The sequence below is a fragment of the Geodermatophilus sp. SYSU D00525 genome (genome assembly GCF_054050475.1).
Genome location: NZ_JBJGZK010000013.1, coordinates 57,672 through 111,864 on the forward strand (window position 1 = coordinate 57,672; position 54,193 = coordinate 111,864).

Here is a 54,193-nt window from a genome sequence, read left to right on the forward strand (position 1 = left end):
TTCTGGGAGGACGACGTCGCCGCCCTCGCCGGCCTGCCCGGGCTCGCCGGCGTGATGCTGGCCAAGACCGAGGCCGGCGAGCACGTCACCGAGACCTTCGACCGGCTCGGCGGCTCGACGCCGGTGCTCGCGCTGGTGGAGTCGGCGCTGGGCATCGAGGAGGCGGTGGGCATCGCCCGCGCCCGCGGCGCCTTCCGGCTCGCCTTCGGCAGCGGCGACTACCGCCGCGACACCGGCACCAGCGCCGACGAGCTGGCGATGGCCTACCCGCGCTCCCGGCTGGTCGTGGCCAGCCGCATCGGTGGCCTGCCCGGCCCGATCGACGGCCCCACGGTGAGCACCAGCCACCCGGTGCTGCGCGAGCAGTCGGCGGTCACCGTGACCCTCGGGCTCACCGGCAAGCTGTGCCTGGACCCCGAGCAGGCGCCGGTCATCAACGAGGTGATCAGCCCCGCGCCGTCGGACGTCGCGTGGGCGCTGGACTTCCTCGCCGACTTCGAGGCGCGCGGCCAGGTCATCCGCGACGGCAGCGACCTGCCCCGCCTGGGCCGGGCCCGCAAGATCGAGCGGCTGGCCGAGACCTTCGGCGTCCGGCCCGCCTGATCGGGTCGCCCGTCGGGCGGGTCGTGGTGCCGGGGGCCTCCAGGGCCCAGGATGGGGCTCTCGTCCCGTCCTGAGCAGGAGGTCCCATGACCCGGCAGCTGCCCCGCTCGGCCTCGGTCGTCGTCGTCGGCGGCGGGGTCGTCGGGCTGGCCACGGCGTACGAGCTCGCCCTGGCCGGGGTGCGCGACGTCGTCCTGCTCGAGCGGGACGCCCTCGGGTCGGGCTCGACGTGCCGGGCCGCCGGGGGCGTGCGGGCGATGTTCTCCGACCCGGTGAACGTCGCCCTCGGCGCCCGCAGCCTGGAGACCTTCCGCGACTTCCCGGCCCGCTTCGGCCAGGAGATCGACTTCGCCCCGGTCGGCTACCTGTTCCTGCTCGACGACGCCGCGGCCGTCGCGGACTTCGAGGCCGCGGTCGCGCTGCAGAACGACCTCGGCGTGCCCAGCCGGATGGTCGACGTCGCCGAGGCGGTGCGGCTGTCCCCGATGGTCGACCCGGACGGGCTGCTGGCGGCGGCGTGGTCGCCCACCGACGGGCACTGCACGCCCGAGTCGGTCGTGCTCGGCTACGCCTCCGCCGCCCGACGGGCCGGGGTGACCGTGCTGCCGCACTGCCCGGCGACCGGCATCGACGTCCGCGAGGGGCGGGTCGCCGCGGTCACCACGGCGGCGGGCACGGTCGAGACCGAGGCCGTGGTCTGTGCGGCCGGCCCGTGGTCGGCGCAGGTCGGCGCCTGGGCCGGCGTCGACCTGCCGGTGAGCCCGCTGCGCCGGCAGATCCTGGTCACCGAGCCGGTGCCCGGCCTGGACCCGCACACGCCGTTCACCATCGACTTCGGCACCTCGTTCTACTTCCACCGGGAGGGCGAGGGCCTGCTCATGGGCATGTCCGACCCCGACGAGACCCCCGGCTTCCGGCTCACCCGCTCCGACGCCTGGCTGCCGCGGCTGGGCGCGGCGATCGAGCGGCGGGCGCCCGCACTGGCCGGCGTCGGCGTCGCCAGCGGGTGGGCGGGCCTGTACGAGATGACCCCGGACCACAACGCCCTCATCGGCCGCGCCGCCGACGTCGAGGGCTTCCTGTACGCCACCGGCTTCTCCGGCCACGGCTTCCTCATGGGGCCGGCCGTCGGGGAGGTCGTGCGGGACCTGTACGTCGGCGCGCAGCCGTTCGTCGACGTCTCCGGTCTGGACGTCCGCCGGTTCGCCGGCGCCGGCGTCCGTCCCGAGCTCAACATCGTGTAAGGACCCCCGTGCCCCCCACCGCTCGCACCCTCGCGGCGGGCCCCTGCACGGGGGCCGCGACCACAGAAGGAGTACCCCTGTGACCACCCTGCCCACCGCTGGGGACCTCGCGCGCCTGGCGGCCGACGCCGCCGGTCGGTGCGGCGTCGACCTCGACGCGATCGCGGGCGACTTCCCGGTGACCTCCCCGGTGAACGGGCAGCGGGTCGCCTCGCTGCGCCGGGACACCGCGGCCGACGTCGCGGCCGCCGTCGACCGCGCCGGCGAGGCGTTCCGCACCTGGCGCACGGTCCCGGCGCCGGTGCGCGGCGCGCTGGTCCGGCGGTTCGGCGAGCTGCTGCGCGAGCACAAGGCCGACCTCGCCACCCTGGTGAGCGTCGAGGTCGGCAAGATCACCTCCGAGGCGGCCGGTGAGGTCCAGGAGATGATCGACATCTGCGAGTTCGCCGTCGGCCTCTCGCGGCAGCTGTACGGCCGCACGATCAGCTCCGAGCGCCCCGGCCACCGGCTGATGGAGACCTGGCACCCGCTCGGCGTCGTCGGCGTCATCAGCGCGTTCAACTTCCCGGTCGCCGTCTGGTCGTGGAACACCGCGCTCGCGCTGGTCTGCGGCGACCCCGTCGTCTGGAAGCCCTCGGAGCTCGCGCCGCTGTCCGCCCTCGCGTCCGCCGCGCTGCTGGACCGGGCGATCGCGGAGACCGGCGCGCCGGAGGGCCTGAGCCAGGTCGTGCTCGGCGGCGCCGACGTCGGCGAGGCGCTGGTGGAGTCGCCCGGGGTGGCGCTGCTGTCGGCGACCGGGTCGACGCGGATGGGCCGGCTGGTCGGGCCGCGGGTGGCCGACCGCTTCGGCCGGTCGCTGCTGGAGCTCGGCGGCAACAACGCCGCGATCGTCACGCCGTCGGCCGACCTCGACCTCGCCACCCGCGGGATCGTCTTCTCCGCCGCCGGCACCGCCGGGCAGCGCTGCACCACGATGCGCCGGCTGATCGCGCACGGCGACGTCGTCGACGCCCTCACCGAGCGGGTCGCGGCCGCCTATCGCCGGCTGCCGATCGGGTCGCCGCTGGAGCCGGGCACGCTGGTCGGGCCGCTGATCCACGACGCCGCGTTCAAGGCGATGCAGGACGCGCTCGAGGCCGCCCGTCAGCAGGGCGGGGAGGTGCTGGCCGGCGGCGGACGGCGCCTGGCCGACGAGGCGCCGGACGCCTGGTACGCCGAGCCCGCGCTGGTCCGGATGCCCGGGCAGACCGACATCGTCCGGCAGGAGACGTTCGCGCCGATCCTCTACGTGCTGCCCTACCGCACGCTGGAGGAGGCGGTGGCGCTCAACAACGACGTCCCGCAGGGGCTGTCGTCGAGCATCTTCACCTCCGACCAGGCCGAGGCCGAGCGCTTCCTCGCCGCCGACGGTTCCGACTGCGGCATCGCCAACGTCAACATCGGCACCTCGGGGGCGGAGATCGGCGGCGCGTTCGGCGGGGAGAAGCACACCGGCGGCGGCCGCGAGTCCGGCTCGGACGCCTGGAAGGGCTACATGCGCCGGGCCACCAACACGATCAACTTCTCCGGTGAGCTGCCGCTCGCGCAGGGGGTCGAGTTCCCCATCTGACGGCGGCGGGGTGACCCGGGCCGGCCGCCCGGGTCACCCCTCGCCGTGGAGGGCGAGCACCCGCGGGCCGAGGGCGTCCAGGGTCAGTCGTGTCCCGTCGACCGCCACCCGGGTGCGGGTCCGCTCGTGCGGCCGGCGGCCGGCCAGCCGCAGGGCGAGCAGGGCGGCGAGCGCGGGCACCCGGTCGCCGGGGACGGCGACGGGGACCCCCGGGAGCCGGGAGACCGGGCCGCTCCACCCCGGGAGCGTGGCGCTCACCAGGCCGGCGACCCGGACGGAACGGCGGAGGGGGTCGGCCAGGAGCAGGTCGAGCACCTCCTCCGGCCGCTCGCGGGCGGTCAGCACGACCGGCGCGCCGGCCCCGGTCACCCGGTGCGGCCAGGCCGCGTCCCCGCTGTCCACCGCGCCCGGGACGGCGTCGCCGTGCACGAGGGTCACCGGACGGCGCCCGTCCGGCGGCGGCACGTGGTCGCCCGTCGCGGGCGGGAGGCCGACCTCGGCACCGGTGTCGGCCGCGGCGGCCTCGACCAGCCGGGTGACCGTGCCGGCCACGGTGGTGCCGCCGGTGGGGCGGCCGACCGTCCACCCGCCGGGGACCGGCCGCACCCGGACACCGCGGGGAGCGGCGGTCCCGACCACCGCGGCCACCGCCGCCCGCGCCGCGGAGGAGCCGAGGACGGGGGAGGCCCAGTCCTCGGCCGTCCCGGCGCCGCACGCACCGCACACCTGGAGACCTCCGTTCGGCCGGACGGGTGGGTCCCCGCCGGCGGCGGGTGGGGGAGCCGGCCGTCAGGCCCGGCGGGGGCGGCGCGCCGTGAAGTCGTCGGCGATCTCGTCGAAGGTCGTCCACCGGACGCCCTCGTGGGCGTTCACGTGCTCGATGAGCCGCTCGAGCATGAGGAGCACCTGCGGCCGGCCGGAGACGTCGGGGTGCACGGTGAAGGTGACCACCGCGTACTCCATCTCCCGGTGGACCCAGTCGAACTGGTCCTGCCACATCTCGCCGAGGTGGCGGGGGCTGACGAACCCGTGGCTGTTCGGGCTGGCCTTGATGAACATCATCGGCGGGAGGTCGTCGAGGTACCAGTTCGCCGGGATCTCGACGAGGTCGGTCTCCCGGCCCCGGACCAGCGGCTTCATCCAGGTGTCGGCCGGCCGGGAGTAGTCGATCTTCGTCCAGCTGTCGCCGACCCGGACGTAGTAGGGCTCGAAGTCCCGGTGCATGAGCGAGTGGTCGTACTTGATGCCGCGCTCGAGGAGCAGCTCGTTGGTGACGGGGGAGAACTCCCACCACGGCGCGACGTAGCCGGTCGGGCGGCGGCCGGCCCGCTCCTCGATCAGCTCGATGCAGCGGTCGAGCACCGCGGACTCCTGCTCGCGGCTCATCGCGATGGGGTTCTCGTGGCTGTAGCCGTGGACGCCTATCTCGTGCCCGGCCGCCACGCAGGCGTCGAACTGCTCCGGGAACGTCTCGATGGAGTGGCCCGGCCAGAACCAGGTGCTCGGCATCTCGTTGCGGCGGAAGAGCTCGAGCATGCGCGGCACGCCGACCTCGCCGGCGAAGATGCCGCGCGAGATGTCGTCCGGCGAGTCCTCGCCGCCGTAGGACCCCAGCCAGCCGCCCACCGCGTCGACGTCGACGCCGAAGGCGCAGAGGATCTCCTTGGGCATGCACCTCTCCTCTCGGGTTCCCCGGACCGCGGCGTGCGGCCGGGGTCGTACCTGGGGCTCGCCGGTCAGCCGGCGGTCCGGGCCCGCCAGCCGGCGCGGACGGCGTCCGGGTCGCGGTCCAGCGCCAGCAGGACGGCCAGCAGCACGCGCGCCTGGGAGGGCCGGAGCAGGCCGGCGGGGAGCGCCCCCGCGGCCTGCAGGTCGGTCCCCCCGCCGTCGCCGTAGAGGGCGGCGACCGGGCCGGCCGCCACCCGCGTCGAGGTGACGACGACGACGCCGGCGTCGGTGAGCTCGCGGACGGCCCGGCAGATGACGGGGTTGGCGTTGCCGGCGCCCGTCGCCTCCAGGACGATCCCCCGGGCGCCGGCCGCGGCGAAGGCGTGCAGCGCGGTGGCGTCGGCATCGGGGTGGCAGGCCACGACGTCGACGCGGATCCCGGCCGGGTCGACGCGGGCGAGGTCGAGGGGAGCGGAGCGGCGGGCCGAGCGCTCCAGGAGGAGGGCGCCATCCCGGACCCAGCCCAGCGGACCCGCGTCCGGCGCGGTGAAGGTGTCGGCCGCCAGCGTGTGACCCTTGCGCGTGCCCCGCGCCGGGAACACGCGCCCGCCGAAGGCGATCAGGACGCCCTGGTCCCGGGCGGCCGGGCTCGCGGCGACGGTGACCGCGTCGGCGAGGTTGCGCGGCCCGTCGCTGTCCGGGGCGTCCGCCGGCCGCTGGGCGCCGGTGAGCACGACCGGCCGGGGGTCGCGGTGGAGCAGGTCGAGGAAGAAGGCCGTCTCCTCGGTCGTGTCCGTGCCGTGCGTGACGACCACCCCGTCGACCTCCGGGTCGGCCAGCTCCTCGGCCACCGCGGACGCGACGGCGTGCATGCGCTCGAGCGTCATCAGGTAGCTGCCGACGCGCAGCACGTCCCGGACCCGCAGGCGGGTGCCGGTGTCCCCGGCCAGCCGGGCGACGAGGTCGGCCCCGCTGTCCTGCGCCGTCGACACCCCGCCCGCGTCGGCGCGGGTCGCGATCGTGCCGCCGGTCGCGAGCACCGTCACGAGCGCCATGGGGACCTCCGGAACGCGGGCGTCGAGAGCGGGACGGGGTGCGCTGACGCCGCCTTCCGGGCGCCGGGACGCGGCGTCAGCGCACACGCGCCGGTGGCTAGACCGCGGTGGCGGTGACGAAGGTGCAGACGCCGTCGCCGGAGGTGGCCCGCTGCCGGATGCCCAGCAGCCACAGCACCGCCATCTCCACGCGGTAGGCCAGCCGCATCGGCCCGGCGTAGAGGGTGTCGCCGGCGGTGGTGACCTCGATCCGGTCGAACCCGGCCAGCCGCACGTGTTCGGTGAGCATCCAGTCCGGCAGCAGGGTGATGTGGCCGGGGGAGTGGTAGTGGCCCGGGCCGAAGATGTAGGGCGCCCCGCGCAGCAGGGTCAGCAGCCGCGAGTGCGGGTGCGTGACGTTCGGTGTGCTCACCAGCAGCCGGCCGCCGGGGCGCAGCAGGGCCCGGATCGAGCGCAGCACCTGCCGCGGGTTCTCCACGTGCTCCAGCGTCTCCACGCACACGACCAGGTCGAAGGGGCCGCGGGTCTCGTCGGTCCAGTCCGGGTCGTCGAGGTCGAGCCGGGCGATCCACTCGTGCGGCGGGTCGAGGTCGGTGGGGACGACGTCGACGCCCACGTCGCGCAGCCGCAGTGCCAGCGCGCCGCAGCCCGAGCCGACCTCGAGCACCCGCCCGCCGTCGGGGAGCAGCGTCCGGGCCAGGCCCGCGGCGTACTCGTGCACGCCGGGGGCCGCGTGGATGCCGTGCCCCTGGTAGGTGCGGACGGCAGGCGTGCGGCGGCCGTCGCGGTGCTGGACGTCGGTCACCCGTCCACCCTGTCATCGCCGCGCCCGTCGCGCAGACGTCACGCCGGCCACCACGGTGTGTCATCGGCGGTCCACCCGTCGGTCACCTCCGTCCTGAGGATGGAGCGGGGCCGGGACCGCTCCCCGCGGCCGGCCCTCCTGTCGCCGCTCCCGAGGAGAGACGTGTCCGGTCCGCACCACCACCACGACCACCCGCACGACCACGGGCACCACCACGAGCCCGCGGCGTGGACGCCCTACAGCGACGTCTCCGTCCCCGACCAGGACCTCTCGCCCGGTGACCTGTCGCGCCGCCGGTTCCTGCAGGCGGCCGGGGTCCTCGGTCTGACGGTCGGCGCGACGGTGGCCGGCGCGCCCCGGACCGCCCAGGCCGCCCCGCGTGCCGGCAGCGGCGGCGCCGCCTCCTACACCTGGCTCAACGGCGACCACCACATCCACACGCAGTACAGCTCCGACGGCCTCTACACGGTCCGCCAGCAGGTGGAGCAGGCCCGGCGCAACGGCGTGCACTGGATGGTCATCACCGACCACGGCTCGGCCACGCACGCCCGCCTCGGCGTCGACCTGGTCAACCCCGACATCGTCGCCAGCCGCCAGGCCTACCGCGACGTGCTGGTGTTCCAGGGCCTGGAGTGGAACATCCCGGCGGCCGAGCACGGCACCGTCTTCGTCGTGCCGAACAGCAACGAGGTCGCCGTCCTGCGGGAGTTCGAGCAGCAGTTCGACGGCTCCCTCGGCAACACGACCGAGGACCGTGCGGTGGCCGGCATCCGCTGGCTCGGCCAGCAGATGACGAACCGCCGCACCTCCAACGCGCTCTTCCTCGCCAACCACCCCGCCCGCAACGGCATCGACTCGCCGCACGAGCTCCGCGCGTGGCGCGACGCCGACCCGCGGATCGCGATCGGCATGGAGGGCGCGCCCGGGCACCAGGCCGCCGGCATCCCGGCGCCGGAGGGCCCGGGCGAGGCGCGCGGCTACTACGGCAACAGCCCCCGCGCCGACAGCTTCCCCGGGTACCCCCTCGAGTCCTACCGGACCTTCGGTGGCTTCGACTGGATGACCGCCAAGGTCGGCGGTGTGTGGGACTCGCTGCTGGCGGAGGGCCGGCCCTGGTGGATCACCGCCAACTCCGACTCGCACTCGGTCTACCGCGACCAGCTCGTCCGTCCCACCGGCGCGGACTCCAGCACGTACTTCGCCGCCAACGGACGCTACGGCGACCCGGTGGACAGCGGCGTCCCGCAGATCGACCGCGGCGACTTCTTCCCCGGCTACTACTCGCGGACCTGGGTGGGGGCGGCCGGCCGCGACTACGGCGCCGTCATGGACGGCCTGCGGGCCGGGCGCGCGTTCGTCGTCCACGGCGACCTCATCGACGCCCTCGAGGTCAGCGTCCGGGGCGACGGCGGCGGCAACGCGCCGGCCACCCTGGGCGAGCAGGTGCGCGTCGGCCGCGGCGAGAACGTGCACGTGCAGATCCGGATCACCCCGCGCCGCCGGCCCAACGCCCACGGCGACGTGCCGGTCCTGCGCCGGGTCGACCTGATCAGCGGCCCGATCACCGGCGCGGTGTCCGACCGGGACACCCAGACGGCGCCGGAGACCGCCGTCGTCGAGTCCTTCGAGGTCCGCGGCAACGGGCAGGTCGTGGTCAACCACGTGTTCCGGCGGGTCGACCGCCCGTTCTACCTGCGGCTGCGCGGGACGGACGGGAACTTCTCGGCGCCCGGCAGCATCGAGCCGCGGCAGGACCCCGAGGGCAACAGCGACCCGTGGACCGACCTGTGGTTCTACTCGAACCCGGTGTTCGTCACCGTTGGCTGAGTCCCCGTCCGGCGACTGCTGGGTCGCCGTCTGCGGCGACACCGGCACCTCGCCGGCCGCGCTGGCCGAGGTCGAGCACCGGCTGCTCGACCTCGGCCGGCGGGTCGGCGCCACCGAGGTGGCGACGCACGTCGTCCGGTCGGCCGGCGGCAACCACTACGCCGGCTCGCTCCGGGCACCCCGCTCGGCGGAGCTCGACGCCGCCGTCGCGGGGTGGGCCCGTCCCGGGGACGCGGTGGTGGTCGCCGGGGACGCGGACACCCCGCCGGCCGGGGACCCCGGCCACGCGGAGCACGCCGCGGGCGCCGGCCGGGCGCACCGGGAGCGGGCCTCCGGCCGGCTGGTCCGCTTCCCCGGCCAGGAGGACCTGCCCGGCCGGCTGCCGCTGGCCGAGCTGACCACCCGGTCGGCGGTGCAGGCGGTCGACCTCGTCGGCGTCGCCGACGACCCGGGTCTGGTCCTTCGGACGCGCGGGCACGTGCGCCCGGAGTACCGCGACGGCGTCCTCGTGCTGCCGGTGTCCCCGTGGGGAGACGGCGAGGTCGTCCCGTTCGAGTCCCCGAGACAGCGGGAGTGCTGCTCGGACCACTGAACCGGCAGGCGTCAGACGGTGACGCCGTGGTGGACGACGCGGCCCTTGCCCGCGCGCTTGGCGGCGTACATCGCCGCGTCGGCGCGGGCCATGAGCTCGTCGGCGCCCACCGCGGCGTCGCCGGCGGCCAGCGCGACCACGCCGGTGCTGGCGCCGACGGCGCGGGTGCGGCCGGCGACGGTGAACGGCACGGCCATCGCCGCCGTGATGCGGGCGGCGGCCTCCAGCGGGTCGCCGCCGTCCTCGAGCAGCGCGGCGAACTCGTCGCCGCCGAGCCGGGCGACCGTGTCGCCGCCGCGCAGCGCGCCGGTGAGCCGCTCGGCGACCCGGAGCAGCAGCTCGTCGCCGGCGGCGTGGCCGAGGGTGTCGTTGACCGTCTTGAAGTCGTCGAGGTCGAGGAAGACGACGGCGACCGGCCGCATGTCCCGGGCGTGCAGGGCCAGGGCGTGCTCGAGCCGGTCGAGGAACAGCGACCGGTTGGCCAGGCCGGTCAGCGGGTCGGAGAAGGCCAGGTGCCGCAGCTGGGCCTCGCGGGCGGCGAGGTCGGCCGCGAGCCGCGCGTTCTCCCGCACGGTCACGTACTGCCGGACCATGAGCGCGGCGATCACCACGGTGGCGGCCAGCATCTCGCCGGGGGACAGCGGCGTGCCGGCGAGGCTGCGCACCAGCGCGGTGGCCAGCGCGACGACGACCGGGACGTAGGGCAGCAGCGACGCCGCGGTACCGGTGCCGCGGACGCCGCCGCTGCGGCCCTCGGGCCGGGCGCCCGCGAGCGCGGTGCGGCACAGCCCGGCCACGGCGAGCAGGACGAAGGCGGCCGTCCAGCCGACATCGGCGGTCCCGCCGTCGTAGGTGCCGGTGGCCGACAGGTAGGTGAAGGCGCTGTCGGCGACGGCCAGCGCGGTGACGCCGGCCGCGACCAGGTTCAGCGGCCGGCGGTCGCCGGGGGTGCGGGTGACCAGGAGGACGGCCAGCACGATCAGGACGACGTCGGTGACCGGGTACGCGGCCAGCAGCAGGCGAGCGCCGACGTCGGGACCGGAGTCGTCGCGCAGGACCGCGCCCAGCGCCGTCTGCCAGCTGACCAGGCCGACCGCGCCGGTGGTCATCACCGCGTCGAGGAGCCGCTGCAGGCGGCCGGTCCGCCCGCCGCCGGCCGGGTGCAGGACCAGGGCCGGTACGGCGAACAGGCAGAAGCCCAGGAAGCCGACGTCGGCCAGCGACGGGAACGGCGCCTCGCCGTGGGCGGCGAGGACGGTCCAGTACGCCTGGCCGAGACCCCACGACGTGCAGGCCAGCGCCAGCAGGGCCCAGGCCAGCCGCAGCCGCAGGCCGTGCTGTGCGCGGCGAACCGCGCGGTCGCGGCGCCGGCGGCGAGGGCGGCCAGCGTCTGCGTCAGGTCCGAGGCGAGCGCGGCGCCGGACGGCCCGAGGACCGTGGTGGTGAGCGTCCCGGCGGCGGCGAGGGCGACGACGAGCGCCGCCAGGCGCGGGTGCGCCGTCGACCGGACCATGCTGCCGCCCTCGTGCTCGGGAAGGGGTTGTCCTCCTCTGCATCGACCGGTCCGGGCCGCGGGTCGATCACCCGGAGGGGGTGGTCAGCGGCTGAACACCGCCGCCTGCTCCGCGCACAGCTCCGCCAGCGCCTGGGGCGCCGACCGGCACAGCCGCGGGAAGGCGAGGAACCCGTGCGGCATGCCGACGTACTCGGTCAGCCGGACGGGCACGCCCGCGTCCCGGAGCACCGCGGCGTAGCGCACGCCGTCGTCGCGGATGGGGTCGTGCTCGGCCACCTGCACCAGCGCCGGGGGGAGGCCCGCGTGGTCGGTGGCGTACAGCGGCGAGGCGTGCGGGTGGTGCGGGTCGCCGTCGCCGAGGTAGTGGTCGCGGAAGGCGAGGCAGTCGGCCCGGGTGAGGATCGGCGCGTGCGCGTTCCCGTCGATCGACGGGCTGCTCATCGTCAGGTCGACCGAGGGGTAGACCAGCCCCTGGTGCGCGATCCGCGGGCCGGAGCGCTCGCGGGCCATCAGGCAGACGACGGCGGCCAGGTTGCCGCCCGCGCTGTCGCCCATCACCGCGACCCGGTCGGGGTCGGCGCCGAACTCGGCGGCCCGCTCCACGACGTCGGCCAGGGCGGCGTAGCAGTCCTCGGCGGCGGCCGGCCAGCGGTGCCCGGGCGCGAGCCGGTACTCGACGGAGACGACGACGGCGCCCACCGTGGCGGACACGCTGCTGCACAGCCAGTCCGCGGAGTCGAGGTTGCCGAGCGTCCAGCCGCCGCCGTGGAGGTTCACGACCAGCGGCAGCGGGCCGGTCACCCACTCCGGCCGGTAGGTGCGCACCGGCACCTTGCCGACCTCGCCGCGTGCGGTGCCGTCGGTGAGCCGCACGCCCGGTGCCACGCCGCCGAGCAGCAGGTCGGTGACCGGGTTGTGCGGGACGCGCCGCTGCTGCGCCTTCCGCAGCCGCTCGTCGTCCATCCGCGTGATCGACGTCCGCGCGAGCAGCCGGCCCAGCAGCCGCACCCTCAGGTCCATCCGTGCCACGTGTCCTCCTCCGGGTGGTGCCGATGAGTGGTGCGCCGTCCGCCGGTCTCCCCGGCATGACGTACGAGACGGTCGCCTCGGCGGACGGGACCCGCGTCGCCTACGAGGTCTGGGGCTCCGGGCCGCCGCTGGTCACGGTGTGCGGCGCGACCTGCGACCGCGCGCTGATGCGCCCCACGGCCCGGGCGCTGGGGAGCTCCGCCACGACCGTGGCCTACGACCGGCGGGGCCGCGGCGACAGCGGCGACACCCTGCCGTACGCCGTCGAGCGGGAGGTCGAGGACCTCGCCGCGCTGGTCGGCGCGGTCGGCGGGCACGCGTCCCTGTACGGGCACTCCTCCGGCGCCGCCCTGGTGCTGCGTGCCGTCGCCGCGGGGCTGCCGGTGGACCGGTTCGTCCTCCACGACCCGCCGTTCGCCCCCGACGACGCCGCGTTCCGGGAGGAGAGTCGCGCCTTCGCGGTGGAGACCCTGGACCTGCTGGCCGCGGGGGAGCGGGACGAGGCGATGGACCGGTGGTGCCGCGGCACCGGGATGCCCGACGAGGTGGTCGACGCGGTGCGGGCGACGCCGCGGTGGGCGGAGCTGGTCGCGCTCGCCCCGACGCTCGCCCACGACCTGGCGGTGCTCGACTCCGTGGCGACCGGCGGCGCGGTGCCCGAGGACGTCGCCCGCCGCGCGGCACGGCCCGGGCTCGTGCTGGTCGGCGGCGACAGCCCGCCGTTCATGCGGGAGGTGGCCCGGCGGGTGGCGGACCTCCTCCCGGCCGGCCAGCTGCGCGTGCTCCCCGGCTCCGGCCACGTCGTCGCCCCGGAGGTCCTGGCCCCGGTGGTCGCGGAGTTCCTCCGCGGCTGACGTCCCCCGCACCGGTCAGCGCTCGGCGAACCAGGCGGAGCCGAGGCCGGGGACCAGCAGCAGGCCGTCCCGGACCGGCAGGGGACCGTCGCTGCCGTGCACCTGCGCGAACGTGCCGAACCCGGTGACGGTGTCGGCGTCGACCCGCTGCGGGTGCGGCGAGAAGTTGGCCACCCCGACGAACGTCCCGCCGCGCGGGTGCCGCCGCCGCCAGACCAGCACCGCGTCGTTGCCGACGTCGACGACCGCCGACTCCACCCCGCCGCGCAGCGCCAGCAGCGACCGGCGCACCTCCCCGAGCCGGCGGATGCCGGCCCACACCCGGCCCTCGACGGTGGTGGGGTCGCCGCGCCGGGCCGCCGCGGCCCAGTCCATCCGCGGGCGGTGCATCCAGCGGTTGTCCGGCGCCCGCTCGGGATCGGCGAGGTAGGAGGCGTCGTTGCGCAGTGCCAGCTCGTCGCCCATGTAGAGCAGCGGGACGCCGCCGAAGGCGTAGGCGACCGAGTACAGGAGCAGCAGCCGGCGCACCCCGGCGTCGAGGGCGACCGGGTCGTCGCGGTCGAGGGCGTCCTCGATGCCGCACAGCGACGCCGCCGATCCGGAGATCCGCGCGTCGCCGGTGGCCTCGTTCTCCTGGAACAGCGCGCCGCGGGCGAAGGAGCCGGGGAAACGGCCGGCGTAGAAGTCGTTGAGGAACCGGCGGTGGGCGAACCCGTCGAGGCCGACGGCGGCGGCGTCCTCGTCGGTGACCGCCCAGCCGATGTCGTCGTGGCCGCGGACGTAGGTGCACCAGGTGGTCGTGGGCGGGATCGGCCGCATCCGGCGCAGCGCCTGACGGGCCAGCCGGACGTCCTGGGTGGCCAGGCTGCTCCACAGCAGCACCATGAGCGAGTTGTGGTAGGCCAGCTCGCACTCGGGCCGGTAGCGGTCGTGCCCGCCGAGGTAGGCCACCAGGTCGTCGGGGGAGACGATCGCCTCGGCCTTGAACACCACCCCGGGGGCGGCCAGGCGGGTCAGCGCGTGCAGCAGCTGCAGGAGGGTGTGCCCCTCGGGCTGGTTCTGGCAGCTGGTGCCCAGCCGCTTCCACATGAACGGGACGGCGTCCATGCGGAAGACGTCGACGCCGCGGTTGGCCAGCCACGCGATCTCGCCGGCCATCGCCAGCGTCACCTCGGGGTTGGTGTAGTCGAGGTCCCACTGGTACGGCCAGAACGTCGTCCAGACCCAGCCGCCGGCGCCGCCGAGCGCCTCGGGCACCCAGCTGAACGACCCGGGTGCCCGGTCGGGGAAGACCTCGGGGATCGTCGCGTCGTAGGCGTCCGGCAGCTGTCGGTCCGGGAAGGCGGTGTAGAAGCCGGCGTACGCGGGGTCGCCGGCCAGCCAGCCCTGCGCCCAGGGGTGCTCGCGGGCGGTGTGGTTGAGCACCAGGTCGATGCACAGCGCCATCTCCCGCTCGTGCAGCGCGCTCGCCACCGCCTCGAGGTCGGCCATGGTGCCCAGCCGCGGGTCGACGGCGCGGTAGTCGGCCACCGCGTAGCCGCCGTCGTTCTCGCCCTCCCGCGGCTCGAGCAGCGGCATGAGGTGGAGGTAGGTGGTGCCGAGCTCGGCGAGGTGGCCGAGCCGGCCGGGCAGCTCGGCGAGGGTGCCGCAGAACCGGTCGACGTAGCAGACGTAGCCCTGGACCCGCGCCCGCTGGAACCACGCCGGGTCGATCTCCCGCCGCCGGTCGATCCGCCGCAGCGGCTCCGGTCGCTCGGCCGCGGCGGCCAGTGCGGTGCGCAGCCCGCGGGCGAACAGGTCGTCGGCGGCGTCCCCGTAGAGGAGCGCGAGCGGCTCGTGGACGTCGTGGAGGGCCAGGTCGGCGCGGGCGAGGAAGGCGTCGGCCTCGGCCTCGCCCAGGGCGGCGACCGCCTCGTCCACGATCCGCGGCCGCAGGGCCGTCCACGCCCGGCGGGCCTCCGCCCTCAGCTGCTCGGCCCCCGCGCTCACGTGTCCTGCGTAGCGTGTCCGGGCCGCGCGTGCACCCGGGCGGGCGCCGCACCGGCCACCTCGGCGCCGCCGTCGCCGGTGCCCCAGACTGGCGCCCGTGTCCTCCTCCCCGCTCCCGGTGCCGGTCACCCGGCCCGCGGACGCCGCCGACGTCGTGCTCCTCCCCGCCTCCGACGGGTCCCGCTCCGTGACGGCCGGCGACGCGGGAGTCCTGCGGTGAGCCGCGCCCTCGTCCTCGGCGGCGGCGGCATCGCCGGGATCGCCTGGGAGATCGGGCTGCTGTCCGGGCTGGCCGAGGCCGGGGTCGACGTCCGCGACGCCGACCTCGTGGTGGGCACCTCGGCCGGCTCGATCGTCGGCACGCTGCTGCGCACCGGTCACGACCTGGAGGAGCTGTACGCCGCGCAGCTCGGCCCGGTGCCGGCGACCGAGCGGGCGGTGGCGTTCGACGGCGCCGCCTTCTTCGCCTCGGTCGCCGCCGCGCTGGCCGGTGCGACCGGTGAGCAGGACGCGCGCGCCCGGATCGGCGCGCTCGCGCTGCGCGCGCAGACCATGCCGGAGGCCGAGCGGCGCGCGGTGATCGGCGCGCGGATCGGCTCGCCGGAGTGGCCCGCGCAGCGGCTCGTGGTGACCGCCGTCGACATCGCCGACGGCGAGTTCCTCGCCGTCGACCGCGACACCGGCTTCCCGCTGCTCGACGCCGTCCGCGTCCTGCGCGGTGCCCGGCGTCTACCCGCCGATCACCATCGGGGAGCGGCGGTTCATGGACGGCGGGATGCGCTCGGCCACCAACGCCGACGTCGCGGCCCGTTGCGCGACGGTGCTCGTCGTCGCGCCGATGGCGGGGATGGCCGGCAGCCCGCTGGGCCCGTCGCTGGACGACGAGCTGGTCACGCTGCGCCGGGAGGGGAAGGCGCACCTGGTGCTCGCGGACGAGGACGCGGTGCGGGCCTTCGGCACCAACCCGCTCGACCCCGCCACCCGGGAGCCCTGCGCCCGCGCCGGCCGCGTCCAGGCCGCCCGCGTCGCCGACGAGGTCCGCGCCTTCTGGGGCTGACGCCGTCCGTCCTCGACCTGGTGCCGTCTCCCGCGGCGCGAGGCGACACAGGTCGACATGCGGCGCCGAGCGGCCTCAGCCGGGCAGGACGCGGACGGCGAGCACGGCGACGTCGTCGTCGGTGCGGCCGGGCAGGGCGCGGGTGAGCAGGCGGTCACACAGGGCGTCCGCGCTCAGCCCGGACAGCCCGGACAGCGCCTCGGCGGCGGCCGCGAGCCCCTCGTCGATGCCCTGCCGGCCGGCCTCGACCAGCCCGTCGGTGACCAGCAGCAGCGTCTCGCCGGGCGCGATCGCCGCCTCGTGGTCGCGGCGCAGGCCGGGCTCGTCGGTGCCGAGCAGCCGCTCGGGCGGGGTGCGGAGCAGCCGCACCGCGTCGTCGGCGCCGAGCACCAGCGGCGGCAGGTGACCGGCCGACGACCAGCGCAGCAGCCGGCCGGAGCCCGCGGGTGCAGGCTCCAGGTGGGCGACCAGCGCGGTGGCCAGCGTGCCGACGTGCAGGCCGGCCAGCACCCGGTCGACGCGGTCGAGCGTCCGCGCCGGCCCCTCGGGGGAGTCGTAGGCGAGCGTCCGCACCGCGCTGCGCAGCTGCGCCATCGCCGCGGCGGCCTCGACGCCGTGCCCGGCCACGTCGCCGATGACCAACGCCGTCGTCCCGTCGGGACGGGGGAACGCGTCGTACCAGTCGCCGCCGACCAGGTGCTGCGACACTGCGGGCCGGTAGCGGACGGCGACCTCGAGGCCGGGCGGCTGCGGCGGCGGGGTGAGCAGGCTGTGCTGCAGCGTCTCGGCGACCCGCAGCTGGCGGCCGTAGAGCCGGGCGTTGTCCAGCGCCAGCGCCCCGCGGCGGGCGACCTCGACGGCGAGCGCGACGTCGTCGGGCCCGGCCGGCGGCCGGTCGCCGCACCGGACGAGGGACAGGACGCCGAACCCCGAGCCACGCGCCTGCAGCGGCACGAACAGGCTCGACCGGGGGTCCAGCCGCTCCCAGGCCGCGCGCACCGGGCCCTCCGGCATCGACTCCGGACCGAGGTCCGCCTCGACGCGGGTCAACTGCACGGGCTCGCCGGAGGCCAGCACCGAGGCGAGCGCCGCCTGGTCGCGCGGGGCGGTGACCCGCCCGGCGAGGTAGGTGTCGACGTCGTCGAGGCGCTCGGGGTCCCGGTGCGCGCGGGCGGAGCTGCCGGGGGCGCCGTCGCCGGCGAGCAGGGTGACCGTGGCCCAGTCGGCGAGGACGGGCACGACGAGGCGGGCGAGCCGGTCGGCGGCGGTGCCGGTGTCCAGGCTCTGGGTCAGGGACTCGGTGACCTCGGCGAGGTAGCGGTAGCGCTCGGCGTCCCCGGTCCCGTCGTCGCTGCTCACCCTGGCTCCGTCCCGGCTCCCCGTCCACGGGGTGCCGGGTACGGAGCGTACGGCAGTCGTCACCACGTCAGCCCCGGCCAGCGCCGCCCGCGAGGCGCCGGCCACGGGCACCACGGCTGTGCGCGGGAGGACCCCGGGCCACACTGGGGGAGGGGACGGGAGGCGGACATGGCGACGGCGAGCATCGGTGCGGCCGACTTCACGACGACGGTGTCCGCGCCGGGCATCGTGCTGGTCGACTTCCGCACGTCACGGTCGGGCAGCAGCCGCGCGTTCACCGCGGTGTTCGACGAGGCCGCGGCGCGGCACCCGGACCTGCGCTTCACCGCCGTCGACACCGAGGCCGAGGCCGCCCTGGCCGCCGAGCTGGGCGTGCGGTCGGCGCCGACGCTGCGGGTCTACCGCGACGGCGTGCTGGTCTTCGCCGAGCCCGGGTGGATCCCGGCGGACTCGGTCGACCTGCTCGTGGACACCGTCCGGGCCCTCGACATGCAGGCGGTGCGGGCGACCTACCCCGAGCCGCTCGACTGAGCCCCGGGGGACGGCCGGTCCCGGGTCAGACCGCCAGGCCGCTGCAGGAGCGGGTGCAGTCGATGCCCCAGACGGCGGCGCCGAGCGCCGTGAAGCGCGCGGTCCGGACCAGCCGCTCGCCGTGGGGTCCGGTCACGATCCGGTCCCCGGCCGGGGACGGCGTCGCGACCGGCCGGGTACCGGGCTGGGTCCCGGGCTGCGTGCCGGTCGCCGGCCGCGTCGGTGCGGACGCGGCGTCGACGTAGGTCAGCCCGGCGGTCAGCACCGTCGAGGTGCCGTCCGGCGCGAACACCCAGACGTCGTAGCTGCCCGCGACCCGGGCCGGCGTCGTGAAGCTCAGACCGGTCGCCGACACCGCGGTCACCGTGGCGGCCGTGGTGGCGCCCACCCGGACGCGGGCGCCCGCCGGGATCGCCTCGCCGGTGACGACCACGCGGGTGCCGCCGGCGGTGCCGACCCGCGCCGGGCTGATCGAGGTCAGCCGGAACGGGCCCACCCGCGGGTAGTCCGTGCGGCCGCCCAGGTCGGGAGCCGGGGCGCCGGGTGCCGGGGCGCCGGGTGCCGGGGTGGTGGGTGCCGGGGTGGTGGGCGCCGGGGTGCCGGGCGCGGGGGTGCCGCTCCCCGGGGCGGGCGTGTCCGGCGTGGACGCACCCGGAGCCGGAGTGCCCGGCGCCGTCGCGCCCGGGGCGGACGCGCCCGGCGTGGAGGCACCCGGCGTGGACGCACCCGGTGCCGAGGTGCCCGGCGCCGACCCGCCCGGAGCCGGGGGGCCCGGTGCCGTCGTCCCCGGACCGGACGTCCCGGGGGTCGGGGTGCCGGGGGTCGGGGGACCGGGGGGCAGGGTGCCGGGGGTCGGGGTGCCGGGGGTCGAGGGTCGCGGCGTCCCGGTACCGGGTGCGGGGGAGCCGGTCCCCGGGGCGGGCGAGCCGGCACCGGGCGCCGGGGACGACGGGGCTGCCGACGACGGGGCTGCCGACGACGGGGCCGGCGCGCCGGTGCCCGGGGCCTCGTACGCGACGCCGACCAGCAGCGGGGCCGCGGAGGCCAGGCCGACGTCCACGCCGTCCCGCACCAGCTGCGCGGTGAGCACGTACCGGCCCTGCGCCAACTCGGTGCTGGGGGTGACCGTCGCCGCGGGACCGGGACGGGAGCCGAGGTCGAACACCACCTGGCCCTCGTCGTCGGTGGTCGCGGTGACGCCGCCGACGGTGACCGGCTGCCGCGTCAGCGCGAAGACCTCGCCGTCGTGCTCCATGCCGAGGCCGAGGCGGACGGAGTACGTGCCGGCCGGCGCGCTGCCGCTGGTGACGACGGTCGGGGCCACCGTGCCCGGCTCGGCGGCCATGCCGGTGAACGTGTGGGTCACCGGGGCCCCGGTCGCGCCCAGCGCCGCCAGCGACAGGCGGCCGCCGGTGACCGACCTCCCGGCGAACGCGGCCACCGGCTGCGCGTCCCGCAGCAGCCGCTGCGCCAGTTCCCCGGCGGGAGCGGTGCGGTCGTGCGCCCGGTACAGCGCGACGGCGGCGGCGACCTGCGGCGCGGCGATCGAGGTGCCGCTGACCGCGGAGTACCCGCCGGTGTTGCTGGGCGCCACCACCAGGTTGCCGGGCGCGAAGACGTCGACCGTGCCGGCCCCGTGGGCGGAGAACGACGCGACGGTGTCGGCCGCGGTGCTCGCGCCCACGGTGAGGACGTTGGGGGCGTTGATGCTCGCCGGGTAGAACGGCGACGTGTCCCGGTCCAGCGCGTCGTTGCCGGCCGCGGCGACGACGACCACGCCCTTGCTGTTGGCGTAGGCGATCGCGTCGCGGAGGATCTGCGCGCCGCCCGGGCCGCCCCAGGAGGCGTTGACGACGTCGGCGCCGTGGTCGGCGGCGTAGCGGATCGCCTGCGCGCCGAGGTACAGGTCGACGCTGCGCCCGCTGCCGATGACCAGCGGCATGACGGTGGCGTCCGGCGCCACGCCGGCCAGGCCCTCGCCGTTGCCCGCACGGGCGGCGGCCGCCCCGGCGACGCCGGTGCCGTGCGAGTTGTCCCCGCCGCCGTTCGTCACGTCGGGGGAGTTCGCGTAGAAGTTCCAGCCGTGGCAGTCGCCGGCGTAGCCGTCGCCGTCGGTGTCGGCCGTCCCGCACGGCTCGTCGGGGTCCGTCCACAGCGCGCCGGCCAGGTCGGGGTGGCTCGCCAGCATGCCGCTGTCGACGACCGCGATGACCGTGCCGCGGCCGGTGCCGGCCTGCCAGCCGGCGGGCGCGCCGACGTCGGCGCCGGCGACCGCGGCCTGGCTGTACGCGTTGCCGCCGGTGTTGGCGAGGTGGTAGCCGAACGAGGCCCAGTACGGGTCGGTGATCTCCCGGCCGAGGGCCTCGCCGGGCACCGACACGGTGACCGCCGCGTCGGGCAGCAGCGCCCGGACGGCGTCGGGGGTGATGCCGTACCCGGCGAGCAGGGCGGTGCCGTCGAACAGCAGCTGCGCGGAGTCGACCCCGGCCAGCTCGTCGAGCGCGGTCAGCGTGGCGGCGTCGATGCCCGCCGGGGCGTCGACGACGAGGCGGGTGCGCCCGTCACCGGCCGGCGCGGGGTCGCCGGCCTCCACCAGCGGCGGGTCGGCGAGCGCGGTGTCGACGGCAGCGGCCCCACCGAAGCCGAGGACGGCCGCGACGACCGCGGCGGTCGCCCGCCCGGCCCGGTTCGCGTGCCAGCCGCCCGGACCCTCCGGTCCTGCAGTCGCCATCCCGCGGCCCTCTCCCCGTCGTCCGTGCGAACGCCGGGAGGGCGCCGCTGACGCCGGGAGCCTCACACGGACCAGGGCCGTCCGTATCCGTGTGATGACGGACGGTAGCCCCGAGGAGGGAGAGGGGTCAGCCGGCGAGGACGACGACCAGGGTGCGCGGGCCGTGCACGCCCTCGACCCGCTGCAGCTCGATGTCGCTGGTCGCCGACGGGCCGCTGACCATCGTCAGCGGCGCCACCGGGTCCAGCCGGGCCAGGGCGTCGGGCACGTCGGGCACCACCTGGGCCGTCTCGACCACGCAGACCAGGACGTCGGGCAGCAGCGACAGCGCCCGCCGGCCTGACAGCGGTGACCCGTCGAGGACCAGCGTGCCGGTCTCGGCGATCGCCGTCGCCACGCCGGTCAGGGTCGCGGCGAACGCGGCGAGCTCGACCGCGGGCCGGCCGTCGTCCCCGGCCGAGCCGTCCGGCCGCCACGCGGCCGGCACCCCGGGGGCGACGACGACGCCGGCCGGGTCCCAGCCCGCGCCGAGCGCCGCATCGAGGCCGCGGACCACGGTCGCCGGGACCTCCTCCGGCGCGCACCGCAGCACCGTGGCGCGGTAGTCCTCCACCCGCTCGGCGAGCAGGTCGAGCAGCTCGGCGGCCGGCAGCTCGCGCGGCGCCGGCACCGGCGGGACGGCGACCGACGGCCGGTCGGAGCCCAGGGCCGTCCGGATCCGCCCGAGCACCTCCTCGCGGGCGCTCACTCCCCGTGCTCCTCGGTCCACTGCTGCACGAACGTCCTCCCCGGCGGGGTGGGCAGGTCGCGGGTGCGGGTCCAGGCGCTCGCCGGCGGCGGCAGCGTGGCCGGCAGCGTCGGCTTCCCCCGGGCGAACAGCCGGCCGAGCCCGGCGGCGCGCTGGGCCAGGTGCCACAACCGCGGGCTGCTCATCACCCGCGACAGCCCGCGGAAGGCGACCGCCTCCGCCGTCGGCCGCTCCTGCGCCTCGACGTGCTCGGCGCGCAGGTGCACGAGGATCGACGGGATGTCGATGGCCACCGGGCAGACGTCGTAGCAGGCGCCGCACAGCGACGAGGCGTACGGCAGCGAGGCGTTGTCCTCGACGCCGGTCAGCTGCGGGGACAGCACCGCGCCGATGGGGCCCGGGTACACCGAGCCGTACGCGTGCCCGCCGGTGCGCTCGTACACCGGGCACACGTTGAGGCAGGCCGAGCAGCGGATGCAGTGCAGCGCCTCGCGGCCCACCTCGTCGGCGAGCACCGCCGTCCGGCCGTTGTCGAGCAGCACGAGGTGGAACTCCTGCGGCCCGTCGCCGGGGGTCACGCCGGCCCACAGCGAGGTGTAGGGGTTCATCCGCTCGCCGGTGGAGGAGCGGGGCAGCAGCTGCAGGAAGACGCCGAGGTCCTCCCACCGCGGCACGACCTTCTCGATGCCCATGACGGTGATCAGCGTCTGCGGGAGCGTCAGGCACATCCGGCCGTTGCCCTCGCTCTCGACGACGGCGAGCGTTCCGGTCTCGGCGACGGCGAAGTTGGCCCCGCTGACGGCGACCCGCGCGCGCAGGAACCGCTCGCGCAGGTGGGCGCGGGCGGCCATGGCCAGCTGCCGCGGCTCGTCGGTCAGGCCGGGGTCGACACCGGGGATGGTGCGGCTGAAGATCTCGCGGATCTCCGAGCGGTTCTTGTGGATCGCCGGCACGAGGATGTGCGACGGGGTGTCCTCGCCCAGCTGCACGATCAGCTCGGCGAGGTCGGTCTCGACGGCCTCGATCCCGGCGGCCGCCAGGGCCTCGTTGAGGCCGATCTCCTGGGTGGCCATCGACTTGACCTTGACCACCTCGTCGCTGCCGGTGGCCCGCACCAGCTCGGTGACGATGCGGTTGGCCTCGGCGGCGTCGCGCGCCCAGTGCACCGTGCCGCCGCGTGCGGTGACCTGCCGCTCGAGCTCCTCGAGGTGCTCGTCGAGCCGGGCCATGGTGGCGGCCTTGAGCGCCTTCCCGGCCTGGCGCAGCTGCTCCCAGTGCGGCACCTCCGACACGACGGCGGCGCGCTTGCCGCGGATCGTCGTCGTGGCGCGGCCGAGGTTGGCGCGCAGTTGCCCGTCCCGCAGCGCACCCCGCGCCGCCTCGGGGAACGGCTGCGTGCCGCGCAGGTGACCGACGCCACGGGGCGCGGTCGGCAGGCCGAGGAACGTCGTCCCGGAGCGGGGCGCGCCCGGCTCGAGCGGCGTCGGCTCCGAGGGGGCGGCAGAGACGGCCATTCCTGCCGCCCTCAGGCCCGGACCGCGGGGCGGGTGGACTGGGTCGGGCTCACGTCGTCCTCCGTCGAGGCGAGGATCTCGGCCAGGTGCACCGTCCGGGTGCCCGAGCGCAGCCGGGACAGCCCGCCGCCGATGTGCATCAGGCAGGACGCGTCGCCGGCGGTGCACACCTCGGCGTGCGTGGACAGCACGTTCGCCATCTTGTCGGTGAGCATCGCCGTCGAGGTGTCGGCGTTCTTCACCGCGAACGTGCCGCCGAACCCGCAGCAGGACTCCGCGCCGGGCAGCTCCACCAGGTCCAGCCCGCGGACGGCGCGCAGCAGCTGCAGCGGCCGGTCGCCCACCCGCAGCAGGCGCAGCGAGTGGCAGGTCGGGTGGTAGGTGACCCGGTGCGGGTAGTAGGCGCCGACGTCGGTCACGCCGAGCACGTCGACGAGGAACTGCGACAGCTCGTGGGTGCGCGCGGCCAGCGCCTCGGCCTCGGCGGCCAGCCGCTCCTCGCCGGCGCGGCGGGCGACCGCCGCCTGCTGGTGGTGGATCGAGGCCACGCACGACCCCGACGGCGCCACGACCGCCTCCGCGCCGGCGAACGCCCGCACGTGGTTGGCCACGATCGGCACCGCCTCGCGCCGGTAGCCGGTGTTGACGTGCACCTGCCCGCAGCAGGCCTGCGTCGGCGGCACGACCACCTCGTGGCCCAGCCGCTCCAGCAGCCGCGCGGTGGCCATCGCGACCTGCGGCACCACCGTGTCCACCAGGCAGGTGGCGAACAGCGCGACCCTCACGGCGTCCCCTCTCTGTCGCGGAAGACCATGCTCGACTCGCGGACGACGAGCGTCGGCTCGAAGACCTCCTGCACGTGCACGTGCCCGTCGCCACGCGCCTCGTCCAGCAGCAGCTCGGCGGCCCGCGACCCCAGCGCCGCCCGCGGCTTGCGCACCGAGGTCAGCGGCACCGCGGCGGCCGCGGCGAAGTCGATGTCGTCGTAGCCGACGATCGCGAAGTCGTCGGGCACCCGCACCCCCTGGCGGACCATCTCCTGCAGCACGCCGAGGGCCAGCAGGTCGTTGGCGCACACCGCGGCGGTAGGGCGGCGGGCCGCGGGCAGGCCGACGATGCGCGCGGCGGCCTCCCGGCCGCCCGCGACGGTGAGGTGCTCGGGGGAGAGGACCAGCAGCGCGTCCTCGTCGCCGGTGGCCTCCCGGACGGCGGCCACGACGCCGGCGTGCCGCTCCTGCACCTGCGGCAGGCCGGACGCGCCGCCGATGAACGCGATCCGCCGGTGCCCGCGCTCGAGCAGGTGCTCGGCGGCCAGCCGGCCCCCGAGGACGTCGTCGACGGCGACCGCGCACTGGTCGGGGCCGCTCGCGCGCCGGTCGACCAGCACCACCGGCACCCCGCGGCGGCGCAGCGAGTCCAGGTGCGGCGACGGCTTCGCGGTCGGGGTGATGAGCACGCCCTGCACCCGCTGCTCGGCGAGCACGTCGAGGTGGGCGGCCTCCTTCTCCGGGCGGTCGTCGGAGTTGCACAGGATCACCGCGAGGCCGGCCGGGTCGACGACGTCGTCCACGCCGCGCGCGACGTCGGTGAAGAACGGGTTGGCGATGTCGAGGACGACCAGCCCGATGGTCCGGCTGCGCCCGGCGCGCAGGTGGCGGGCCGACTCGTTGCGCACGAAGCCGAGCGCGGCGATCGCCCCGAGCACCCGCTCGCGGGTCGGGCCGCTCACCACGTCGGGGCGGTTGAGGACGTTGCTCACCGTCCCGACCGAGACGCCGGCGTGCTCGGCGACGTCGCGGATGCTCACCGGCACGGCGTCTCCTCGCGGGGTCGGAGTGGGGTGACGGAGGACACCGTCCGGCAGCGATGGTCGTCGGTGGACTGAAACGTGTCAAACACCGGTCACGGGCCAGACACGCGGTGTTGACACGTCTCGAAACGCCTCCCTATGGTCTGCGCCACAGCACGCCTGAATCGTTTCACAACGGAGGTGGTCGTCGTGGACCACGCCTCGGCGCCACCCGCGCCGCCGGCGACCGGTCGGGCACGGGACGGCACCGTGGTCCTGGCCCTCGAGGACGTCGGCAAGAGCTTCGGCGCGGTCGCCGCGCTGCGCGGTGCGCAGCTCGAGCTGCGCGCGGGGGAGGCCCACGCGCTCGTCGGCGAGAACGGTGCCGGCAAGTCGACGCTGGTCAAGGTCCTCGCCGGCGTGCACGGCCCGGACACCGGCCGCGTGCTGCTCGACGGGCAGCCGGTGACCCTCGCCGACCCCGCCGCCGCGCGGGCCGCCGGCATCGCGGTCATCTACCAGGAGCCCACGCTGTTCCCCGACCTGTCGGTCGCGGAGAACATCTTCATGGGCCGCCAGCCGCTGCTGTCGGGCCGGCGCATCGACCGCCGCGAGCTCGGCCGCCGCTGCCGGGCGCTGTTCGACCGCCTCGGCGTCGCGCTCGACCCTGACCGCCCGGCGCGCGGGCTGTCGATCGCCGACCAGCAGATGGTCGAGATCGCCAAGGCGCTGTCGTTCGACGCGCGGGTGCTGGTGATGGACGAGCCGACCGCCGCGCTGTCCGGCGTCGAGGTGGAGCGGCTGTTCGCCGTCGCCCGGTCGCTGCGCGACTCCGGCGCCGCGGTGCTGTTCATCTCCCACCGGTTCGACGAGGTTTTCGACCTCTGCGACCGGATCACCGTCATGCGCGACGGGCAGTGGGTCTCCACCGACCCCACCCGCGACCTCACCGTCGACCAGGTGGTCCGCCGGATGGTCGGCCGCGAGGTCTCCTCGCTGTTCCCCAAGGTCGACGTCGACCCCGGCGACGTCGTGCTCGAGGTGCGCGGCCTGACCACCCGCGGCGTGTTCGCCGACGTCTCCTTCGACGTGCGGGCCGGCGAGATCGTCGCGCTGGCCGGCCTGGTCGGCGCCGGCCGCAGCGAGATCGTGCGCGCGGTCTTCGGCGTCGACCACTACGACGCCGGCTCGGTCCGGGTGTCCGGGAAGGCGCTCAGGAAGGGCGACCCGGCCGCCGCGATGGCCGCCGGCATCGCGCTGGTCCCCGAGGACCGCCGCCAGCAGGGCCTGGTCATGGAGCTGTCGGTGGAGAAGAACGCCACCCTCACCCGCCGCTGGAAGCTGGCGCGGGCCGGGCTGCTCAGCTCCCGCGCCGAGCGGGCGCAGGCCGCCGAGTGGTCGAAGCGGCTGCAGGTCAAGGCCGGGAAGCTGTCCGACCCGGTGTCCACGCTGTCCGGCGGCAACCAGCAGAAGGTCGTCCTCGCCAAGTGGCTGTCGACCGAGCCGCGCGTGCTGATCGTCGACGAGCCCACCCGCGGCATCGACGTCGGCACCAAGTCCGAGGTGCACCGGCTGCTCTCGGAGCTGGCCGCCGAGGGACTGGCCGTCGTCATGGTGTCCAGCGAACTGCCGGAGGTGCTCGGCATGGCCGACCGCGTCCTCGTCGTCTCCGAGGGCCGCCTCGTCGACGACATCCCCCGCGCCCGCGCCGACGAGGACAGCGTGATGCTGGCCGCGACCGGCCAGGGCTCCTCGACCGCGGGGGCCGCCCGGTGAGCGCGCCCCTGACCAAGCCCCCCGCCGCGCTGCCGGAGGAGCTGGCCGCGCCCGAGCGCACCGGCCGCCGCGGGTCGGCGCTGGTCCACCGGCTGTTCGTGGTGCGCGAGCTCGGCATCCTCGCCGCGCTGGTGCTGCTCGTCCTCGTGACGGTGATCGCCAACCCGCGCTTCCTGTCGGGGCAGAACGTCCGCGACCTGCTGCTGTCGGCGGCGATCCTCACCGTCCTGGCCGCCGGCCAGACGATGGTGATCATCACGCGCAACGTCGACCTGTCGGTCGGCTCGGTGCTGGGCCTGTCGGCCTACGCCACCGGCACGCTGCTGGTGGTCGCCCCGGGCACGCCGGTGGTCGTCGCGGTGCTCGCCGGCATGGCGGTCGGCGCGGTGTGCGGCCTGGTCAACGGTCTCATCGTGGCCACCGCCGGGGTGCCCTCCCTGGTGGTCACCCTCGGCACGCTCTACGCCTTCCGCGGGCTGGACTCGCTGTGGGCCTCCAGCGCCGACCGGCTGCAGATCAACGCCGCCGACCTGCCCGCCGGGTTCAAGTCCCTGGGCGGCGCCCGGCTGCTCGGCGTCCCGGTGCTGTTCCTCGTCGCCGTGGCCGTCGTCCTGGTCGTCGGCTACTACCTGCGGACCTTCCGCAGCGGCCGCGAGCTGTACGGCATCGGCTCGGCGCCCGAGGCCGCGCGGCTCTCGGGCATCCCGGTCGGCCGGCGGGTGCTCACCGCCTTCGTCGTCAACGGGGCCCTCGCCGGGCTCGCCGGCGTCCTCTACGCCGCGCGGTTCCAGACGCTGGACACCACCGCCGGCACCGGCCAGGAGCTGTTCGTCGTCGCCGCCTGCGTCGTCGGCGGGGTCGCCATCTTCGGCGGCAGCGGCTCGGTCTACGGCGCCGCGCTCGGCGCGCTGCTGCTCACCACGATCGGCACCGCGCTCCCGCAGTTGGGGCTGGACCCGTTCTGGCGGGACGCCGCCGTCGGCGCGCTGATCCTCGCCGCCATCGCTCTGGACCGGGCGCTGCAGCTGCGCCTGGCCGCCCGCCTCCGGGGGAGGAACGCCCGCCGTGACCGTTGAGACCGCTCCCGCCCCGGCCGCCCCGGCCGCCGCGCCGGCCCGCCGCGGGTTCACCCTGCCCGGCGGCAGCGTCATCACCACGTTCCTCGTGCTGTTCCTGGTCATCGCCTCCGTCACGGTCGAGGGCTTCGCCAGCACCCGCAACGCCGGCTTCCTGCTGCTCGACGTCGTGGTCATCGCGCTCATCGCGCTGCCGCTGACGCTCGTGGTGATCACCGGCGAGATCGACCTGTCGGTGGCCAGCACCGTCGGCCTGTGCAGCGCGGTCATGGGCCAGCTGTGGGTCGCCGGGCTGCCGCTGAAGGGGATCATCCCGCTGGTCCTCGTGCTCGGCGGCGTGCTCGGCGCGGTCAACGGCTTCCTCGTGACGAAGCTGGGGCTGCCCTCGCTGGCGGTCACCATCGGCACGCTGGCGCTCTACCGCGGCCTGGCGTTCGTCGTCCTGGGCGACCAGGCGGTGGCCGACTTCCCGCGCGCTTGGACGGCGTGGGCGATCAGCTCCATCGGCTCGACCGGCATCCCCACCGTCGTCGTCCCGCTGCTGGTGCTGGTCGCGATCACCGCGGTCGTCCTGCACGCCACCCCGATCGGCCGCTCGCTGTACGCGATGGGCAACAGCGAGGACGCCGCCCGGTTCAGCGGCATCGACGTCGGCCGCACCAAGCTGTGGCTGTTCGTCGCCACCGGCGTGATCAGCGCCCTCGGCGGCGCCTACTGGACCCTCCGCTACGGCAGCGCCCGCGCCGACAACGCCACCGGCCTGGAGCTGCAGGTCATCGCGGCGATCCTGCTCGGCGGCGTGTCGATCTTCGGCGGCAGCGGCGGCCTGCTCGGCGTCATGGCCGGCGCCCTGCTGCTGGCCTCGGTCCGCAACGCGCTGCAGCTGGTCAACGTGCCCTCGGACGTCCTGAACATCGTCACCGGCGTCCTGCTGATCACCGCCGTCGTCGCGCCGCAGGTCGCCGCCCGGGTCAGGGGCCGGCGCCGACGGCCGGCCGCCACCTGACTTCCCCTGCACCAGAACCGCACCACCGCACCACCCGACCCCACCCACCCGAAGAGAGGGACCCCGATGTCGCTGTTCCTGACCAGCCGCCGCCTGCGCGGTGGCCTGACCGGCGTGGCGGTGGCCGCCGTCGTGCTCACGACCGCCGCCTGCGGCGGGACCACCCGCGGCGAGGACGAGGGGAGCAGCGGCGGCGACGACGCCGCGGGCGCCTCCGCGAACCCGGACGCCGAGATCCCCGCGGACCTCGCGATCGCCTTCCTGCCCAAGCAGCTGAACAACCCCTACTTCGACGTCGCCGCCACCGGCTCCGAGCGCGCCGTCGGCGAGGTCGAGGGCGAGTTCAGCCAGGTCGGCCCGTCGGAGGCCAGCGCCTCCTCGCAGGTCAGCTACATCAACACGCTGACCCAGCAGGGCGCCGACGTCATCCTCACCTCGGCCAACGACCCCAACGCCATCTGCAGCGCCCTGGACCAGGCCCGCAGCGGCGGCGCCAGCGTCGTCACCTTCGACTCGGACACGAACCCCGAGTGCCGCGACCTGTTCATCAACCAGGCCACGGCCGAGGGCATCGCGCAGACCCAGATCGACCTCATGGCCGAGCAGATCGGCGGCGCCGGGCAGGTCGCCATCCTGTCCGCGACGGCGAACGCCACGAACCAGAACGCCTGGATCGAGCTCATGACCGAGTACGCCGCGCAGGAGTACCCGGACATGGAGATCGTGACGACGGTCTACGGCGACGACGAGGACGAGAAGTCCTTCCAGGAGACCCAGGGTCTGCTGCAGACCTACCCGGACCTCAAGGGCATCATCTCGCCGACCACCGTGGGCATCTCCGCCGCGGCGCGCTACCTGTCCGGCTCGGAGTACAAGGGCCGGGTCGCGCTGACCGGCCTGGGCACCCCGAACCAGATGCGCGAGTTCGTGCAGGACGGCACGGTGACCGCCTTCGCGCTGTGGAACCCCGAGGACCTCGGCTACCTGGCCGCCTACGCCGGCGCCGCGCTGGCCGCCGGCCAGATCACCGGCGAGGAGGGCGAGACCTTCGAGGCCGGTGACCTCGGCGAGTACGAGGTCGGCGCCGACGGCGTCGTCGTCCTCGGCGAGCCCACCGTGTTCAACGCCGACAACATCGACGACTTCGACTTCTGAGTCGTCGCACCCGGTCCCGCCGCCGGCCCCGGCGGCGGGACCGGGACCCCCGCAAGGAGACCCCCGTGCCCCGCGCCTGCTTCACCCTCCAGGTCCGCCCGGACCGGCTCGCCGAGTACCGCGAGCGGCACGCTGCCGTCTGGCCGGAGATGCTGCGCGCCCTGCGCGACGCCGGCTGGGGCGCCTACCAGCTCTACCTGCGCGAGGACGGCCTGCTCGTCGGGATCGTCGAGACCGACGATCTCGCCGCCGCCCAGGCCGCCGTCGACGCCACCGACGTGAGCGCCCGGTGGGAGGCCGAGATGGCTCCCTTCTTCGCCACCGGCGACGGCCGCGGCAAGGCCTCGCTCGACCTCGTCTTCGACCTCGACGCCCAGCTCGCGGCGCTGGGGTCGCCTGCATCCGCCCCGAACGGAGACCCCTCGTGACCGACCCCGGCACCCCCGATCGCAGAGCCCGTGCCCTCGCCGCGCTGGCCGAGCAGACCATCGAGCTGCCCTCCTGGGCGTTCGGCAACTCCGGCACCCGGTTCAAGGTCTTCGGCCAGCCGGGTGTCGCCCGCGACCCGTTCGAGAAGATCGAGGACGCCGCCCGGGTGCACCGGTACACCGGCGCCGCGCCGCGGGTGTCGCTGCACATCCCCTGGGACCTCGTCGACGACTTCTCCAAGCTCGCCGCGCACGCCGCCGACCTCGGCGTCTCGATCGGCGCGATCAACTCCAACCTGTTCCAGGACGACGACTACCGGCTCGGGTCGCTGACCCACCCGGACAAGGCCGTGCGGGACAAGGCGATCGCCCACCACGCGCAGTGCGTCGACGTCATGCGCGCCACCGGCTCGACCGACCTCAAGCTGTGGCTGCCCGACGGCACCAACTACGCCGGCCAGGACGACCTGCGCGCCCGGCAGGACCGGCTCGCCGACTCGCTCCAGCAGGTCTACGCGCTGCTCGACCCCGGCCACCGGCTGCTGCTCGAGTACAAGTTCTACGAGCCCTACTTCTACGCGATGGACATCCCCGACTGGGGCACCTCGCTGCTGCACTGCCTGGCCCTCGGCGACCAGGCGACGGTCGTGCTCGACACCGGCCACCACGCGCCGGGCACCAACATCGAGTTCATCGTCATGCAGCTGCTGCGGGTGGGCCGGCTCGGCGCCTTCGACTTCAACTCCCGCTACTACGGCGACGACGACCTCATCGTCGGCTCGGCCGACCCCTTCCAGCTGTTCCGGATCATGAACGAGATCGTGGCCGCCGACGCGCTGCGCCCGGAGTCGCGGGTCAACTTCATGCTCGACCAGTGCCACAACATCGAGCCGAAGATCCCCGGCCAGATCCGCTCGGTGATGAACGTGCAGGAGGCCACGGCCAAGGCGCTGCTGGTCGACCGCGAGGCGCTGGCCGCCGCGCAGCAGTCCGGTGACGTGCTCGCCGCGCACGGCGCGCTGAACGACGCCTTCGCCACCGACGTCCGCCCGCTGCTCGCCGAGCTGCGCGAGTCGAAGGGCCTCGACGCCGACCCGTACGCCGCCTACGCCCGCTCCGGCCACCAGGAGCGCATCGCCCGCGAGCGCATCGGCGGCACCCAGGCCTCCTGGGGCGCTTAGTCCCCGTGGCCGTCCGCGGAAGTGCACCTCCGTCCCGCGGGCTCTCGGTGCGGAGAGCCCACCCCTCTCCGGCAGAAACGGCCATTTCTGCCATCACCGGAAGGAAGCACCCCCGTGACCAACCCCGTCGTCCGTGAGCTGCTCGAGCGCAGCAACCGGCTGGGCGCCGACCCGCGCAACACCAACTACGCCGGCGGCAACACCTCCGCCAAGGGCACCGAGACCGACCCGGTGACCGGTCAGCCGGTCGAGCTGCTGTGGGTCAAGGGCTCCGGCGGCGACCTCGGCACGCTCAAGGAGGCCGGCCTGGCCGTGCTGCGGCTGGACCGGCTGCGCTCGCTGGTCGACGTCTACCCGGGGGTCGACCGCGAGGACGAGATGGTCGCCGCGTTCGACTTCTGCCTGCACGGCCGCGGCGGCGCCGCCCCGTCGATCGACACCGCCATGCACGGCCTCGTCGACGCCGCGCACGTCGACCACCTGCACCCCGACTCCGGCATCGCCCTGGCCACCGCGGCCGACGGCGAGGCGCTGACCCGCGAGTGCTTCGGCGACCGCGTCGTCTGGGTGCCGTGGCGCCGCCCCGGCTTCCAGCTGGGCCTGGACATCGCCGCGATCAAGGAGAAGAACCCGCAGGCCATCGGCTGCGTCCTCGGTGGGCACGGCATCACCGCGTGGGGTGCCACCGCCGCGGAGGCCGAGGCGAACTCGCTCGACGTCATCCGGACCGCCGAGCGCTTCCTCGCCGAGAAGGGCGAGGCGGAGCCGTTCGGCGCCGTCGTCCCCGGCTTCGAGGCGCTGCCCGAGGCCGAGCGCCGGGCCAAGGCGGCCGCGCTCGCGCCGGTGATCCGCGGGCTGGCGAGCACCGACAAGCCGCAGGTCGGCCACTTCACCGACTCCGACGTCGTGCTGGAGTTCCTGTCGCGGGAGAAGCTGCAGCCCCTCGCCGCGCTGGGCACCTCCTGCCCGGACCACTTCCTGCGCACCAAGGTCCGGCCGCTGGTCGTCGACCTCCCGGCCACGGCGCCGCTGGAGGACGTCGTCGCGCGGCTCGAGGAGCTGCACGGGGAGTACCGCGCCGAGTACGCCGCCTACTACCAGCGGCACGCGACGCCCGACTCGCCGGCGATGCGCGGCGCCGACCCGGCGATCGTGCTGGTCCCCGGCGTCGGCATGTTCAGCTTCGGCGCCGACAAGCAGACCGCGCGGGTGGCCGGCGAGTTCTACGTCAACGCCATCAACGTCATGCGCGGCGCGGAGGCCGTCTCCACCTACGCGCCGATCGACGAGAGCGAGAAGTTCCGCATCGAGTACTGGGCGCTGGAGGAGGCCAAGCTCCAGCGGATGCCGAAGCCCAAGCCGCTGGCCACGCGGGTCGCGCTGGTGACCGGCGCGGCGAGCGGCATCGGCAAGGCGATCGCCGTGCGGCTGGCGGCCGAGGGCGCCTGCGTCGTCGTCGCCGACCTGGACCTGCAGAAGGCCACCGACGCCGCGGCCGGGATCGGCGGCCCCGACGTCGCCGTCGGCGTGGCCGCCGACGTGTCCGACGCCGAGGCCGTGGCCGCCGCGTTCCGCGAGGCGGTGCTCGCCTTCGGCGGCGTGGACCTCGTCGTCAACAACGCCGGCCTGTCGATCTCCAAGCCGCTGCTGGAGACCACCGAGCGCGACTGGGACCTGCAGCACGACGTCATGGCCAAGGGCAGCTTCCTCGTCTCCCGCGAGGCGGCCCGGATCATGATCGACCAGGGGATGGGCGGCGACGTCGTCTACATCTCGTCGAAGAACTCCGTGTTCGCCGGGCCGAGCAACATCGCCTACTCCTCGACCAAGGCCGACCAGGCCCACCAGGTCCGGCTGCTGGCCGCCGAGCTCGGCGAGCACCAGATCCGGGTCAACGGCATCAACCCCGACGGCGTCGTCCGCGGGTCGGGCATCTTCGCCGGCGGCTGGGGCGCCCAGCGCGCCGCCGTCTACGGGGTGCCGGAGGAGGAGCTCGGGCAGTTCTACGCCCAGCGGACGCTGCTCAAGCGCGAGGTGCTGCCCGAGCACGTCGCCGACGCCGTCTTCGCCCTCACCGGCGGGGAGCTCACCCGCACCACCGGCCTGCACGTCCCGGTCGACTCCGGGGTCGCCGCGGCCTTCCTCCGCTGAGCGGGCGGCGGAAATGGCCCTCTCTGCCGCCAGGGAGCTGTCCCTCGCGGCCGTCGACCTGGGCGCCTCCAGCGGCCGGGTCATGGCCGCGAGGGTCGGCCCGGGGCGGCTGGACCTGACCGAGCTGCACCGGTTCCCCAACCGGCCGGTGCGCACGGCGGGGACGCTGCACTGGGACGTCCTCGGCCTCTACGCCGGCGTGCTCGACGGGCTGCGCGCGGCCGGCCGGGAGGCCGACGGGCTCGACGGCATCGGCATCGACAGCTGGGCGGTCGACGTCGGCCTGCTCGACGCCGACGGCGCGCTGCTGGGCAACCCGGTGCACTACCGCGACGCCCGGCACGAGACCGCCGTGCCGGCGGTGCACGCCGTCGTCCCGCCCGACGAGCTGTACCGGGTCAACGGGCTGCAGCACCTGCCGTTCAACACCGTGTTCCAGCTCGCCGCGATGCGGGGGACGGCGCGGTTCGCCGCCGCCCGGCAGGCGCTGCTCGTCCCGGACCTGCTCGCGTACTGGCTCACCGGCGCGCGGGTCGCGGAGGTCACCAACGCCTCCACGACCGGGCTGCTCGACGCGACGACGCGGCAGTGGGCGACCGGCCTGCTCGACCGGCTGGAGCTGCCGCGGGACCTGCTCGCGGACCTCGTGCAGCCCGGTGAGGAGATCGGCCGGCTCACCGCGGACGTCCGCGCCGAGACCGGCCTGGGCGAGGTGCCGGTGCTCGCCGTCGGGTCGCACGACACCGCGTCGGCGGTGGCCGGGGTCCCGGCGCGCGGTGACCGGTTCGCCTACGTCTCCTGCGGCACGTGGTCGCTGGTCGGGGTGGAGCTGGAGAAGCCGGTGCTCACCGAGGCCGGCCGGACGGCGAGCTTCACCAACGAGCTCGGCGTCGACGGCACCGTGCGCTACCTGCACAACGTGATGGGGCTGTGGCTGCTGCAGGAGTCGCTGCGGACCTGGGCCGCGGCCGGGCTGCCTGCGGACCTGCCCGAGCTGCTGGCGGCGGCCGCGCCGGTGCCGGCGTTCACGGCGGTGGTCGACGTCGACGACCCGCGGTTCCTGCCGCCCGGGGACGTGCCGGCGCGCATCGCGCAGGCGTGCGCCGAGACCGGGCAGACGCCGCCGCAGAGCCAGGCCGAGACGGTGCGTTGCATCGTCGACAGCCTCGCGCTGGCCTACCGGCGGACGGTGCGGGCGGCGGTCGGGCTGTCCGGGCGGGACGTCGACGTCGTCCACCTGGTCGGCGGGGGAGCGCGCAACGCGCTGCTGTGCCAGCTCACCGCCGACGCCTGCCAGCGGCCGGTGCTCGCCGGCCCGGTGGAGGCCGCGGCGCTCGGCAACGCGCTGGTGCAGGCCCGCGGGCTCGGCGCGCTGGAGGGCGGCCTGGGGGAGATGCGCCGGCTGCTGCGCACCACGCAGGCGCTGGTGGAGTACCGGCCGTCGGGGTCCGACGCCGGCTGGGCCGCCGCCGAGGCGCGCATCGCCCGCTGACCGCGGCGCCGGCCCTTGCCCGCGTCCCGGCCGGGCGCGGACCATCGGCGCACGCACCCGACGGCGTCGAGGAGGGGCCGTGACCCAGCCGGCTGAGCGGACCGACGGCGACTACGGCTACGACATGGCCCACGAGGCCGCCGGCGGGGCGGGGCCCGCGCCGGTGCCCCCGGTGGGCGCCGAGCCGGCCGACCGGACCGGGCACGACCCCGGCGGCGACTACGGCTACGACGAGGTGCACACCGCCTGACGTCCTGCCGGCGCTCGTGCTCTGCCCCCACCGGCGGGGCAGAGCACGACCGCGCGCGGGAGAGGTCAGCCGCCGGCCTGGCGCAGCAGCGCGTCGCGCTCGTCACCGTCGTCGCGCAGCGGGCGGGCCGCGGTGTCCACCTCCTCGACGGCGTCCTGCGGGTCGACCGGCTCGGGCAGGGTGCGGAACCGCTCGCGCGGGTCCTCGGGGGCGGTCACGCCCGCAGCATCCCGCGCCGGACCGGCTACAGCGAGGGCACCCAGCGCGCCGGGCGCTTCTCCCGGAACGCGGCGATGCCCTCCTGGCCCTCCTCCCCGGCGAAGGCCCGGGCGGAGAGGTCCAGCAGGTCGTCGAACGAGCCGCGCAGCCCGCCGGCCCGCAGCAGCCGCTTGGTCTCCGCCAGCGCCCACGGCGACCCGGCGGCCAGCGCCAGCACCTGCCCGTCGACGGCGGCGTCCACCTCGTCGTCGGGCGCGACCAGGTCCACCAGCCCGCCGGCCGCGGCGGTGGTGGCGTCGAACACCTCGCCGGTGAGCATGAGCCGGTGCGCCGCGTGGGCCAGCATCCGCGGCAGCACGACCGCGGAGATCACCGCGGGCACCAGCCCGAGCCGCACCTCCGACATCCCGAACGTCGCCGAGGACGCGGCCACCACGACGTCGCAGGCGGCGGCCAGACCGACCCCGCCCGCCCGCGCCGGCCCGCGCACCGCGGCCACCACCGGCTTGGGCGCGGTCCAGACGGTCCGCAGCAGGTCGGGGAGCTCGCGCACCCCCTGGTCGCCGGCACCGGCACCGGCGGCCTCGGACAGGTCCATCCCCGAGCAGAACACCCGCCCGGTGTGGTCGAGCACGACCACGCGCACCGCGTCGTCGGCGAGCGCGGCGTCGAGGGCCTCGCGCAGCTGTGCGCGCAGCGCCCGGGAGAGCGCGTTGCGGTTGGCGGGGGAGTCCAGCACCAGCCGGGCCACGCCCCCCGCGACGGTCACCTGCAGCAGCCGGTCCTCGCCCACCCGGGCATCCTGCACCGGGGTGGCGGGGCCGCGGCACACTGGGAGCAGATGACCACCACCCTGCCGCTGCTGCCGGCGCGTCCGCCCGCGGACGACGACCTGCCGGCCGGTGCCCGCGAGCACCTGACGACGACGCCGTTCGGGCTCTACGTGCACGTGCCGTTCTGCGCCACCCGCTGCGGCTACTGCGACTTCAACACCTACACCTCCGACGAGCTCGGGCCCGGCGCCAACCGTGCCGAGTACGCGGGCACCGCGATCGCCGAGCTGCGCCGCGCCGCGCGGGTCCTGGGCCCCGACCTGCCGACGGTCTCCACCGTCTTCGTCGGCGGCGGCACCCCGACGCTGCTGCCGGCCGACGACCTCGCCGCCGTGCTGGCCGCCGTCCGCGAGCTGTTCCCCGTCGCCCCCGACGTCGAGGTGACCACCGAGGCCAACCCCGAGTCGGTGACGCCGGCGTCGCTGGCCACCCTGCGCGCGGCCGGCTTCACCCGGCTGAGCCTCGGGATGCAGTCCGCCGCCGAGCACGTGCTCGCGGTCCTCGACCGGCGGCACACCCCCGGGCGCGCCGTGCAGGCCGCGCGGGAGGCGGTCGCGGCCGGCTTCCAGCACGTCAACCTGGACCTGATCTACGGCACGCCGGGCGAGACCGACGCCGACTGGGCCGCCTCCCTCGACGCCGTCCTCGACGCGCCGGTCGACCACGTCAGCGCCTACGCGCTGATCGTCGAGGACGGCACCCGGCTGGCCCGCCGGATCGCCCGCGGCGAGCTGCCGATGCCCGACGACGACGTCCTCGCCGACCGCTACGTGCAGGCCGACACCGTGCTGCGCGGCGCCGGGTTCGACTGGTACGAGGTGAGCAACTGGTCGCGGGGCGACGCCGCCCGCTGCCGGCACAACGAGCTGTACTGGGCCAACGCGAACTGGTGGGGGATCGGCCCGGGCGCGCACAGCCACGTCGGCGGCGTGCGCTGGTGGAACGTCAAGCACCCCGCGGCCTACGCGCAGCGGCTCTCGGCGGGGGAGAGCCCGGCGGCCGACCGCGAGGTGCTCGAGCCCGCCGACCGCGCGCTGGAGACGGTCATGCTCGGCCTGCGGCTGCGCGACGGGCTGCCGCTGACCGCGCTGTCCGACGCCGGCCGGCTGCGCGCCGCCGAGGCGGTGGTCCGCGGCCTGCTGGAGCCCGGCGCGCACGAGGCGGGGCGTGCGGTGCTCACCGACTGCGGCCGCCTGCTCGCCGACGCCGTCGTCCGGGACCTCACCGACTGACGGGTGTCACGGCGGGACGGCGACGTCCGGCAGGTCCGGGACCGGGACCGGCAGGTCTACGGTCGGGCGCCGTGGACGCCCACTCCCGGTGGCGGCAGATCGGCTGGTCCCTGCCCTGGCTGCTGTTCCAGGTCTTCCCCCTCGCCGACCTGCTGACCACCGACCGGCCGACGGCGGTCCGGGTGGTCGCCGGCGCCGCGCTGCTGGGGTTCACCGCCGTCTACCTCGACGTCTTCCGCCGGTCGTTCGGCAGCTGCGACCCGGCCGGGTCGTCCGGCCGGCTGGCGGTGGTCGCGGCGCTCGGGACCGGCCTCGCCGTCTGGCTGGGCCCGGCGTGGGCGGGCCTGCTGATCTACGTGTCGGCGGCCTCGGCGGCGGCGCTGCCGCGGCGCTGGGTGTGGCCGGCGGTGCTCGCCGCCGCCGCGGTGTGCGCCGGGGTCGTCGCGGCCGACGGCCAGTTCGCGAACCTCTTCATCCTCCCGGTGATGTGCGTGCTCACGGCGTTCGCGATGCGCGGCACCCGCCACCTGGTCGAGGTCAACACCGAGCTCGCCGCGGCCCGCGAGGAGCTGGCCCGCAACGCCGTCGCCGAGGAGCGGCTGCGCTTCGCCCGCGACCTGCACGACCTGCTCGGCCACAGCCTGTCGCTCATCGCGCTCAAGAGCGAGCTCGCCGGGCGGCTGGCGGAGGCCGACCCGGCGCGGGCGCGCACCGAGATGGCCGACGTCGAGGCCGCCGCACGCCGGGCGCTGGCCGAGGTCCGCGACGCCGTCAGCGGCTACCGTCAGGTCAGTTGCGCGCAGGCGCTGGCCGAGGCGCGCGCGGCGCTGTCCGGCGCCGGGATCGCCGCCCGCCTGCCGGCCCGGGTGCCCGCGCTGCCCGGCCCGGTCGACGCCGCCCTGGGCTGGGTGGTCCGCGAGGCGACGACGAACGTGCTGCGGCACAGCGGCGCCCGGACGGTCACCGTCACCCTCGCCGACGACGGCGCCGACGCGGTGCTCACCGTCAGCGACGACGGCCGCGGCCCCGCCGACGACACCGCGCCCGGCTCCGGGCTCACCGGCCTGTCCGAGCGGGTGGGCGCGCTCGGCGGCCGGCTCACCGGCGGCGCCGGGCACGACGGCGGCTACGAGCTGTGCGCGGTCCTGCCGCTGGTGCCGGTCCCCGCCGCGGCGGTGGCCCGGTGATCCGGGTGCTGGTGGCCGAGGACCAGTCGATGGTCCGCGGCGCGCTGCGGGCGCTGCTGGAGCTGGAGCCCGACATCACCGTCGTCGCCGAGGTGGGCCGGGGCGACGAGGTGCTGGCCGCCGCCCGGGAGCACCGCCCGGACGTCGCGCTGCTCGACATCGAGATGCCCGGGCGGGACGGCCTGGAGGCCGCCCGCGAGCTGGCCGCCGAGCTGCCGGGCGTGCGCGCCGTCGTCCTCACCACCTTCGGCCGGCCGGGGTTCCTGCGCCGCGCCATGGAGGTGGGTGCCGCGGGCTTCCTGGTGAAGGACGCGCCGGTCGCGGAGCTCGCCCGGTCCATCCGCGCCGTCGTCGCGGGGGAGCGGGTGATCGACCGGGAGCTGGCCGCCGCCGCGCTGGCGATCGGCGCGACGCCGCTGTCCGCGCGCGAGGCCGACGTGCTGCGCGAGGCCGCCGACGGCGCCACCGTCGCCGACGTCGCCCGGCGGCTGTTCCTGTCCGAGGGCACGGTGCGCAACTACCTGTCCTCGGCGATCGGCAAGACCGGTGCCCGCACGCGGGTGGAGGCCGCCCGCGTCGCCGCCGACAGGGGCTGGCTGTGAAAGGACCCCCTCGCCCCCCACCCCTCGCTCCGCTCGGGGCGGCCCCTGCGAGAGGGCCGCCTGAGACAAGCGAGCCGGACCGACTAGAGCTCCAGTTTCATCCCGACGTGCGAGGCCACGAAGCCCAGCCGCTCGTAGAAGCGGTGCGCGTCGGTGCGGCGGGTGTCGGTGGTGAGCTGCAGCAGCGCGGCGCCGCGCCGGCGGGACTCCTCGGCGCACCACCGCAGCAGCGCCTCGCCGAGCCCCCGCCCGCGGGCGGGGGCGGCCACCCGCACGCCCTCGACCTGCGCGCGCAGCGCGCCGCCGCGGGACAGCCCGGGCAGGAACGACAGCTGCAGGGTGCCGACGACGGCGCCGGCGTCCTCGGCCACGACCAGCAGGTGCGCGGGGTCGGCGTCGACGGCGGCGAACGCCCGCTCGTACGGCGCGGGGTCGGCCGACTCCCGGGTCGCGCCCAGCGGGTCGTCGGCCAGCAGCGCCACCACCGGGGGCAGGTCCGCGACGGTCGCCTCCCGCAGCAGCACCCCGCCGTCGAGCCGGACCGGCTCCATCAGGCCAGGTTCGCGGGCATCAGCGCGTCGAGGTCGAGCACGCGGACGTGGATGACCGAGCGCTGCTGCAGGGCCGCCCGCAGCGCGCGGTGCAGGCCGTCCTCGAGGTAGAGGTCGCCGTGCCAGTGGACGGCGTGCGGGAAGAGGTCGCCGTAGAAGGTCGAGTCGTCGGCGAGCAGGGTGTCCAGCGCCAGTTCGCGCTTGGTGGTGACGAGGGTGTCGAGCCGGATCTGCCGGGGCGGGATCATCGCCCAGTCCCTGGTGGACAACCCGTGCTCGGGATAGGGACGCCCGCTCCGCACCGCTTTGAAGATCAGGGACCCGACCTCCGTCCGAAAGCTGCCCCGTACCGGCACCGACGCGTCCGAGCCTATCGGCCTGCCGCCTGCCGTGCCGGGCACCCACCGGGGTGGTGGACCCCGTCACGTCCGCGACGGAACCGCTCCCTGGTCGTATGCTGGATTGGCACTCGGTCCGTGCGAGTGCCAGCCCGGCCGGGACGTCCGGCGGGTGGGCCGGAGCCTCCCGGGGCTCCCCGCACGGCGACGTCGACCGGTTCGGGGAGGTGTCACCGTGGCGCACGACGAACGGCGCCTGCAGGTCCTGCGGGCCATCGTGCAGGACTTCGTCTCCACCAACGACCCCGTGGGCAGCAAGGCCCTGGCCGAGCGGCACGACCTCGGGGTCTCGCCGGCGACCATCCGCAACGACATGGCCGTCCTCGAGGAGCAGGGCTACATCACCCAGCCGCACACCAGCGCCGGCCGGGTGCCCACCGACAAGGGCTACCGCCTGTTCGTCGACCGGCTCTCGGCGGTCAAGCCGCTGTCACCCGCCGAGCGTCGCGCGATCGAGCGGTTCCTCGACGGCGCGGTCGACCTGCACGACGTCCTCGGCCGCACGGTGCGCCTGCTGGCCCAGCTGACCCACCAGGTCGCCGTCGTCCAGTACCCGACCCTGTCGCGCAGCGCGGTGCGCCACCTCGAGGTGGTGCAGCTGACCGGCGCGCGCCTGCTGCTGGTGCTCATCACCGACACCGGCCGCGTCGAGCAGCGGGTCGTCGACTGCCCGGTCGACGTCGGCCGCGACGACGTCGCCGACCTGCGCGCCACGCTCAACGCCGCGTTCACCGGCGCCCGGCTCGCCGACGCCGGCAGCAAGGTCCCCGACCTCGTGGAGACCGCGCCGGAGCACCTGCGGGCGCTGGTCGCCGCGGTCAGCGCCGCGCTGATCGAGACCCTGGTCGAGCCGGGGGAGGACCGCCTCGTCATCGGCGGGACGGCGAACCTGGCCCGGGTCGCGCTCGACCCGGGCAGTCTCCGCCCGCTGCTGGAGGCGCTGGAGGAGCAGGTCGTCGTCCTCAGGCTGATCAGCGAGGTCGACAACAGCGGCGCGGTGCTCGTGCGCATCGGCGAGGAGAACGCCCACGAGGCGCTGGCCGGTGCGTCGGTCGTCTCGGTGGGGTACGGCACCGGTGACCGGGCGCTGGGCGGGCTGGGCATCGTCGGCCCGACCCGCATGGACTACCCAGGCAACATGGCCGCGGTGCGAGCCGTGGCCCGTTACGTCGGCCAGTTGCTGGCCGGGAGCTGAGGTCTCGACCCCCCATGGCAACCGACTACTACGGCGTGCTCGGGCTCTCCCGGGGCGCCTCCGACGCCGACATCAAGAAGGCCTACCGGCGGCTGGCGCGCGACCTGCACCCCGACGTCAACCCCGACCCGGAGGCCAAGGAGCGCTTCCAGGAGGTCAGCCGGGCCTACCAGGCGCTGACCGACCCGGACAAGCGGCGCATCGTCGACCTCGGCGGCGACCCGTTCGACAGCGGCGCCGGCGCCGCTGCGGGCTCCCCGTTCGGCGGGGCCGGCTTCGGCGGGCTCGGCGACATCATGGACGCCTTCTTCGGCGGCGGGATGGGCACGCGCGGGCCGCGCAGCCGCGTCCGCGCCGGCGACGACGCCCTGATCGCGCTGGAGCTCGACCTCGAGCAGACGGTCTTCGGCACCACCGAGACGATCACCGTCGACACCGCCGTCCTGTGCGGCACCTGCGCCGGCGCCGGCACCGCGCCGGGCACCCACCCGACCACCTGCGCCACCTGCTCGGGCCGCGGCGAGGTGCAGAGCGTGCAGCGCTCCTTCCTCGGCCAGGTCGTCTCCAGCCGGCCGTGCCCGACCTGCGCCGGCACCGGCCAGGTCATCCCCGACCCCTGCCCCGAGTGCGGCAGCGAGGGCCGGGTCCGCTCCCGGCAGGACATCCAGGTCAAGGTGCCCGCCGGCGTCGAGGACGGCATGCGCATCCGGCTGACCGGCCGCGGCGAGGTCGGCCCCGGCGGCGGCCCCGCCGGCGACCTGTACGTGGAGATCCGCGAGCGCCCGCACCCGGTGTTCACCCGCGACGGCGAGGACCTGCACTGCCACGTCGCGCTGCCGATGACGGCCGCGGCGCTGGGCACCACGCTCCCGCTGACCCTGCTCGACGGCGAGGACACCGACGTCGACGTCCGTCCCGGCACCCAGGCGGGCACCGTGCTCACCCTCCGCGGCCAGGGCGCGCCGCGGCTGCGGGCCACCGGCCGGGGCAACCTGCACGTGCACGTCGACGTCCAGACGCCGACCCGCCTCGACGCCGAGCAGGAGAAGCTGCTGCGCGAGCTGGCGGTGCTGCGCGGCGAGGACCGCCCCGGCCCGGCGGAGACCCACGGCGGCCTGTTCTCCCGGGTCCGGAACTCGTTCAAGTGAGCGTCCCGGCCCCTGACGACGCCCGGCCGGCCCTCGACGGCTCCCCGCTGTTCCTGCTCGACGAGCTGCCGGGTGCCGACGAGGTGCTCGTCGGCGGCGCCGAGGGCCGGCACGCCGTCGACGTACTGCGGCTGACCGCCGGGGAGGCGGTGCGGGTCGGGGACGGCCGTGGCGCCGTCGTCGAGGGCACCGTGCTCGACGCCGGGCCGGCCGGGCTGCGCGTGCAGGTCACCGCCCGCCACGACGTGCCCCCCGCCGAGCCGGAGTTCGTGCTGGTCCAGGCGCTGCCCAAGGGCGATCGCGGCCCGCTGGCCGTGGAGCTGGCCACCGAGCTCGGCGTCGACCGGGTGGTCCCGTGGGCGGCCGCGCGCTGCGTCACCCGCTGGCGCGAGGACCGCGTCGAGAAGGGCCTGGCGAAGTGGCGGGCCGCGGCGCGGGCGGCGGCCAAGCAGTCGCGGCGGCCCCGGGTCCCCGAGATCGGCGACCTCATGACCACCCGGCAGGTGTGCGGCGAGCTCGCCGACGTCGACCTCGCGCTGGTGCTGCACGAACAGGCCCGCCGCCCCCTGGCCGGGGTGGACGTCCCCGCCAGCGGCACGGTCGCCGTCGTCGTCGGTCCGGAGGGCGGGCTCACCGACGGCGAGGTCGTGGCCCTGCGCGCGGCCGGTGCCCAGGCGGTGCGGCTCGGGCCGGAGGTGCTGCGGACCTCCACCGCCGGCGCCGCCGCGCTGGCCGCCCTGTCGGTCCGCACCCGCTGGGCCTGAGGGCGCGCACCTCCGCGGGAGTGCCCGCCTCCTCCTAGGGTCGGCGGCGTGACCGACTGCCTCTTCTGCCGGATCGTCGCCGGGGAGATCCCGGCCGACGTCGTGCACGACACCGACCGCACGCTGGCCTTCCGGGACGTCAACCCGCAGGCGCCCACGCACGTGCTGGTCATCCCCAAGCAGCACCACGCGACGGCGGGGCTGCTCGTCGGCGCCGACCCGCAGCTGCTCGCCGAGGTGGTGGCCGCCGCGCACGCGGTCGCGATCCAGGAGGGGCTGGCCAGCGAGGACGGCACCGAGCCGGGCTACCGGGTGGTGGTCAACACCGGCCCGCAGGCCGGGCAGACCGTCCACCACCTGCACCTGCACGTCCTCGGCGGCCGCGACCTCCGCTGGCCCCCGGGCTGAGCCCGGCGGGCCGCCTGGCAGGGTGGCCGGCATGACCGACGCCGGCAGCGCCGCCCCCGTCCGGATCGAGCGGGACGGCGACGTCGCCGTCGTCGTGCTGGACGCGCCGCCGCTCAACCTGTTCGACGAGTCGGTGTTCGCCGCCTTCGAGCAGGTCGTCGCCGAGCTGGTCGCCCTCACCGAGCCCGGCCGGCCCGACCGCGCCCGCGCGGTGCTGCTCGAGGCCCGCGGGAAGGTCGTCTCCGGCGGCGTCGACGTGCACGCCTTCCGGGAGATCGCCGAGGGCCCCGCCCCCGCCCAGGAGGGCACGGCGCTGTGGGCGCGGCTGCTGCGCATCGCCCAGACGCTGGAGGACCTGCCCGTCCCCACCGTGTTCGCCGCGCACGGGCTCACGCTCACCGCCGCGTTCGAGCTGGCGCTGGCCTGCGACGTGCTGCTGGCCGCCGAGCGCGCCTCGTTCGGGCTGGTGGAGGTCGTCGTCGGGCTGACCCCGTCGATGGGCGGGCCGCAGCGGCTGGCCGAGCGGGCCGGGCCGGCGCGGGCGAAGGAGCTGGTCTTCACCGGCGAGCGGTACCCGGCCGCGGTGCTGGAGCGGTGGGACGTGGTCAACCGGGTCCTGCCCGACGACGGCTTCGCCGAGGCCGCCCGCGCCTACGCCCGCCGGGTCGCCGCCGGCCCCACGCTCGCGCACGCCGCCACCAAGCGCCTCGTGACGACGGCGGTGCGGCACGGCGCGCGGGCCGCCGACGAGATCACCCCGCAGGTCTCCGGGGCGCTGTTCGCCACCGACGACCTGCGCGGCGCCGTCGCCTCCTTCCTGGCCGACGGGCCGGGGAAGGCCACCTACTCGGGGCGGTGACCTGCGCGCGGGCGCGGGTTCCCGGTGGCCGGGCGCGGGTAGAGTCGAGGCGTTCAGTCCCCGTGCCAGGAAGGCAGGGTCGAGGGTTCTTGCCCGACACCTCCCCGAACGTCCCCGTGCCGGGCGCCCCCACGTCCCGCGAGGCTTCCGCGCAGGCCGTCGCCGCGGACAGCGCCAGCACCCTCGCCGGCGCCACACCCGCCGCGGTCCGCGCCACCATCACCGTCCCGGACTCCGTCTCGATGGTCGCCCTGCTCGGCTCCGGTGACGAGCTGCTCCGGCTGGTCGAGTCCGAGGTCGAGGCCGACGTGCACGTCCGCGGCAACGAGATCGCCGTGACCGGGCAGCCGGCCGACAACGCCTTCGCCGTCCGCGTGTTCGACGAGCTCATCGCGCTGATCGGCACCGGCCAGGCGCTGCGCCCGGACTCGGTGCGCCGGGTCATCGGCATGCTGCGCAGCGGCGGCTCCGAGCGGCCGGCCGACGTCCTCAGCCTCGACATCATCAGCCGCCGCGGCCGCACGATCCGGCCCAAGACGCTGAACCAGAAGCGCTACGTCGACGCGATCGACGCGCACACCGTCGTCTTCGGCATCGGCCCGGCCGGTACCGGCAAGACCTACCTGGCGATGGCCAAGGCCGTGCAGGCGCTGCAGACCAAGCAGGTCAACCGGATCATCCTCACCCGCCCCGCGGTCGAGGCCGGCGAGCGGCTGGGCTACCTGCCCGGCACGCTCAGCGAGAAGATCGACCCGTACCTGCGCCCGCTCTACGACGCGCTGCACGACATGGTCGACCCCGAGTCGATCCCGCGGCTCATGCAGTCGGGCACCATCGAGGTCGCGCCGCTGGCCTACATGCGCGGCCGCACGCTCAACGACGCGTTCGTGATCCTCGACGAGGCGCAGAACACGACCGCCGAGCAGATGAAGATGTTCCTCACCCGGCTCGGCTTCGGCTCCAAGATCGTCGTCACCGGTGACGTCACGCAGGTCGACCTGCCCGGCGGTGCGCAGAGCGGCCTCAAGGTGGTGCGCGAGATCCTCGACGGCATCGACGACGTGCACTTCGCCAACCTGACCAGCTCCGACGTCGTCCGCCACCGGCTGGTCGGCGACATCGTGGACGCCTACGAGCGGTGGGACGCCTCCCACCAGCAGGGTGCCGGCCGTCCCGCCGGCCCGGCCCGGCCCGCGCGGCCGACGCGCCGGCAGGGGAGCTGAGCGCCGTGCCCGTCGAGGTCGCCAACGAGTCCGAGATCGCCGTCGACGAGGCGGAGCTGACCGGCATCTGCCGCTACGTCCTCGCCGAGATGGGCGTCAACCCGATGGCCGAGCTGTCGGTGCTGTGCGTCGACCCGGACTACATGTCCGTGCTGCACGAGCGCTGGATGGGGGAGAAGGGCCCGACCGACGTCCTGGCCTTCCCCATGGACGAGCTCGACACCGCCCGGCCCGACGACCCGGAGCCCGGCCCCGCGCTGCTCGGCGACGTCGTGCTGTGCCCCTCGGTCGCCGTCCGGCAGGCCCGCGCCGCCGGTCACTCCATGGACGACGAGCTGCTGCTGCTGGCCACCCACGGCGTGCTGCACCTGCTCGGCTACGACCACATGGAGCCCGAGGAGGAGCGGGAGATGTTCGGCCTGCAGACCCGCCTGCTGGAGGGCTGGCGCTCCGCCCCGCGGCAGCCGGTCACCGGCGAGCCGGCCGAACGGGGTCCCGGGACGCGGTGACGCGATGAGTGCCGGTGCGGTCACGCTGCTGGTCGTCGCGATCTGCCTGGTGCCGCTGGCCGGGCTCTTCGGCGCCATGGACGCCGCCCTGCAGCGGGTGTCCCCGGCGCGGGTCGAGGAGCTGCGCCGCGACGGCGTCCGGCGGGCGGCCACCCTGGAGCGGGTCCTCGACGATCGCGCCCGCCTGGTGGCGCTGCTCCTGCTGCTGCGGATCGTCTGCGAGATGGTCGCCGCGGTGCTGGTCGCGGTGCTGCTGGTCCGGGCGCTGGGCATGGGCTGGCAGGCGGTGCTCGCCGCCGCCGGCGTGATGACCGTCGTCAGCTACGTGCTGGTCGGCGTCGGGCCGCGGACGCTGGGCCGCCAGCACGCCTACCCGCTCGCGCTGGCCACCGCCGGGGTGGTGCGGCTGCTGGGCCGGGTGCTCGGCCCGGTCGCGACGCTGCTCATCCTGATCGGCAACGCGATCACCCCCGGCCGCGGCTACCGCGACGGCCCGTTCTCCACCGAGGTCGAGCTGCGCGAGCTGGTCGACCTCGCCGAGGAGCGCGGCGTCGTGGAGTCCGGCGAGCGGAACATGATCCACTCGGTGTTCGAGCTGGGCGACACCATCGCCCGCGAGGTCATGGTGCCGCGCACCGACGTCGTCTGGATCGAGCGCACCAAGACCGTCCGGCAGGCGCTGGCCCTGGCGCTGCGCAGCGGGTTCAGCCGCATCCCGGTGATCGGCGGGAACGTCGACGACGTCGTCGGCGTCGTCTACCTCAAGGACCTGGTGCGCCGCTCGCAGAACCTCGGCGAGGGCCGCGGCCCGCGGGTCGAGGAGCTCATGCGGCCGCCGGCGTTCGTGCCCGAGTCCAAGCCGGTCGACGAGTTGCTGCGCGACATGCAGGCCCGCCGCATCCACATCGCGATCGTCGTCGACGAGTACGGCGGGTTCGCCGGGCTGGTCACGATCGAGGACATCCTCGAGGAGATCGTCGGGGAGATCGCCGACGAGCACGACGCCGTCCAGCGGCCGCCGGTCGAGCACCTCGACGACGGGTCGGTGCGGATCACCGCCCGGCTGCCGGTCGAGGACCTCGCCGAGCTGTTCGACGTCGAGCTGCCCCGCGACGACGACGTGGAGACCGTCGGCGGCCTGCTCGCCCGCGAGCTCGGGCTGGTGCCGATCGAGGGCTCGGCGGCGGAGGTCGCGGGCCTGCGGCTGGTCGCCGAGAGCACCGGCGGGCGGCGCAACCGGATCGACACGATCCTCGTGTGCCGGGTGCCCGACGCGGACCCCGAGCACCGGTCCGGGGCCACCCGGGCCGAGGTCCCGGCCGCCGTCGAGAGCTGACGTGGAAAGCTGACCCCCCGTGCCCGACCTGCAGCCCGAGGACGCCAAGCTCGTCACCCTCGCCCGCTCCGCGCGCGGCCGCACCGGTGCCCCGGAGGGCGCGGCGGTGCGCGACACCGACGGGCGCACCTACGTGGCCGCCAGCGTCGCCCTGCCCTCGCTGCGGCTGTCCGCGCTGCAGGCGGCCGTCGCCGCAGCGGTGTCCAGCGGCGTCGAGGGCCTGGAGGCGGCGGCGATCGTGTCCGACGCCGACGCCGTCGAGCAGGAGGGCCTGGCCGCCGTGCACGACCTGACTCCGTCGGCCCCGGTGCACCTCGCCGGCCCCGACGGGGTGCTGCGCGCCACCTCGTGAGCACGCCGCCCCTGTCACCCTCCGGTGGGAGACTGGGCCGGTGAGCACGCCGGACCAGCCGTACCGCAGCGGCTTCGCCTGCCTGGTCGGCCGGCCGAACGCGGGCAAGACCACGCTGACCAACGCCATCGTCGGCGAGAAGGTCGGCATCGTCAGCAACCGGCCGCAGACCACCCGGCACGCCATCCGCGGCGTCGTGCACCGGCCCGGCGGGCAGCTCGTGCTCGTCGACACCCCGGGCCTGCACAAGCCGAAGAGCCTGCTCGGCCGCCGGCTCAACGACGTCGTCCGGGACACGCTGTCCGAGGTCGACGTCGTGGTGTTCTGCATCCCGGCCGACCAGCCCGTCGGCACCGGTGACCGGTTCATCGCCCGCCAGCTGAAGGAGGTCACGGCGCCGGTGGTCGTCGTCGTGACCAAGACCGACGCCGCGTCGAAGAAGCAGGTCGCCGAGCAGCTCGTGGCCGCCAGCCAGCTGGTCGAGGCCGCCGAGGTCGTGCCGGTCAGCGCGGTGGAGGGCGACCAGGTCGAGCTGCTGGAGGACCTGCTGGTCGGCCTGCTGCCCGAGGGCCCGCCGCTGTACCCCGAGGAGCAGACCACCGACGAGGACACCGACCGCCAGATCGCCGAGCTCATCCGGGAGGCGGCGCTGGAGAAGGTGTTCCAGGAGGTGCCGCACTCCCTCGCGGTCACCGTCGAGGAGCTGAACCGCCGGCCCGACCCGAAGCGGGAGGGCGCGGAGCTGGTCGAGGTGCACGCGCTGCTGCACTGCGAGCGCCCCAGCCAGAAGCCGATGCTGCTGGGCAAGGGCGGGTCGGTCATCAAGGCGATCGGCACCGAGGCCCGCGCCGGGCTCGAGCAGCTGCTCGGCGCCCGGGTCCACCTCGACCTGCACGTGACCGTCCTCGGCGAGTGGCAGGACGACCCGAAGAAGCTGAACAGGCTGGGCTATTGAGCACCACGCCGAAGTCGCTGTACCGCGACGAGGGGATCGTCCTGCGCACCCAGAAGCTGGGGGAGGCCGACCGGATCGTCACGGTCCTCACCCGCCGGCACGGCAAGGTGCGCGCGGTGGCCAAGGGCGTGCGCCGCACCAAGAGCAAGTTCGGCGCCCGCCTCGAGCCGTTCAGCCACGTGGACGTGCAGTTCTACACCGGCCGCAACCTCGACATCGTCAGCCAGGCGGAGTCCATCCGCTCCTACGGCTCGGTCATCGCCGCGGACTACCGCGCCTACACCGCCGGCACTGCGGTGCTCGAGACCGCCGACCGGCTGACCGCGGAGGAGAAGGAGCCCTCGCTGCGGCTGTTCCTGCTCGTCGTCGGCGCGCTGCGGGCCCTGGCCGAGCAGACCCACCCGGCCGGGCTGGTGCTCGACGCGTTCCTGCTGCGCGCGATGTCGGTGGCCGGCTGGGAGCCCGCGCTCGGCGACTGCGCCCGCTGCGGCCTCGAGGGGCCGCACCGGCACTTCTCCGTCCCGGCCGGCGGCACCGTCTGCCCCGGCTGCCGCCCGACCGGCTCGGCCATGCCCAACCCGGTCACCATCGGCCACCTGGAGGCGCTGCTGTCCGGCGACTGGGCGACCGCCGAGTCCAGCGAGCAGCCGCAGCGCCGCGAGGGCAGCGGGCTGGTGGCCGCGCTGCTGCAGTGGCACCTCGAGCGCGGGCTGCGCTCGCTGCCGCTGGTGGACCGCTCGGACCCGTCGGCCCCACGCCGGGAAGTGAGCCTGCTGAGTGAGGCGTGAGGTCAAGCCGCCGAACCCGCACCCCTCGGGCGTCCGCCCGCCCGAGCTCCCCGCCGACAAGGTGCCCCGGCACGTCGCGATCGTCATGGACGGCAACGGCCGCTGGGCCAAGGAGCGCGGCCTGCCCCGGACGGCCGGCCACGAGGCCGGGGAGTCCTCGCTGTTCGACTGCGTCGAGGGCGCCATCGAGCTCGGCGTGAAGGCGATCAGCGCCTACGCGTTCTCCACCGAGAACTGGCGGCGCAGCCCCGAGGAGGTCCGCTTCCTCATGGGCTTCAACCGCGACGTCATCCGCCGCCGCCGCGACGAGATGCACGACCTCGGCGTCCGGGTGCGCTGGGCCGGCCGCCGCCCGCGGCTGTGGCGCAGCGTCATCAAGGAGCTCGAGGTCGCCGAGGAGCTCACGCAGGACAACGACGTCCTCACGCTGACCATGTGCGTCAACTACGGCGGCCGCGCCGAGATCGCCGACGCCGCCGCGGCCATCGCCCGCGAGGCCGCCGCGGGCCGGCTGGACCCGGGCAAGGTCGACGAGGACACCGTCGCCCGGTTCCTCGACGAGCCGGACATGCCCGACGTCGACCTGTTCGTGCGCAGCTCCGGGGAGAACCGGACGAGCAACTTCCTGCTGTGGCAGTCGGCCTACGCCGAGTTCGTCTTCCTCGACACCCTCTGGCCGGACTTCGACCGCCGGCACCTGTGGGCCGCGTGCGAGGAGTACGCCTCCCGCCAGCGCCGCTTCGGCAAGGCCTAGGCACCCGCCCCCACCCTCGCGGCGGGGTGGGCGGGCCGGGCGGGCCGGGCGGCTCACCTGCGCCGGAGCCCCGAGCGGGCCCCCCCGCGGACGCCCGAGCGGACCCGCGGCGACGGTTCGGTGTCCCGCGCCGGAATCCGTTGACAGTGCGTGGCGACGACCTGACAGTGGCGGCTCCCCCCGACAGAGGACGGAAGACCCCCACCGTGAGCGAGAGCACGATCGCGTCCCAGCACGCCCGGACCCCGGCGCCACCGCAGCCCGGTGACCTGAACGACCAGCTGATCGCCAGTGACTTCTGGACCGACCAGATGCTGGCCGACGCCGGCATCCCCGTCGTCGACGTCCCGTTCGTCACCTTCGGTGGCGGCATCGGGTCGTTCGTGATGGTCGACTACCTGCGGATCTGCGGTGTCCCGACGAGCGCCATGCGCGTGCTCACCCCGCTGAAGACCCCGTGGGAGAGCTACGAGTACCTGACGACGGTGTCGCAGATCCCGCGCGGTGAGCGGCTGCGGTCGGACTCGTCGTCGTGCCCGGACAACATCTGGGGCTTCCCGAGCTACGCCATCCGCGAGGCCCTGCAGGGCAACCTCAAGCAGGCCTGGAACGTGCTGGTCGAGCCCGTCTTCGCGAACTACTACACCCCCAAGGCGGGGCACGCGTTCGAGTCGATGGAGAAGGAGATGTACCGGATCCGGTACCCGGAGATGGTCGTCCACGGCCAGGTCCGCATGGTCCGGCGCCGGGTGGGCGGCGGGTACTTCACGATCCTGACCCCGCCCGAGGGCGCGACGCCGACCAAGCGGATCGCGTACCGCAGCACGTGGGTGCACGTCGCCGTCGGCTATCCGGGCCTGAAGTTCCTGCCCGACCTGCAGCGCTACCGCAACGAGTACAACGACTACGGCAAGGTCGTGAACGCCTACGAGCGGCACGAGCAGGTCTACGAGCGGCTGCACCAGCGTCCCGGCACGGTGCTCATCCGCGGCGGCGGCATCGTGGCCTCCCGCGTCCTGCAGCGGCTGATCGACGACCGCGACCGGCTCGGCCTGCAGACCCAGATCGTCCACCTGTTCCGCACCTACGTGGACAGGCCGCACGGCACCGGCATCCTCAAGCGCCGCAAGGGCGCCGACGGCTGGGCCTACCAGGGCTTCAACTACCCGAAGTCGGTGTGGGGCGGGCAGCTCAAGCAGCAGGTCCGCAAGAGCGAGGGCGCCGAGCGCAAGCGGCTGTACGAGGAGATGGGCGGCACCAACACCCCGGTCCGCCGGGACTGGAAGGAGCAGCTCAAGCGCGGCCGCGCCGAGGGCTGGTACCGGGTGATGATCGGCAAGATCGAGGAGATGAAGCCGGTCGGCGACCTCGTCGAGGTCACCGTCAGCACCCCGGACCAGGGGCCGCACACCGGCACCTTCGACGCCGTCATCGACTGCACCGGCCTCGAGGCCGACATCCGCGAGCACCGCGTGCTGGCCGACCTGCTCGACCACTCCAACGCCACCCGCAACCCGGTGGGCCGGCTCGACGTCCAGCGGGACTTCGAGGTCACCGGCACGCGGAACGGCGGCAAGATCTACGCCTCCGGCAGCGCCACCCTCGGCGGCCCGTTCCCCGGCGTCGACACCTTCTTCGGCCTGCAGATCGCCGCGCAGGAGATCGCCGACGACCTCATCAGGCAGGGGTTCGCGCAGAAGCTGGGGCCGGGACGGTCGACCAGCCAGTGGTGGAAGTGGGTCCGCAACAAGCAGATCTGACCGACCCGCCCCCGACTCGACGACCGACGTCCGCGACGACCGAGAGAGACGACACCGTGCTGCCCACCCTGAACGGCCGCATCCAGACCAGGATCTTCCTGCTGGCCGTGGTCGGTTCGATCTGGACCCTGATCATCACCCCGGTGCTCCCGACCGGGGCCTCCCTCGGCGCCTCCTACGGCGCCACCTTCTCCGTGCTGCTGGTCGTGCTGGTGCTCGGCGTGCTGTGGGAGCTCGTCTACCACGGCATCCAGCAGTTCCGGTGGGAGAAGGACTGGCCGACGCTGTTCGGCCTGCTCACCGGCATCCCCGAGGGCCTGCTCGTCTGGTTCCTCTTCGCCGGCGGGGCGATCCCGTGGATCGACTCGCTGCCCGGCCCGGCGTTCGCCATCCACTTCGTCAGCACCTGGCTGATCGTGTGGCTGGTCGCCAACGGCCCGATGCGCGTGCCGTTCGTCCACTGGCGGATCAACGGCGGGAGGCTCATCTGATGTCGGCCCCCACGCCTCCGCTCACCGGCACGACCGGAGCACCGGCCACCGTGCCGCCGTTCGACCAGGTCGCCGTCCGGGTCGCACCCGGTCCCGACCTCGTCGTCCGGATGCCCGGGGTGCTCCTGGTCGTCGGCGTCACCACGCAGCCGTCCGGCCCCGCAGCCCCGGCGGCGCGGCCGGCGCTGGTCGGCTGGGGCTCCGCCCCGGTCCCGCCCGCGCCCCCCGCCGCCCCGGCCGGCGACGTGCTCGTCGGCGAGCTGGTCACGCTCTGCCGCCGGGTGTCCGCGGCCGGCTCCCGCGCCCCGGGCCGCCGGCTGCACGAGGAGCTGCGCACCTGGCTCGGCACCGTGACCGAGCCCCCGTCGTTCGCGGTCGCCGCCGCCACCGAGGACGGGCTGACGCTCGTGCTCGCCGGCGGCGGCAGCGCCGAGGTGCCCGACCTGGGGCTGCGGCTCACGCCGGCCCAGGGGGAGAAGCTGGACAACGGCACCCTCGTGCTCGACCGCTTCGTCACCTGGCCGCCGGCCCCGCTGCACCTGTCGGCCGGCTCGCCCGCCGACACCGCGCCGCACCCGCTCGCCGACCTCGAGGCCGGTGCGGTCCCCGGCGCGGCCGCGGTGCTCTCGCCGGCCCCCGCGCCGTCGGCCGCCGCCCCGGTGCCGTCGGGCACCATGCAGGTCCGGCTGCCGGCACCGCACGCCCGGGTGCCGCTGTCGACGGCCAAGCCGCCGGCCCGCCCGGTGCCCGTCGCGCCCGCCGGGGCCCCGGCCGGGCACGACTCCGCCGGGCACGACTCCGCCGGGCACGACTCCGCCGGTCACGACCACGCCGGTCACGACCACGCCGGTCACGCGCACGCCGCCCCGGCGTCCCTCGCGACCCCGGCACCCGCCGTCGCCCCGGCTCCGGCCGCGCCGCCGGCGCCCGCGCCGGTGGAGCTGCCGGCGCCGGAGCGGTCGGCGCTGCTGTTCGGCGCCGCCGCCGAGGCGGAACCGGTGCGGCAGCCGCTGCCGACCCCGGGCCAGGAGTCGGCGCCCGCCGCCGCGGAGCCGGAGGACGAGCGGCCCCGGGTCAAGGGCATCCTCTGCAAGAACGGCCACCTCAACGACCCGCGGGCCGGTTTCTGCGCGCTCTGCGGCATCCGCACGACGCAGCAGACGGCGGTGGTCGTCGAGGGCGTGCGCCCGCCCCTGGGGCTGCTGGTCTTCGACGACGGCGCCACGGTGAGCCTGGACATGGACTACCTGCTCGGCCGCGAGCCGGAGACCGACGAGCGCGTCGCCTCCGGCCAGGTGCGACCGCTGCTGGTCCTCGACCAGACCGGCGGCGTCAGCCGGCACCACGCCGAGATCCGGCTCGAGGGCTGGGACGTGCTGCTGCTCGACGTCGGCTCGGCCAACGGCACGCTCGTCGCCCCGCGCGGGGCCCCGGGCTGGTCCTCGCTCGTGCCGCACCAGCCGATCCGGCTGACCCCGGGCACGGCGGTCCGCATGGGCGGTCGCCAGTTCGCCTTCGAGTCGCAGCACGGCGGCTACTGACCCGCCCCTCCGCACTCCCACCGGCGCCCGCCTCCCCACCCGGGGAGGCGGGC

Annotated in this window: 54 protein-coding genes and 1 pseudogene (1 of these 55 running past the window's edge); 37 read left to right on the forward strand and 18 right to left on the reverse strand. The window is 75.7% G+C overall.

Annotation, left to right across the window (positions count from 1 at the left end; genetic code table 11):
* The 3 genes from ACI796_RS13175 to amaB form a co-directional block, all read left to right on the forward strand.
* Nucleotides 1-603: the 3' portion of an HpcH/HpaI aldolase/citrate lyase family protein gene (locus ACI796_RS13175; RefSeq protein ID WP_456941682.1), read on the forward strand. 234 nt of this gene lie to the left of the window's left edge; only the last 603 of its 837 coding nucleotides appear in the window; its start codon lies beyond the left edge, outside the window; the stop codon is at nt 601-603.
* An 86-nt stretch (nt 604-689) separates the two neighbouring features.
* Nucleotides 690-1,847, forward strand: a complete 1,158-nt coding sequence (locus tag ACI796_RS13180) for an NAD(P)/FAD-dependent oxidoreductase (protein ID WP_456941683.1) — start codon at nt 690-692, stop codon at nt 1,845-1,847.
* A gap of 79 nt (nt 1,848-1,926) precedes the next feature.
* The gene (amaB, locus tag ACI796_RS13185) at nt 1,927-3,456 is read left to right on the forward strand and encodes an L-piperidine-6-carboxylate dehydrogenase (RefSeq protein WP_456941684.1); all 1,530 of its coding nucleotides are present in this window, start codon (nt 1,927-1,929) and stop codon (nt 3,454-3,456) included.
* A gap of 33 nt (nt 3,457-3,489) precedes the next feature.
* On the opposite strand, the gene ACI796_RS13190 is transcribed toward amaB, so the two are convergent.
* From ACI796_RS13190 to ACI796_RS13205, 4 genes are all read right to left on the reverse strand, one after another.
* Nucleotides 3,490-4,182, reverse strand: coding sequence for a hypothetical protein (locus tag ACI796_RS13190; RefSeq protein ID WP_456941685.1), 693 nt, complete (start codon nt 4,180-4,182; stop codon nt 3,490-3,492).
* A 63-nt stretch (nt 4,183-4,245) separates the two neighbouring features.
* Complete coding sequence (locus tag ACI796_RS13195) at nt 4,246-5,127, reverse strand: polysaccharide deacetylase family protein (RefSeq protein WP_456941686.1); 882 nt, start codon at nt 5,125-5,127, stop codon at nt 4,246-4,248.
* 65 nt (nt 5,128-5,192) lie between these two features.
* On the reverse strand, nt 5,193-6,179 hold the full coding sequence (locus tag ACI796_RS13200) for an asparaginase (protein WP_456941687.1): 987 nt from the start codon (nt 6,177-6,179) through the stop codon (nt 5,193-5,195).
* A 97-nt stretch (nt 6,180-6,276) separates the two neighbouring features.
* Nucleotides 6,277-6,984 (reverse strand): class I SAM-dependent methyltransferase, encoded by a 708-nt coding sequence (locus ACI796_RS13205; protein WP_456941688.1) that lies wholly within the window; start codon nt 6,982-6,984, stop codon nt 6,277-6,279.
* Nucleotides 6,985-7,146: 162 nt separating this feature from the next.
* Between ACI796_RS13205 and ACI796_RS13210 the strand changes: the two genes are divergently transcribed.
* Both ACI796_RS13210 and ACI796_RS13215 read left to right on the forward strand, forming a co-directional pair.
* The gene (locus ACI796_RS13210; protein WP_456941689.1) at nt 7,147-8,811 is read left to right on the forward strand and encodes a CehA/McbA family metallohydrolase; all 1,665 of its coding nucleotides are present in this window, start codon (nt 7,147-7,149) and stop codon (nt 8,809-8,811) included.
* Complete coding sequence (locus ACI796_RS13215; RefSeq protein ID WP_456941690.1) at nt 8,804-9,403, forward strand: hypothetical protein; 600 nt, start codon at nt 8,804-8,806, stop codon at nt 9,401-9,403. The genes ACI796_RS13210 and ACI796_RS13215 overlap by 8 nt, the downstream gene beginning before the upstream one ends.
* Before the next feature lie 11 nt (nt 9,404-9,414).
* On the opposite strand, the gene ACI796_RS13220 is transcribed toward ACI796_RS13215, so the two are convergent.
* Both ACI796_RS13220 and ACI796_RS13225 read right to left on the reverse strand, forming a co-directional pair.
* Nucleotides 9,415-10,512, reverse strand: a complete 1,098-nt coding sequence (locus ACI796_RS13220; RefSeq protein ID WP_456941691.1) for a diguanylate cyclase domain-containing protein — start codon at nt 10,510-10,512, stop codon at nt 9,415-9,417.
* 488 nt (nt 10,513-11,000) lie between these two features.
* Nucleotides 11,001-11,939, reverse strand: coding sequence for an alpha/beta hydrolase (locus ACI796_RS13225; RefSeq protein WP_456941735.1), 939 nt, complete (start codon nt 11,937-11,939; stop codon nt 11,001-11,003).
* A gap of 65 nt (nt 11,940-12,004) precedes the next feature.
* Here ACI796_RS13225 and ACI796_RS13230 point away from each other — a divergent pair, with 65 nt between their 5' ends.
* Nucleotides 12,005-12,802, forward strand: a complete 798-nt coding sequence (locus ACI796_RS13230; RefSeq protein ID WP_456941692.1) for an alpha/beta fold hydrolase — start codon at nt 12,005-12,007, stop codon at nt 12,800-12,802.
* A gap of 15 nt (nt 12,803-12,817) precedes the next feature.
* Here the strand turns inward: ACI796_RS13230 and ACI796_RS13235 are convergent, their stop codons facing one another.
* Nucleotides 12,818-14,791, reverse strand: coding sequence for an alpha-amylase family protein (locus ACI796_RS13235; RefSeq protein WP_456941693.1), 1,974 nt, complete (start codon nt 14,789-14,791; stop codon nt 12,818-12,820).
* 97 nt (nt 14,792-14,888) lie between these two features.
* Between ACI796_RS13235 and ACI796_RS13240 the strand changes: the two genes are divergently transcribed.
* Both ACI796_RS13240 and ACI796_RS13245 read left to right on the forward strand, forming a co-directional pair.
* Nucleotides 14,889-15,011 (forward strand): hypothetical protein, encoded by a 123-nt coding sequence (locus ACI796_RS13240; protein WP_456941694.1) that lies wholly within the window; start codon nt 14,889-14,891, stop codon nt 15,009-15,011.
* A pseudogene (locus ACI796_RS13245) lies at nt 15,008-15,175 on the forward strand (patatin-like phospholipase family protein); the annotation flags it as partial. The gene ACI796_RS13240 and the pseudogene ACI796_RS13245, both read left to right, overlap by 4 nt.
* On the opposite strand, the gene ACI796_RS13250 reads toward ACI796_RS13245, so the two are convergent.
* Nucleotides 15,169-15,471 carry a hypothetical protein gene (locus ACI796_RS13250; protein ID WP_456941695.1) on the reverse strand — a complete coding sequence of 101 codons (303 nt, stop codon included), beginning with the start codon at nt 15,469-15,471 and terminating at the stop codon, nt 15,169-15,171. The pseudogene ACI796_RS13245 and the gene ACI796_RS13250 sit on opposite strands and share 7 nt — an antisense overlap.
* Before the next feature lie 38 nt (nt 15,472-15,509).
* On the opposite strand from ACI796_RS13250, the gene ACI796_RS13255 reads away from it, so the two are divergent.
* Nucleotides 15,510-15,848, forward strand: coding sequence for a hypothetical protein (locus ACI796_RS13255; protein ID WP_456941696.1), 339 nt, complete (start codon nt 15,510-15,512; stop codon nt 15,846-15,848).
* Between the two features lie 75 nt (nt 15,849-15,923).
* On the opposite strand, the gene ACI796_RS13260 is transcribed toward ACI796_RS13255, so the two are convergent.
* Complete coding sequence (locus ACI796_RS13260; protein ID WP_456941697.1) at nt 15,924-17,207, reverse strand: PP2C family protein-serine/threonine phosphatase; 1,284 nt, start codon at nt 17,205-17,207, stop codon at nt 15,924-15,926.
* Nucleotides 17,208-17,375: 168 nt separating this feature from the next.
* Between ACI796_RS13260 and ACI796_RS13265 the strand changes: the two genes are divergently transcribed.
* Nucleotides 17,376-17,738 (forward strand): thioredoxin family protein, encoded by a 363-nt coding sequence (locus ACI796_RS13265; protein WP_456941698.1) that lies wholly within the window; start codon nt 17,376-17,378, stop codon nt 17,736-17,738.
* A gap of 25 nt (nt 17,739-17,763) precedes the next feature.
* On the opposite strand, the gene ACI796_RS13270 is transcribed toward ACI796_RS13265, so the two are convergent.
* From ACI796_RS13270 to ACI796_RS13290, 5 genes are all read right to left on the reverse strand, one after another.
* Complete coding sequence (locus tag ACI796_RS13270; RefSeq protein WP_456941699.1) at nt 17,764-20,469, reverse strand: S8 family serine peptidase; 2,706 nt, start codon at nt 20,467-20,469, stop codon at nt 17,764-17,766.
* A gap of 127 nt (nt 20,470-20,596) precedes the next feature.
* Nucleotides 20,597-21,217 carry a LutC/YkgG family protein gene (locus ACI796_RS13275; protein WP_456941700.1) on the reverse strand — a complete coding sequence of 207 codons (621 nt, stop codon included), beginning with the start codon at nt 21,215-21,217 and terminating at the stop codon, nt 20,597-20,599.
* Entirely contained in the window at nt 21,214-22,731 is a 1,518-nt protein-coding gene (locus ACI796_RS13280; protein ID WP_456941701.1) for a LutB/LldF family L-lactate oxidation iron-sulfur protein, read from the reverse strand. Before ACI796_RS13280 ends, ACI796_RS13275 begins: the two co-directional genes overlap by 4 nt.
* An 11-nt stretch (nt 22,732-22,742) precedes the next feature.
* Nucleotides 22,743-23,516: a (Fe-S)-binding protein gene (locus ACI796_RS13285; RefSeq protein WP_456941702.1), complete on the reverse strand. Its 774-nt coding sequence runs from the start codon at nt 23,514-23,516 to the stop codon at nt 22,743-22,745.
* Entirely contained in the window at nt 23,513-24,544 is a 1,032-nt protein-coding gene (locus ACI796_RS13290) for a LacI family DNA-binding transcriptional regulator (RefSeq protein ID WP_456941703.1), read from the reverse strand. The genes ACI796_RS13285 and ACI796_RS13290 overlap by 4 nt, the downstream gene beginning before the upstream one ends.
* Nucleotides 24,545-24,730: 186 nt before the next feature.
* Between ACI796_RS13290 and ACI796_RS13295 the strand changes: the two genes are divergently transcribed.
* From ACI796_RS13295 to ACI796_RS13335, 9 genes are all read left to right on the forward strand, one after another.
* Nucleotides 24,731-26,296, forward strand: a complete 1,566-nt coding sequence (locus tag ACI796_RS13295; RefSeq protein WP_456941704.1) for a sugar ABC transporter ATP-binding protein — start codon at nt 24,731-24,733, stop codon at nt 26,294-26,296.
* Nucleotides 26,293-27,372: an ABC transporter permease gene (locus ACI796_RS13300; RefSeq protein WP_456941705.1), complete on the forward strand. Its 1,080-nt coding sequence runs from the start codon at nt 26,293-26,295 to the stop codon at nt 27,370-27,372. Before ACI796_RS13295 ends, ACI796_RS13300 begins: the two co-directional genes overlap by 4 nt.
* The gene (locus ACI796_RS13305; RefSeq protein ID WP_456941706.1) at nt 27,362-28,378 is read left to right on the forward strand and encodes an ABC transporter permease; all 1,017 of its coding nucleotides are present in this window, start codon (nt 27,362-27,364) and stop codon (nt 28,376-28,378) included. The genes ACI796_RS13300 and ACI796_RS13305 overlap by 11 nt, the downstream gene beginning before the upstream one ends.
* A gap of 66 nt (nt 28,379-28,444) precedes the next feature.
* Nucleotides 28,445-29,533, forward strand: a complete 1,089-nt coding sequence (rhaS, locus tag ACI796_RS13310; RefSeq protein WP_456941707.1) for a rhamnose ABC transporter substrate-binding protein — start codon at nt 28,445-28,447, stop codon at nt 29,531-29,533.
* 65 nt (nt 29,534-29,598) lie between these two features.
* Nucleotides 29,599-29,961, forward strand: a complete 363-nt coding sequence (locus ACI796_RS13315) for an L-rhamnose mutarotase (RefSeq protein ID WP_456941708.1) — start codon at nt 29,599-29,601, stop codon at nt 29,959-29,961.
* Nucleotides 29,958-31,142 carry an L-rhamnose isomerase gene (rhaI, locus tag ACI796_RS13320; protein ID WP_456941709.1) on the forward strand — a complete coding sequence of 395 codons (1,185 nt, stop codon included), beginning with the start codon at nt 29,958-29,960 and terminating at the stop codon, nt 31,140-31,142. Before ACI796_RS13315 ends, rhaI begins: the two co-directional genes overlap by 4 nt.
* Nucleotides 31,143-31,256: 114 nt before the next feature.
* Nucleotides 31,257-33,293, forward strand: a complete 2,037-nt coding sequence (locus tag ACI796_RS13325) for a bifunctional aldolase/short-chain dehydrogenase (RefSeq protein ID WP_456941710.1) — start codon at nt 31,257-31,259, stop codon at nt 33,291-33,293.
* A 13-nt stretch (nt 33,294-33,306) separates the two neighbouring features.
* Nucleotides 33,307-34,785 (forward strand): rhamnulokinase, encoded by a 1,479-nt coding sequence (locus ACI796_RS13330; RefSeq protein WP_456941711.1) that lies wholly within the window; start codon nt 33,307-33,309, stop codon nt 34,783-34,785.
* A 79-nt stretch (nt 34,786-34,864) separates the two neighbouring features.
* On the forward strand, nt 34,865-35,035 hold the full coding sequence (locus ACI796_RS13335) for a hypothetical protein (RefSeq protein ID WP_456941712.1): 171 nt from the start codon (nt 34,865-34,867) through the stop codon (nt 35,033-35,035).
* A 65-nt stretch (nt 35,036-35,100) separates the two neighbouring features.
* Here ACI796_RS13335 and ACI796_RS13340 read toward each other — a convergent pair whose 3' ends face one another.
* Together ACI796_RS13340 and ACI796_RS13345 are read right to left on the reverse strand one after the other, a co-directional pair.
* On the reverse strand, nt 35,101-35,253 hold the full coding sequence (locus tag ACI796_RS13340; protein WP_456941713.1) for a hypothetical protein: 153 nt from the start codon (nt 35,251-35,253) through the stop codon (nt 35,101-35,103).
* A gap of 26 nt (nt 35,254-35,279) precedes the next feature.
* Nucleotides 35,280-36,047: an enoyl-CoA hydratase-related protein gene (locus tag ACI796_RS13345; protein ID WP_456941714.1), complete on the reverse strand. Its 768-nt coding sequence runs from the start codon at nt 36,045-36,047 to the stop codon at nt 35,280-35,282.
* Nucleotides 36,048-36,095: 48 nt separating this feature from the next.
* Between ACI796_RS13345 and hemW the strand changes: the two genes are divergently transcribed.
* The 3 genes from hemW to ACI796_RS13360 all read left to right on the forward strand — a co-directional run bounded on the left by hemW (nt 36,096) and on the right by ACI796_RS13360 (nt 39,108).
* Nucleotides 36,096-37,319 (forward strand): radical SAM family heme chaperone HemW, encoded by a 1,224-nt coding sequence (gene hemW / locus ACI796_RS13350; RefSeq protein WP_456941715.1) that lies wholly within the window; start codon nt 36,096-36,098, stop codon nt 37,317-37,319.
* A 71-nt stretch (nt 37,320-37,390) separates the two neighbouring features.
* Nucleotides 37,391-38,506: a sensor histidine kinase gene (locus ACI796_RS13355; protein WP_456941716.1), complete on the forward strand. Its 1,116-nt coding sequence runs from the start codon at nt 37,391-37,393 to the stop codon at nt 38,504-38,506.
* The gene (locus tag ACI796_RS13360) at nt 38,503-39,108 is read left to right on the forward strand and encodes a response regulator (RefSeq protein ID WP_456941717.1); all 606 of its coding nucleotides are present in this window, start codon (nt 38,503-38,505) and stop codon (nt 39,106-39,108) included. Before ACI796_RS13355 ends, ACI796_RS13360 begins: the two co-directional genes overlap by 4 nt.
* An 83-nt stretch (nt 39,109-39,191) precedes the next feature.
* On the opposite strand, the gene ACI796_RS13365 is transcribed toward ACI796_RS13360, so the two are convergent.
* Together ACI796_RS13365 and ACI796_RS13370 are read right to left on the reverse strand one after the other, a co-directional pair.
* Nucleotides 39,192-39,659: an N-acetyltransferase family protein gene (locus ACI796_RS13365; RefSeq protein ID WP_456941718.1), complete on the reverse strand. Its 468-nt coding sequence runs from the start codon at nt 39,657-39,659 to the stop codon at nt 39,192-39,194.
* On the reverse strand, nt 39,659-40,060 hold the full coding sequence (locus ACI796_RS13370; protein WP_456941719.1) for a type II toxin-antitoxin system VapB family antitoxin: 402 nt from the start codon (nt 40,058-40,060) through the stop codon (nt 39,659-39,661). The genes ACI796_RS13365 and ACI796_RS13370 overlap by 1 nt, the downstream gene beginning before the upstream one ends.
* A 172-nt stretch (nt 40,061-40,232) precedes the next feature.
* Here ACI796_RS13370 and hrcA point away from each other — a divergent pair, with 172 nt between their 5' ends.
* From hrcA to ACI796_RS13445, 15 genes are all read left to right on the forward strand, one after another.
* On the forward strand, nt 40,233-41,252 hold the full coding sequence (hrcA, locus tag ACI796_RS13375; RefSeq protein ID WP_456941720.1) for a heat-inducible transcriptional repressor HrcA: 1,020 nt from the start codon (nt 40,233-40,235) through the stop codon (nt 41,250-41,252).
* A gap of 14 nt (nt 41,253-41,266) precedes the next feature.
* Complete coding sequence (dnaJ, locus tag ACI796_RS13380) at nt 41,267-42,400, forward strand: molecular chaperone DnaJ (RefSeq protein WP_456941721.1); 1,134 nt, start codon at nt 41,267-41,269, stop codon at nt 42,398-42,400.
* Nucleotides 42,397-43,164 carry a 16S rRNA (uracil(1498)-N(3))-methyltransferase gene (locus ACI796_RS13385; protein ID WP_456941722.1) on the forward strand — a complete coding sequence of 256 codons (768 nt, stop codon included), beginning with the start codon at nt 42,397-42,399 and terminating at the stop codon, nt 43,162-43,164. The genes dnaJ and ACI796_RS13385 overlap by 4 nt, the downstream gene beginning before the upstream one ends.
* 48 nt (nt 43,165-43,212) lie before the next feature.
* Complete coding sequence (locus tag ACI796_RS13390; RefSeq protein ID WP_456941723.1) at nt 43,213-43,572, forward strand: histidine triad nucleotide-binding protein; 360 nt, start codon at nt 43,213-43,215, stop codon at nt 43,570-43,572.
* 31 nt (nt 43,573-43,603) lie between these two features.
* The gene (locus ACI796_RS13395; protein ID WP_456941724.1) at nt 43,604-44,431 is read left to right on the forward strand and encodes an enoyl-CoA hydratase/isomerase family protein; all 828 of its coding nucleotides are present in this window, start codon (nt 43,604-43,606) and stop codon (nt 44,429-44,431) included.
* Between the two features lie 89 nt (nt 44,432-44,520).
* Complete coding sequence (locus ACI796_RS13400; RefSeq protein ID WP_456941725.1) at nt 44,521-45,654, forward strand: PhoH family protein; 1,134 nt, start codon at nt 44,521-44,523, stop codon at nt 45,652-45,654.
* 5 nt (nt 45,655-45,659) lie between these two features.
* On the forward strand, nt 45,660-46,163 hold the full coding sequence (gene ybeY / locus ACI796_RS13405; protein ID WP_093580955.1) for an rRNA maturation RNase YbeY: 504 nt from the start codon (nt 45,660-45,662) through the stop codon (nt 46,161-46,163).
* A gap of 4 nt (nt 46,164-46,167) precedes the next feature.
* Nucleotides 46,168-47,499, forward strand: coding sequence for a hemolysin family protein (locus tag ACI796_RS13410; RefSeq protein WP_456941726.1), 1,332 nt, complete (start codon nt 46,168-46,170; stop codon nt 47,497-47,499).
* A gap of 19 nt (nt 47,500-47,518) precedes the next feature.
* On the forward strand, nt 47,519-47,851 hold the full coding sequence (locus tag ACI796_RS13415) for a cytidine deaminase (RefSeq protein WP_456941727.1): 333 nt from the start codon (nt 47,519-47,521) through the stop codon (nt 47,849-47,851).
* Nucleotides 47,852-47,891: 40 nt separating this feature from the next.
* Complete coding sequence (gene era / locus ACI796_RS13420) at nt 47,892-48,806, forward strand: GTPase Era (RefSeq protein WP_456941728.1); 915 nt, start codon at nt 47,892-47,894, stop codon at nt 48,804-48,806.
* Nucleotides 48,803-49,594 (forward strand): DNA repair protein RecO, encoded by a 792-nt coding sequence (recO, locus tag ACI796_RS13425; RefSeq protein WP_456928418.1) that lies wholly within the window; start codon nt 48,803-48,805, stop codon nt 49,592-49,594. The genes era and recO overlap by 4 nt, the downstream gene beginning before the upstream one ends.
* Nucleotides 49,584-50,348 (forward strand): isoprenyl transferase, encoded by a 765-nt coding sequence (locus ACI796_RS13430; RefSeq protein WP_456941729.1) that lies wholly within the window; start codon nt 49,584-49,586, stop codon nt 50,346-50,348. Before recO ends, ACI796_RS13430 begins: the two co-directional genes overlap by 11 nt.
* A gap of 206 nt (nt 50,349-50,554) precedes the next feature.
* Complete coding sequence (locus ACI796_RS13435) at nt 50,555-52,108, forward strand: hypothetical protein (RefSeq protein WP_456941730.1); 1,554 nt, start codon at nt 50,555-50,557, stop codon at nt 52,106-52,108.
* 56 nt (nt 52,109-52,164) lie between these two features.
* The gene (locus tag ACI796_RS13440; RefSeq protein WP_456941731.1) at nt 52,165-52,599 is read left to right on the forward strand and encodes a hypothetical protein; all 435 of its coding nucleotides are present in this window, start codon (nt 52,165-52,167) and stop codon (nt 52,597-52,599) included.
* Complete coding sequence (locus ACI796_RS13445) at nt 52,599-54,140, forward strand: FHA domain-containing protein (protein ID WP_456941732.1); 1,542 nt, start codon at nt 52,599-52,601, stop codon at nt 54,138-54,140. The genes ACI796_RS13440 and ACI796_RS13445 overlap by 1 nt, the downstream gene beginning before the upstream one ends.
* Nucleotides 54,141-54,193 lie beyond the last annotated feature (53 nt).

Excerpts from the sequence above, each read along its gene's own strand:
- hemW (WP_456941715.1), top strand. The coding sequence starts at position 36,096 with ATGACCACCACCCTGCCGCTGCTGCCGGCGCGTCCGCCCGCGGACGAC.
- ACI796_RS13395 (WP_456941724.1), top strand. The coding sequence starts at position 43,604 with ATGACCGACGCCGGCAGCGCCGCCCCCGTCCGGATCGAGCGGGACGGC.
- ACI796_RS13365 (WP_456941718.1), bottom strand. The coding sequence starts at position 39,659 with ATGGAGCCGGTCCGGCTCGACGGCGGGGTGCTGCTGCGGGAGGCGACC.
- ACI796_RS13230 (WP_456941692.1), top strand. The coding sequence starts at position 12,005 with ATGACGTACGAGACGGTCGCCTCGGCGGACGGGACCCGCGTCGCCTAC.
- ACI796_RS13270 (WP_456941699.1), bottom strand. The coding sequence starts at position 20,469 with ATGGCGACTGCAGGACCGGAGGGTCCGGGCGGCTGGCACGCGAACCGG.
- ACI796_RS13280 (WP_456941701.1), bottom strand. The coding sequence starts at position 22,731 with ATGGCCGTCTCTGCCGCCCCCTCGGAGCCGACGCCGCTCGAGCCGGGC.
- rhaS (WP_456941707.1), top strand. The coding sequence starts at position 28,445 with ATGTCGCTGTTCCTGACCAGCCGCCGCCTGCGCGGTGGCCTGACCGGC.
- dnaJ (WP_456941721.1), top strand. The coding sequence starts at position 41,267 with ATGGCAACCGACTACTACGGCGTGCTCGGGCTCTCCCGGGGCGCCTCC.
- ACI796_RS13220 (WP_456941691.1), bottom strand. The coding sequence starts at position 10,512 with ATGACCACCGGCGCGGTCGGCCTGGTCAGCTGGCAGACGGCGCTGGGC.
- ACI796_RS13330 (WP_456941711.1), top strand. The coding sequence starts at position 33,307 with ATGGCCCTCTCTGCCGCCAGGGAGCTGTCCCTCGCGGCCGTCGACCTG.
- ACI796_RS13225 (WP_456941735.1), bottom strand. The coding sequence starts at position 11,939 with ATGGACCTGAGGGTGCGGCTGCTGGGCCGGCTGCTCGCGCGGACGTCG.
- ACI796_RS13445 (WP_456941732.1), top strand. The coding sequence starts at position 52,599 with ATGTCGGCCCCCACGCCTCCGCTCACCGGCACGACCGGAGCACCGGCC.
- ACI796_RS13200 (WP_456941687.1), bottom strand. The coding sequence starts at position 6,179 with ATGGCGCTCGTGACGGTGCTCGCGACCGGCGGCACGATCGCGACCCGC.
- ACI796_RS13265 (WP_456941698.1), top strand. The coding sequence starts at position 17,376 with ATGGCGACGGCGAGCATCGGTGCGGCCGACTTCACGACGACGGTGTCC.
- ACI796_RS13410 (WP_456941726.1), top strand. The coding sequence starts at position 46,168 with ATGAGTGCCGGTGCGGTCACGCTGCTGGTCGTCGCGATCTGCCTGGTG.
- ACI796_RS13180 (WP_456941683.1), top strand. The coding sequence starts at position 690 with ATGACCCGGCAGCTGCCCCGCTCGGCCTCGGTCGTCGTCGTCGGCGGC.
- ACI796_RS13195 (WP_456941686.1), bottom strand. The coding sequence starts at position 5,127 with ATGCCCAAGGAGATCCTCTGCGCCTTCGGCGTCGACGTCGACGCGGTG.